Here is a 57671-nt window from a genome sequence, read left to right as displayed (position 1 = left end):
GCATTGCGGTCCAGTTCGCTGCGCCGCGCAGCGGCGTCGCGGTCACGGTGACGGCGCCTGCAGCCTCAGAACGTGAAGCAGTTCACGCAGGCGTGAGTGGCTTGCAAAAGGCTAAACACCCGATTCCTACACGTAGCTCCTAGATGATTCGGAGTTACACGATGAGGTTTTTGAGTTTTCCCCAGTCCCAAGGCGTCGCCCTGACGTCGGTGGGTTTCTCCCTCCTGACCGGTACGGAGGCCCGCCATGGCCGCTGAAGCCAAGCCGTATAAGGAAGGGAAGACTTGGTCGATGCGTCGTCGCATCCTCGGCCAGGAGTTGTTTGTCTCGGGCGAGAAGACCTCTGCCGCCGCCAAGAAGGAGATGGACAAGCTTGTGCATCCACTCAAGACCCGTGGCGCACCCAAAGGCCTCGGCCCACAACGCACGACAGTCGCTCAGGCCGCCCAAGACTACGGTATGGCGCGCCTGCGCTTCATGAAAGGAGCCGTCCAGGAGGCCAATCGCATCAACAAGTACCTGCGCGCCCTGGGATTGGACACGCTGAAGGTCACCAAGTGGGCCGACGCTGTAGCCGCCGGAAAGGTCCAGGATGTCGTGCCCGCCACGGACGGAGAGGGCAAGGGCCCCTTGTTCCTGGTCGAACTCGAGCCTGCGCTGCCACAGCGCGACATTCCCAAGGGCCTCGGCAAACATCGCGGGAAGCTGGCCTGCGCCACAGCCAAGAGTGACACGCAGCGCGCGCTTATCGCGCGGATGCCGATGGCCGATGTGCGCAGGCATCACATGCAGGACCTTGTCGATGCGCTGCGGGCGGACGCGCGTAGCGCTTCGACGACCCATCTCGAACGCGCCTTCGTCCGCACCCTGTTCTACTACGCGAACGAGGTGTGGAACTGGAATGAGCCGAGTGAGAACCCTGCGACGGGACTTCGGATGCCCGAGCTCAGAAACGAGCGTGACCGGGTCATGTCGATGGAGGAGCAGCAGCGGTTGGATGAGGCTATCCAGGACTGCCGTAACAAGCTGGTCGGGCCGACGCTTGCGCTGCTGAGGGCGACCGCCATGCGTGCATCCGAGCCGCTGGAACATGCGCGTTGGCGCGACGTGGACTGGCAGCGCAAAGTGCTCACGCTCACGGACGGCAAGACCGGCAAGCGTGATGTGCCCTTGTTGCCCGAGGCGCTGGAAGCGCTGAAGGAGCTTCAGGCGCTTGGCCCATGCGAGCCTGACGACAAGCTCGTGTGTGTGAGCTATGAGGCGCTCAAGGCGGCTTGGCAGCGCGCCTGTACGCGCGCCGGTATTGACGACCTGAGGGTGCACGACCTCCGGCACACCGCGGCAACCCGCTTGGCCCTGGAGTCGGGCAACGTATTCTTGGTGAAAGCTCTCACGGGACACAAGGACGACAAGATGGTGCAGCGCTATGTGAACGTGAAGGCGGACGACGTCGTGAAGTTTGGGGAAGCACAGGCCGCGAAACAGAAACAGGCGGAGCAGACGAGTGCTGCCGCTGCCGTTGACGGCCCATTGCCGGCCAACGTCGTGCAGTTGGATTTTGGGCAGCGTCGAAAAGCGTGAAGTAGCGCCTGGCGAGCGACGCCAGGCATTCCGACACGTCGAAACGTCTCAAATGGCCCGGACGTCGCATCAGTGAAAGCGCGGCCGTCCGGCCCCCGCCTAAGCCGATATCCTGTTCGTCAAAGAGCAGGGAGAACATATCGTGGCAACCAAAAAGACCGTGGCGCCCACACCGCCACAGGGGAATGAGTTCGTCTACTACATCCCCAATCCGCCGGATTCGCCCGCAGACGGCGCGCCTCCGAAGCCGATACCCGTAACCAAGGAGGAAGCGGCTGCAGGCAAGGGCATCTACGTGACGCCTGCGGCTTTCATCAAGACGAAGTTCAGCCCGACGTCGAAGGCAAATTTCGGGTCAGCGGGCAACCTCGACAAGCACTGCGTTCTCCGGAAACTGGACTTGGTTAGGGCTGCTCTTGAAGGCGGGTACGGACGACAGAGCAACTGGAGCTCCGCGCTTGTTCTCAACAAGGCCGAGACGGCAAGCATTGCCAACTATCTGGTTCAGCGCCTTCGGATGGTCGCCGGATGCGTCGAGCTGGACAAGAACAACGCCTACGAACTGCAGTCGTTCTTCGAACGAGTGGAGGCGTCGGAAAAGACGGCTCTCTCATTCGTGCTCGGTGGCATGGGCGCTTTCATTGCTGCTCAGAAGTGGTTGGCTGCTGGGGGCGACCCTATACGGTCGTTCCTGCACGTGGGCATCTTCACGAAGGGAATAGCCGGCGCACCCGCCGCGATTGCGTTCAAGTCGGGTTCGAAGAAGGTCCCCGACTACTTGGTCGAAAGCAAGAGCGGCAAGTGGCACGTATTCGAGAGCAAGGGGGGCCACGTTGACGGTCGATGGGAGCGGCTTTGCGAAGGCCTCGTTCAGTTGGCGTACGTGCCGAAAATCGGATGGGCAGGGCAGACCCCGCAGAACGCCGTGACTTGCGTCTGTGTGCACACAAGCGCGGACCCAGGACGGATGCTGCGCGTGATGGCGGTTGACCCGCCAGGAGATGGGCCGACAGTGACTGAGGAGGGTGTCCAGGACGACAAGCCGCTCATCCTCGTCGAGGGAGTGTGTCGACTGCTCGTGATGCTGGAGGCGCTTGAGCAGTTTCAAGCGCTCTCTGACGGTGGCTCGGAGGAAAGTGCCCTGAACTTGGGCGGTGACTGGCAACGAGCCACGAGTACGGTTTTCGGGGGGCTACGCATTGCCGTGCCAAGCCGGTATGCACAGCACGAGGACGAGGTTCGGCGGCGGCTGGCAGTGTTCTTTGCAGTGCAGGAATTGCGTAACAAGCTCGGTCTCTCCTTGCTGGTGGACAGCTTCACTGGAGCCGTGAGAGCGGAGTTGATGCTCGGAGCTGGTGCGGATGCCGATGTGGCCGACTGGAGCGCAGGATTCACCGACGTGCTGGACAAGTTGGCACCTCATGTCTTCGAACAAGATTTCATGCTGCGATGCTCCAGGGAACTTCAACTCGAGCGACTGGCGGGCGAGTTGATGTCAATTGAGCGTCCTGCTGCAGAGCAGGTGCAAACAGTTTTGAGGAATAACAGCGAGTTCGTCTTCACAAGTGGTGGCCTTTTGCTTTCAGCACCCACGAACCAGTTGCGCGAAGGTCGAGAAGCGGATTGAGTGCTCGGCCTAGACGAGATGGCGTCGGCGCCACCCTGCCAGGTAGCCAGCTTCGACGAGTGCGGGTTGCGAGGAGCGCCTTAAGCCATCTAGCAGCTCTTCTGCGTCCAGCGGCGTAGGAGGCGATGCTCATCCGTGTTCCATTGAGTCGGCCTCCTGTTGAGGGGGCGCTGGCATTTGGCAGTCACCTACGCGTGGCGTTGCCATCTTCGACGCGATAATTTGGTTATGCCCTCACCGCCGACTCTGCTTGTCGTCGACACCAACTGCTTCATCCGACTGCTGTTCTCGCCGCTGAGGCCTGTTCTCGGCTCGACCTTCGCTGGCTACAGGTTGGTGACGCTCGCGGAATTGGCGGACGAAGTGGGTCCGGGTACCGAAGTGGTCGAGCGCCATCCTTGGCTGCTCGAAAAAGCCGTTCAGAAGGAGCTTGCAGGCAACTGCTTGAAGCTGCGCGAACCGAAGAAGTCGGCGATGTTGGGTGAAGCCAAGTGGCTGCGCACAGAAGGCAACTCGTTGCTGCGCAAGTACTGCGTTGACCAGCAGCTGGACAAGGTGCGTGAATTGTCAGTGGCGGATGCAAAGGCGCTTGCTGCTGCACAGGTGGTCAAAGGTCATCTGGCGACGGATGAGTGGCCTCTGGCGTTCGTGGCGGACCGCGCATCGGAAGTGCAGACGGTGCTGACGAGCGTTGCCGTCGTGCACCTGATGGAGATGGACGGCAAGATTACGCGTGAGCAGCGCATCGAGACCGTGACGGACTGGGTCAAGAACGGGGAAAAGCTCCCTCAGCGATGGGTCGAGCAGTACAAGGCGCTCTTTGGGGAAGAGCCACCGGACGGTCAGTCCTGAAGCTCTTCCAACGCGCGCGAAAGCTCCATGGCGTCGCCGAGCTTGAGATTCAGCGCAGCGGAGACGAATGAAGGCGAGCGACCACCTTCGCTGCGCTGCCAACGCGCGAGCGCACGGAACACTGGCGTGCCAAACACCTGCTCTCCCTTGACAACGAGCTCCTTGGCGGTGGGCTTTGCCATCCCGAAGAGTTCGTCGCTGGCGGTGCGAGCCGTCTTGCCGTCGAGCTTCCATTGCGCGAAGAAGCCGGGAGTCTCAAGACCCGTCACTGGTTCCTTCGCTTCGCGCGCAGCCCGGTCAGCTGCCTTGACTACAGCCACAACGGAGACGCCGTAAGTACCGGCGTACCAGTACACGAGCTTCATTGGATTCTTCGAAGCACGGATGTCTGCGAGCGCCTTCTTCGCCAGCTCCTTGGGGAACAACAGCGTCTGGGCAAACAGCTCAGCAAACTTCTCGCCGGCGTCCCCGGTCAGGGTGTGGAGCGTCAGGCAGTGGCCGAACTCATGCGCAAGCCAGTAGCTGAAATCGTCTAGTCGACAGCCGACGTTGAACAGCACCCACGATGACTTGGAGTCTGGCAGGTAGACGCTCATCGCGTTCTCGTGGCCGACCTTGTCGCCGCCCCAGTAGACCGGCACGAGCACCGCGCCGAAGCTCTTCAGCAACTGCAGCAAGTGGCCATGGGTCACTGCCTCGGTCGGTCCGAGATTAAGCTGCGCACGAATGGCCTTGGCGGCTTCCTCGATGAGCCCTTCGTCAACCTTTGGGTCAACGATGTGACGCGGAGCGAACAGCGACCCCATGAAGGGAAGCAGTTGGCGGAGATGGCGACCGACCTCTTCGCCGGCCTCCTGGGCCTCCAGCGACGGGGCCCGGTTCATGCGCGTGCGAAATGCGATGACCGGCGTCGGGGGCTCCGAGGGGTCCGCGACGAACAAGTCCCCAACCGCCACGCTGAGGGCGGTTGCAAGAGATGTGAGCTTGCTGGGGCGCGGGATGGACTCGCCGTTCAGCCAGTTGGAGACGGCTTCCTTGCTGACATCACACGCCTCAGCGAGAGCTGTGCCGGTGAGCCCCAGTCGGGTCATCGCCGACTTGATGAGTTCTACGTTCAGCATGGGATGTTGGAGTTTAACGGACTGGTCAAGTTAGGTCAAGTTTGAGGGCGAAGGGGGAGGTTTACAAGGGGGCAATCGAGAGTGCGACGCTCGGCGTCGCCCTTACGTCAAGCGAGGCTCAGATGGGCCGCCAGGCGTTCTGCGCGGCGAACATCCGGATGACGAAGTCGGAGACACATTTCTCGCTCCAGTAGATGTGTTTGCCCATGCGGACAGCGGGCGGGAAGGCGCCTTCCTTGACCAGGCCTTCGAGGGTGCGGGCGGAGATTTTGAGACGCTCGCAGACATCAGATTTCTTCAGCGTGAGTGTGGCGGACGGGAGAGACATTGCGACTCCAGGGTGGTTGACCTATGTCTTCCGTCTAGGCGATGGTCTTTATTCCTCTTGAGAACTCTAGGAATTGCGTGACTTGCATCACGATTTTTGGGTCGAAGTTCTGTCCGGAGCGCGGTCTACCATTCCGTAAGCTCGCCGGAGAAGCAAGAGGGAGGCTAACGTGAGGGAAACCGAAGACAAGCAACACGAGGTGCAGCGGCTTCTGGGCCGCTGCATGCTTCGCCTGCAGCAGTACGAGGCACTGATGAAGGCGGTCGTGGCCATGCACGACATCGGTGGGACGCTATCTACCATTGCCGCTGCGCCCGCTCGTCGCTCGGCGGAGCTCTCGACGACGAACCTCGGCAAGGTGGCAGAGCGCTTGTTCAAGAGCGTCATCGTCCCAGACGGCTTCAGCGATAGCGACGATGCAGACGCAACGCTTGCATCAGAGACGGAGATTCGGTTCAGGGCGGTGGTTCGACTCCAGATGCCTCAAGCGGACTACGACAAAGCCAAGCAGGGCGTCAAAGACCTGGTCGACCTGCGAAACACCCTGGTCCACCACTTCCTTGAACTCTTCGATGTCTGGACGGCGCCAGGGTGCCTTGCCGCCGTGGACTACCTATCTGATGCGTATATGCGTATCGACGAACACGTGGGACAGCTTCGGACTTGGGCGGACGGCTTGGACCATGCGAAGCAATGTGCCGCACGCGAGTTCAGCGCCCCCGAGTTTCTCGAGCTCCTCGTCAACGGCATCGCGCCGGACGGCCAAGTTCTATGGGCGGCGTCGGGAATCGTCGCATGCCTTAGGGAAGCCGCCAGGGGGCTGCAGGCGGACGGATGGACTCCATTGGAGTCCGCCATCCAGTTCGCAGCGCGAGAACATCCTTTGCAGACGCCGGAACGGTACGGTTGCCGCTCTTGGCCGCATGTGCTCGATGCGTCGAAGCTCTTTGATTTGCGCTACACGCGCGAGCCGGATGCCGCGAAGGTCGCTTGGTATCGGGAACGAGCATAGGGCGGCGCGCAGCGACCTGGCGTGCAGGAAAACGGGACACAGCGAATGCTGTGTCCCGATGAATGACCCCTGGATGGGCCTACGAGTCCTCAGTGGAGCGAAGTGCGGCTAGCGCCTGTGGGGTCCTGGGGCTCCTCGCCCAATGCAGCATTAACCTCTTGCGCAGTCGGAGTACCCGCAAGGATGGCCACGACGTCATCGACGGTGTGGCCTGCGATGAGGCTTGGCTGAAACAGGGTATGGCTCGCCAAGTTGGTGAGCTGGACCGCCGGCGCCAGGCCGTCAGAGCAGCGCTTGGCTTCCTTCATGTGCCTGCGCAGCGCCTGTGGGTCGGCCAAGTCGAAGGGCACACCCAATACGGCGTTCTGCTTCGTGTTCTCGATATAGAAAAGCACGGTGAAGAGACCCTGGTCGAGCGCGTCCGATAAAAAATCCTGCACTTTTGGGTCACTGAGCTGCATGACGCACCGCAGCTGCACGTTGGCACACTGCAGTGTCGCCAGCAGTAACACGTCCCGTCGGTCCAGTGTCGGGAACACTTGGTAGTGCGGGGCCATCGGAAGGCGAGGGTCCAACTTCTCGATGAGCCAATTGGGGACGGATGCCTCGATGGCGAAATTTGCGATGGGCGGAAGTTCCTTGACGGCCCCGAGTTCGGAGCGCAGTTGGTCCGGCGCGATGATGCCGCCGATGCGGGCGTTTCGGAGAAGGTTCGCCGTCTGGATGGCGTGAAAAAGCGCTTTCATAAAGTCCTTTGGAATGGCCTAGGGACTTCGTATAGAGAGCGATTTGGGCCGCCTGAGATTTTGCTTATCTACCTCTTCACGACTGACCTGCGACGACGAGGTGCGGTCATCACTCGATGACCGCGTCCAATCTTTCCTTGACCGCGCTTAGCGCTTGCGTTGTGCGGCTAGCTGAGCCGTTGCCTCGCGGATGCCCATCGACAGAGCTCGCAAGCCGTCTGCCGGTTTCAAATGGGCATAGTTCTTCAAGACGGTTTCGAGCTTGTCGTGCAAGAGCGTGGCCACAGTCAGACAGTCGCCCGGATTGCGGCGGAGATGGTCCGTCGCGATGATGTGTCGAAAACCGTGTCCCCCGAATCCGGCGCAGCCCTCGATGTATGTCGATGTCAGCGTCTTCATGCGGGCGAGGATTCCGTGGGCACTCCACCCCTTTGGTTGCTCCAGCCCTTGCTCTTCCAGGAAAGCCTTGTGCTTTCGGGGACCGACGACAGTCGCTAGGAAAAACCGGTCGGTCACTTCCGCATCGACCATGTGCGGCCGACTCTCGGCAAGGTAGCGGTCAATCCAGGGCACCACCGACGTATCTACCTCAACCTCATACTTCTCTTTTGCGGCCCCTTTTTCGTTCTTGAAGTCCTGTGGTTCAAACCTCAGGCAATAACGACCAGGGCCTGCGCGATAAAGATTGCCCGAGCCATCCGCCCTGAACGTCATGGCAGCGTACTGACTGGCACGGAGCGGATTGGACACGAGCAGTCTGCATAGGGTCACGTCCCTAATCCAAGCGCAGTAGTCGCGTTGATGCGCAGGCGGCGGAGCCGACCGCTCCAGTGTCTCAATGAATTCGAGCAGCTTTTTGAGTGGGAATTCGTCATGCAAGACTGTGGCCAGACGCTCCGTTGGGTCCCTAGACAAGCGAATGCCCATCGTGTCCGCCGTCTTCTCGCGAAATTCACGCAGCTCCCGCCGGGCAAGTTCGCAATGCCGCTGCCAGGCGGCCGTCTCAGAGCAACTCGCGGCGTTCGTTTGTTCGATAAGCAAAGCCATCGACGGCACGCTCGCGCGGAGTTCTGGGCGCAGCCACAGGAAGCCAGTCTGGGCCCTCAGGTAGCTCTCCACCAGTTGGAGCAGGACGTTCACTCCGTTATGGAACTTTCTGCCGGAAAGGCCGATTCGCCACTTTGCGTACGCAATCACTTGTTGATGGTCGGCTAGCCACGCAAGGGTCTGCGCTTCCGGGTGAGGGATTCCAGGCCCTTCGGGACGCGGCAGAGTAAGCCAGCCTAAGTACGACGCGAAAAACTGCCAATGAACACCCGCTGTAGGGCACACCTGACCATCAACAACCATCCATGGCTTGATGAGTGAGCCAACGCGCTCAAGCGGCTTAACACGCCAGGTATTCCGTGCGCGAGCCTCGTCGCGCATCGGGTCGGTCTTCAAGCGAAGAAGGTCCGTCCACTGTGCTGATAGCGCGGAGGAGAATTCCATTGCATACGGTTTCTTGAGTCGCGCAAGCTGGGCTTTGCGAATCTTGGTGAAACTGGTCGTCTTGTCATTCTTTGCCACACCGCGTTCGTACCTGGTGCGGCGCGCCGGCGGCAAGCGGCGCGAAAGAGTTCCAAGGGGCAGCTCAAGCGTCGCTTCAAGCTTTGCCAGTTCGGTGACGGCGGCGCCGCGTGGTTGGCCACGACCGTCCGCCCAGTAGCGCAGGCTGTGGGCGCCAATTCCGCTGTCCCGCGCAATCTGACGCAATGTGAGCGGCGAAGTTTTTATGCAGTGCTGCAATGCGTCAGAAAAGGTTGCCGGTAGGAGGTCGCGCCGGCGCAGTTCCTCGGCGATACGTCGCCATCGCAGCACCTGCTCTTGCCGGTCTCTTTGAGTGCGCTTGGCGAGGCGCTCCGCTATTACGTCGCCGAAGCGCAGGAAGAATTTGTCGAAGTCGACTGAGAACTCTTCTCCAACCGGCTTATCGAACGAGTAACCGTGCACCTGTACCCAAAGCCGCAGGGCAGAAGCCATGTTCTTTGCCTGCTGCTTTCCGTTCGCGTCGAAGAGCGCGACGCCGTGGTCGAGCAGTTGACGGTAGGTCATCGCTGTCGAAGCGGGTTGAGGTGTGTCGCTCTCCGGCGCTGAACCGGGATGGGCAATGGCGGAGCACGCGCCGAATTCGGCGTGGCTTGGTGGGGTGGTAAACATATACAGTCTGTGAAGGTTGCCGATAACGGCGGAGTTATTTCCAGCGGCACGGGAAACTGTCTGCATCCCGTGCCGCCACTGAGTCGGCGTGTGACATCTCCATGCGGACTTGGTTGATGAAATGGAGAAGAAGCGCCGTTACGGTGCTTGCCCCAGTCGTTTGCCGGAGGCATCGCTGGGGGTGAGGATTGATGCACCCGACTCCCGCGATTCCTTGGTATAGGGAATCAGGATTTATTCCGGGTTGGATGTGAGAGCGCCTGCCATGCTTTTCACCGGACGGTTCGTCCGTCGGTGCTGCTTGGCTCATGTGATGAGCTCATGGCGACGGATATTGGTCATCAACCCGCAACGCTGTACATTCTGTACAACGTAAAGACAATGCACGGACGTGACCCTATGAGTCAACGGAAGACTGAGGCCATCAACCTTCGTATGACGCCAGAAATGAAGGAACTGCTCCGCTTGGCCTCCGAGCGTGAGCGCCGAACGCTGTCAAACATGCTCGAAGTTTTGATACTGGACTACTGCAAACAGCACGACCTAAGAGTGGGTGTTGCAGAGCGGAACGAGCCAACGACAAGCGCGAATAAAACGAAGTAGACGCAGGGAGAACAACAAGATGCTTCCAATTGCCCCGGGTGCCCGAGCGGTCATCCGAGATGAAGAATGGCTTGTCCGCCGTGTAGACCCGGCTACCGATGGTGGCTGGTTGCTGACCTGCGACGGCATATCCGACCTGGTCCGTGGTCAAACGGCGCTTTTTTTGACCTCGTTGGAAGACGCCATCGAGGTCCTCGACCCCGCCAAGACTAGGCTGGAGCCGGACGCCAGCCCGACCTATAACGCATCGGTGCTGTTTCTGGAAAGCATGCGCCGGCGCAGCGTGGCCAACGACGAGCGCATCCACTTGGGCCATCGCGGGGTCATGAACCTTGTGCCCTACCAGCTCGACCCCGCCCTGCAGGCGCTGCGCCAGCCGCGCTCTCGCATCCTCATTGCCGATGCCGTGGGCCTGGGCAAAACGCTGGAGGCCGGCATCCTCGCCACCGAGCTGATTCAGCGTGGTCGCGGCAAGCGCATCCTAGTGGTCACCCAGAAAGCCATGCTCACCCAGTTCCAGAAGGAATGGTGGAGCCGCTTCTCCATCCCGCTGGTTCGCCTGGACTCCGTGGGCCTGGCACGGGTGCGCAACCGCATCCCCGCCAACCACAACCCCTTCAACTACTTCGACCGCAGCATCATCTCCATCGACACCCTCAAGAACAACCTGGAGTACAGAAACTATCTTGAGAACGCTTGGTGGGACATCATCGTCATCGACGAGTGCCACAACGTGGCGGCGCGTGCAGGCGAATCCGGCCTGTCACGCCGCGCCCGCCTGGCGCGACTACTGTCCAACCGCTCCGACACCCTGATGCTGCTGTCGGCCACGCCGCACGACGGCTCGGCCCGCAGCTTCGCGTCCTTGATGAGCCTGTTGGACCCGACGGCCATCTCCGACCCGGACCACTACACCCCGGACGACTTCCGTAACAAGGGCCTGGTCATCCGTCGCTTCAAGAAGGACATCAAGGACCAGGTCCAGTCCGACTTCCAGGAGCGCAACACTGTGCGCTTGCGCAAGCCCGCCAGTGCGCACGAAGAGGCGGCCTACCGCGCCCTGCTTGCCATTCCCTTCACCCAAGGCGGCCAACACAAGGCGGGCCGCCAGCAAGAGCTGCAGCGCGTCGGCATGCAGAAGGCCCTGTTCTCCAGTCCGGCTGCTGCCCTGGAATCGACCCAGAAGCGCATCAAGCTGCTGACCGAGAAACCCAACGCGACACCCGAGGAGCAGCAAGAGGTGGACGGCCTGCGCGTCTTCGCCGACGCCTTGCAGGCCATCGTCGGCGACCCCTCTGCCGCCTCATTCAGCAAGTACCAGCGACTGCTAGAGCAGCTCCGTGCATCCGAGTTCGGCTGGACCCGCCAAGACCCGGCCGACCGTCTCGTCGTCTTCTCAGAGCGCATCGAAACCCTGCGCTGGCTGGAGCGCCAGGTATGCGCCGACCTCAAGCTCAAGCCCAACCAGGTCGCCGTCCTCCATGGACAGATGTCCGACACCGACCAGCAGGAGCTGGTCGACCGCTTCGGCCGCTTGGACGACCCCATCCGCGTCCTCCTCTGCTCCGACGTTGCCAGTGAAGGCCTGAACCTCCACTACTTCTGCCACCGGCTGGTCCACTTCGACCTGCCCTGGTCGCTGATGGTCTTCCAGCAGCGCAATGGCCGCGTGGACCGTTACGGCCAAAAGCACCAGCCGCAAATCGTCTACCTGTTCACCGAGACGGTGACCGACCGGATTCGCGGCGACCTGCGCATTCTTGAAATCCTCCAAGCCAAGGACGAACAGGCCTACCTGAACCTCGGCGACCCCTCGGCTTTCCTGAACGTCTATGACCCCGAGAAGGAAGCCGAGAAGGTTTCGGACTTCATGGCCCAAGGCCTAGCCCCCGAGGCCGTGGAAGCCAAGCTGGAACGGGCCGGCGCCGACGACTCCGACAACGAGGGCGATTGGCTGATGCAGCTCTTTGGTGGAGGCGACGCCGCAGCCACTGCGCCGGAGCCGGTCGCCCCTAGCAGCCTCCAGAAAATCAACGAGCCGGCCTCGCTGTTCGACAGCGACTACCACTACGCCAATACCGCGTTGACCCAGCTGAACCAGGGCCAGACCTTGTGCCAGTGGACACCGCACGACGGCGAGAAGGTCATCGCGCTCACGGCGCCACGTGACCTTCAGGACCGCCTCAAGCAGCTTCCGCGAGAGGTCCAGGCCGACAACGACCATTACTCGCTATGTGCCGACCCCAAGCGCATGGCGGCCGCCATTGAGACAGCTCGCCAGGCACGCCAAGAGCAAGACACCTGGCCGCAGCTCCACTACCTCTGGCCGCAGCACCCCATCATGGAATGGCTGGGCGACCGCGTGCTCACCCACTTCGGCCGGCACACCGCGCCTCTGTTGCAAAGCCAGAAGCTGGCCCCAAACGAGCAGGCCTTCATCCTGATGAGCCTGGTGCCCAATCGCAAAGGCCAGCCCCTGCTGGTCGAATGGCAGGTGGCCAGCCGGGTCGGCGAAGCAGCCTTCCAACTTGAGGACTTTGATGCCTTCATCGCCAGGGCGGGCATCCGCGCAGGCGGTCTGCCCAATCGTGGTTACACCGACGGTCTGGCCGCGCTCCAAGGGTTGATGCAACAGGCGCTCCCCGCCGCCGTGCAACGCATGCACCAGCACATGTTGGAGCGCCAGCAAGCCTTCGCGGCGCAACTTAATCAGCGGCTGGAAGGCACGCTGGCGGAACTGGAGCGCCTGCAAGGCCGCCAGGTTGAGCAGCTTCAGCTGGACTTGGAGAAGCAGCTCGAAACCGTCAAGCGCGGTCGCTTCGAGCAGCGCAGCCAGCAAATCAATCGCGTCTTCGACGACTACCGCCAGTGGGTGCGTGACACCCTCACCACCGAGCCGCAGCCCTGGATTCAGGTGCTCGCCGGGGTCTGCCACCCACAAGCTGCCGGAGCCTGACCATGCCTGTCCTGGAAGCCGTTCAAACCTTCGCCGGCATCACAAACGAGAACGAGTTCTACAGCCACCACTACCTGGCTGAAGTCTTCAAGAACGACGTCAAGGAGCGCCTGGACGCTTGGGACGCTGCAGAGGCCAAGCACGCTGGCGACGACGCCCACCGCGCGCCGCCCAAGCGCCTGCAGTCCTGGGCCCAGCGTTGGTTCGCGCTGCGCGGCCAGGTACAGCGTGCGCATGAGCCCAATGAGCGCTGGCACGCCTTCGCACAAATGCAGTCGGGCCTGCTGCAGGCACTCGGTTACCCGTCTGCGCCCAAAGAGCTGGCGACTGAAGAGTTCGTGACCGGCTCCCCGCTCCCGGTCTGGCAGGTTCAGGGCCAGCGCTTAGCCATCATCCCGGCCTACCAGCCGGGCGCTGAAGGTGAAGACCTGCTGGACCACCAACTACTGTCGTTCCACTACTGCAACGGCAGTGTGCCAAGGGACCTGGCCGGTGAAACCTGGGCCGACCTGCTGTCCGATGCCGTCTTCGGCGCTGACCAGCCGCCTCGTTACGTCCTGCTGCTCGGCCTGGACGATTGGCTGCTACTGGACCGTTACAAGTGGCCAAACAACCGCGCCCTGCGCTTCACCTGGGCGGACATCCTCGACCGCAAAGACGCCGACACGCTCAAGGCCTGCGCGGTGCTGCTGCACAAGGACTGCCTGGCCCCCGGCGAGGGCAGCAGCCTGCTGGAGCGGCTGGACGAACGCGCTCATGCCAACGCCTTCAGCGTCAGCGAGAGCCTGAAGTACGCACTGCGCGAGGCCATCGAGCTGCTGGGCAACGAAGCCGCTCGCCGGTTGGACGAACAGGCCAGCGGCAGCAAGAAGAGCATCTACACCGGCCAGTACAAGCTGGATGCGGCGCAGCTCAGCCTGGAAAGCCTGCGCATGGTATATCGGCTGCTGTTCATGTTCTACATCGAGGCACGGCCCGAGCTTGGTTACGTGCCCATCCAAAAGAGCGAGGTCTACCTCCGGGGTTACAGCCTGGAGAGCCTGCGCGACCTGGAGCTGCAACCCCTGCCCACGCCGCAGTCGCGCGAGGGCAAATACTTCGACATCTCCCTGCGCCGCCTGTTCAAGCTTGTGTCCCAGGGCTATGGCGTCAGCGCGCAGCCCGAACTTCACGGCGGCACCCCGGGTGCCAAAGACACTTTCGCGCTTGCCCCGCTAGACAGCCGCCTGTTCGACGACAGCGCCATGCCGCTTCTCAGCAAGGTGCAGTTTCCCAACGAGGTCTGGCAGAAGGTCGTCCGGCTGCTTTCGCTCAGCAAGGGCCAGGGCAAGGGCCGTCGCAGCGGCCGGGTCAGTTACCAGCTGCTGTCCATCAACCAGCTGGGTGCCGTGTACGAGGCCCTGCTCAGCTACCGGGGCTTCTTTGCCGAGGAAGACCTCTACGAGGTCAAGCCCGCTCCGAAGAAGGCCCGCGCGACGGCCGATGACGATGGCGACGAAGACGGCGATGCCGACGACGAAAGCAGCACCAAGTCCCGCGCCAAGGAGAGCGATGCCGACCTGCTAGAGAACGCCTGGTTCGTCCCTCGCAGCCGCATCGACGAGTACAAGGACGATGAGAAGGTCTACGACCTCACCGAGTCCGGCCACCGCAAGCTGCGCATGCATCCCAAGGGCAGCTTCATCTACCGCCTGGCCGGGCGAGACCGGCAGAAGAGCGCCAGCTACTACACCCCGCAGGTGCTTACTCAGTGCCTGGTGAAGTACGCGCTCAAGGAGCTGCTCGCCCCAGAGAACGGCCGCGTCCAGAAGGCCGACGACATCCTCACCCTCACCGTCTGCGAGCCCGCCATGGGCAGCGCGGCCTTCTTGAACGAGGCTGTGAACCAGCTGGCCGACGCCTACCTGGAGCGCAAGCAGCAGGAGGAAGGCAAGCGCATCCCCCACGACGAGTACCCGCAGGAACTGCAGAAGGTCCGCATGGTGCTGGCCGACCGCAACGTCTTCGGTGTGGACTTGAACCCGGTGGCCGTGGAGCTTGCCGAGGTCTCGCTGTGGCTGAACGCCATCTACGGCGAACCCACCGAAGACAAGGACGGCAACCCGCTGCCGCTCAAGCCGGCCCGCGTGCCTTGGTTCGGGTACCAGCTCTTCGCCGGCAACAGCCTCATTGGCGCACGCCGCCAGGTGTTCCACGCCACCAGCGTTATAAAAGGTGCCAAGCCTGCCTGGCATGAGGAGCCGCCGCGCAAGGTCAACTTGGCTGAGCCCCGTAGGCCCGACGAAATCTGGCACTTCCTGTTGCCCGACCCAGGCATGGCCGACTACGGCGACAAGGACGCCAAGAAGCTCTACCCCGATGACTTTGAGCGGCTGAAGAAATGGCGCAAGGCCTTCAACGCGCCGCTGGAGCAGCACGAGGTGGCACGCCTGCAGCAACTGAGCGCCAAGGTCGAAGAGCTGTGGATAGAGCATACGCAGGCGCTGGCGCGTGACCGTGCCAAGACCGAGGACCCGCTCGACATCTGGCCGCATCAAAATTCTCACGACGGCGAACAATCGCCGCTGTCCCGCGCGCAAAAGGAAGACGTCCGGCGCCAAGGTCTGCTGAACGAGGATGGCGACCTCGCCACACCCTTCCGACGGCTGAAGCTGGTGATGGACTATTGGTGCGCGCTGTGGTTCTGGCCCATGACCGAGAGCGACCGACTGCCGAGCCGGGAGGCGTGGTGGATGGAGGTCGGCGCCATCCTGGAAGGCAATGTGGTGGACCTGACGCCGCAAGGCTCGCTGGAGCTTTTGCCCGCAAAGGAAGAGCCTCAGCTGCTGGTGCCAGAGGTGCAGCCGACTTTGGCGGGGTTCGAGGTGCAACTCACGCTGCAACAGCCGGCCGAGCAGCCCAACTTGCACGACCGTTTTGGGCAACTGCGCATCAAGAAGCTGCGCGAGCACTTCCCGCGCGTGGCGGTGGTGGAGGGCATCGCCTCTCGGCGGCGCTTCATGCACTGGGAGCTGTGCTTTGCAGATGTGCTGATTCAGCGCGGCGGCTTCGACCTCATCCTGGGGAACCCACCGTGGCTCAAGGTGGAGTGGAACGAAGCCGGAGTGCTGGGAGAGTTCAACCCGCTTTTCGCCATCCGAGCCTTTAGCGCGAATGAGCTGACGAAGGCGCGCGAGCAGGCCTTTGCTCGACATACTGGTCTGCAGGTCGCGTGGACCGCCGAACTGGAAGAGGCTGAGGGCACGCAGAACAGCCTGAATGCCGTTCAGAACTACCCACTACTTAAGGGCGTGCAGACCAACCTGTATAAGTGCTTTATGCCGCTGGCTTGGGGGCTGAATGGGGCGAAGGGCGTGACCGGGCTGCTACATCCAGAAGGTCCGTACGACGACCCCAAGGGGGGAGGTCTGCGTGAGGCGATGTACAGGCGGTTGCGACGGCATTTCGGGTTCGTCAACGAACTGCAACTCTTCGCCGAAGTCGACCACCACACCAAATACAGCGTCAACATCTACGGTGCGCAGCGCAGCGCCCCAGCCTTTGACCAACTGGCCAACCTGTTTACCCCGACAACGGTTGACACCTGCTACCAGCATGATGGAAATGGCGTTGTTGGTGGCTACAAGAATGAGGCCGGCCAATGGAACACTGCCGGCCATGCCCAACGCATCGTTCGCGCGGATGAAGCCGCGTTGGCGGTGTTTGCCCAGCTTTATGACGAACCAGGTACCTCAGCCCTCCGCGCTCGCCTCCCGGCAATACACGCGCAGACACTCAGCAGTGTGCTCGCCAAGCTAGCCGCCTGGCCGCTACGGCTGGCAGACCTAGGCGATGGCTACTACTCGACCGTGATGTTCGACGAGACGTACTCGCAACGCGACGGCACTTTGGTCCGCCGCCCGCCCGGCGACAACGCGTTTCCAAAGACGCCTGAGGATTGGGTGCTCTCCGGCCCGCACTTCTTTGTTGGCACTCCGCTGAACAAGACACCTATGAACCGATGTGTCGCCAGCAATCACTATGACGTTCTGGACCTCAGTAGCATTCCCGATGACTACTTACCTCGCACCAACTACCGGCCGATGGAAGACTCAGCCGAGTATGCACGTCGGCTACCTGTCGCAAAGCTAAGCGGTGTTTCGGCGGGACCTCACTCTGCGAGGTATCGCTTGGCGAACCGCGAAATGCTCAATCAAACCGCTGAGCGCACTTTTCATGTCGCGCTCATTCCGCCGGGTGTTTCGCACGTACACACCGTGCTGTCACATGCATTCCAGGACAACAAGCAACTGTGCGCTGCGTTGACATTTTTTGCCTCTCTGGTTGCAGACTTCCGTGTCAAGTCCACCGGAGCTGGGCATGCGAACCTTTCATTCGTAGGTCAACTGCCCATCGCAAAGCAGTGGATGCCCAGCGCCTTCGCTCGCGCGCTGTCGCTTAACTGCCTTACGACCCACTTCGCCCCCTTGTGGGAGCAGGTCTACGACGTTGAGTTCGCGGAGCAACGCTGGAGCCAGTCCATTAACCCGCGCCTCCCGCAGGACTTCTGGAGCGGCCTCACTTCCACTTGGGCTCGACATTGCGCCCTACGCAGCGACTACGCCCGTCGCATGGCGCTGGTTGAAACCGACGTTCTGGTGGCACAAGCCATCGGTCTGACACTGGACGAACTGCTGCTCATCTACCGCGTGCAGTTCCCGGTGATGCAGGGCTACGAGCGCGACACCTGGTACGACATCAACGGCCGCATCGTCTTCACCAACAGCAAGGGCCTTGTCGGCGTCGGCCTGCCGCGCAAAGGCGGCAGCAAGACGCCCAAGGCCCGCATCCAGGCCTCCGACGGCAAAACCCGCGACGGCAACTTCGGCTGGGACGACCTGTGGACCTATGCCGACACGCCGGAGGGCGGCCAGCCCAAGGTCCCCGATGGCACCGTCGTCACCCAATGGGTCACCGACGACACCCTGCCCGGCGGCCCTCGCACCGTGGAGCGCCGCTACGTCGCCCCCTTCGTCCGCGCCAACCGCGAGGACGACTACCGCATCGCATGGGCGTTCTTTGAGGCGGAGCGAGAGGGGAGCCTGCAATGATTGGCTGCAACAGCAGGACTGCGCCATGAAGCTCATCTTCATGTCCAAGAACCCGCACAAGCACGCTGAGGCGGCTGCAATCCTGGCGCCGCGCGGCGTCGATGTCATCGCGGACCGCACCGAAATTCAAGAGTTGCAAACCGTCGACACCGACGCGTTGGTTCGGGACAAGGCCACGAGGGCGTTCCAGAAGCTGGGGAGGCCACTCTTCGTCGAACATACGGGCCTGTACCTGGACCTGCTGAACGGCTTTCCGGGCGGGCTGACTCAAATTTTCTGGGACACCCTGCGCAAGGAGAAGTTCTCAGACCTCTTCAACGACAAAGATAGACCCGTACTTGCTAAGACCTACATCGGCTATGTCGATGGCCGCCGGGTCCATGTGTTCCTGGGTGAGATTGAGGGACGTATCGTGGCGCCTCCAAGAATCGACCACGGCTTCCAGTGGGACTGCATCTTCCAGCCCCTGGGATATGAGCAGACGTTCAGCGAGATGGGGGCGTTCAAGAATGAGATATCCATGCGGCGCAGGGCGCTAGAGGCACTCCGAGACCATCTGGACGGAGAGGTCGCATGAGCAACGTTCCGCCGGAGCTTGCGCGCAAGCTCGCCAATGGTCAGGTCATCCTGTTCGTGGGTGCCGGCGTGTCGATGTCGCTAAAGCTCCCGTCCTACTCCGCGTTGATTCGGGAGATTGGAGGCCACCTCGGCTTTGATGGCGCCATCTTTGAAGGCTTCGGGGACTACCTAACTTTGGCGGAGTACTACCACCTTGAAAAAAAGGGGCTGCAGGAGCTGCAGCGGCATCTGCAAGCCAAGTGGAACGTACCCGAGCGCGATGTAGCCGCTTCGCCAGTCCATCGAGCGCTGGTGGAACTTGGCTGCAAGTCCATCTACACAACCAACTTCGACAGCTTCCTTGAGCGAGCTCATCGCGCAATGAGTCGGCCCTACAAACGCATCCTGAGTGTCAAGGACATGGTGGATGTGCACCATGAGGCCGTTCAAATCGTCAAGCTCCACGGGGACCTGACCGTGCCGTCGGGCATGGTGTTCACAGAGTCCAGCTACTTCGAGCGCTTGTCATTCGAATCACCGCTGGACGTCAAGTTGCGAGCGGATGCGTTGGGCAAGTCGCTCCTCTTCATCGGATACAGCCTCGCGGATATCAATATCCGGTACCTGATGTATCGGCTCCAAATGCAGTGGGAGCAGGAGCCCGAGCAAGAGGTTCGTCCCAAGTCTTATGTCTTTCTGACCCGGCCGAATGCCGTCCAGGCTGAAGTGCTGCGCTCGCGCGGAGTCGAAGCCATCGTCGGTGATGGTGCAGACCCGTCAGCATCGCTAGCGAGCTTCTTGAATCAGCTCCGGACCGATGCCGATGGACTGAAGAAGGAGCCTCTGGCGGGCAAATCGAAACGGAAGAAACCAACGTGAAAAGTAAATTGCATAGGACGACAGCCTGATGCTCCCATCCCTGCTCGCACGTGACATCCAGACTGGACTCAAGCAGTTCCTGATTTCGGCTTTTGAGCCCGCCGACTCGTTCATGCATGGGCTGATAACGCGGTTCGTGGAGGACGAGGAGGCCTGGTTGAAGGGCCCCTACGTCCAGGTTGGGCTGCCGTTCAGTGTGGGTAGTGCTGGACGGGGCTTCTTCCCGGGATTTGAGACGACCTTCCCCGGCTTCAGCCACCAAGAGCGCGCATGGGAGCGCATGTCGAGCCAGCGGTTGGGGCTCAGTACGCTGGTGGCTACCGGGACCGGCAGCGGCAAGACCGAGTGCTTCCTATATCCAGTGCTGGACCACTGTGCGCGAGCAAAGGCAGCGAAAGAAGCCGGGGTCAAGGCGCTGGTCATCTATCCGATGAATGCACTGGCTTCGGACCAGGCACGCCGCATTGCAGAGCTTGTCGCGTCCACTCCAGCGTTTGTGGGCTTGCGTGTAGGTCTCTATGTGGGTGGTTGGGCATCGGCGCCTGGCGAGGGCGCGGTCATGACAGCGACCTCGGTCATCACCGACCGGGAGACCTTGCGCAAGCACCCGCCAGACATCTTGTTGACCAACTACAAGATGCTGGACTACCTGATGCTGCGACCCAAGGACCGGCAGCTCTGGGCGCAGAACACACCGACCACTCTCCGTTACGTCGTGGTCGATGAGCTGCACACCTTCGATGGCGCACAAGGCACTGACCTGGCCCTGCTGCTGCGTCGCCTTCGAGCACGCTTGCAGACGCCGGACCAGCACCTCATCTGTGCTGGTACCTCGGCAACGCTTGGGGGGGCCTCCGATACAAAGCCGCTGCGCGATTACGCGCGACAGGTCTTCGGGGTGCCGTTTGACGAGCAAGCGGTGGTGACCGAAAGCCGACAGACGGTCGGCGCCTTCCTGGAGGACGCACCGGTGAACTTCATGTTCGCCTTCCGTGCGGAGCTCGCCGCGGAGCTAGATGCAGCCCGCTATGCAACGCCCGAGCAGGCAGTCCAGGCTTGGTTCAAGCTGTTCTTCCCCGAAGAGGTACAGCCCCTCGACGTCAGCGACGCGGCGTGGCGACAGGCGCTTGGTGCGCTGCTGAAGCAGCATCAGCTTTTCGTGAATCTGCTGAAGCTGGGAAAGGGGGGCGTGGTCGGCTACCAAGAACTGACTGAGGCGTTTGCCCGCCACATGCCTGCCGCCAACTCAACCCAGGTCGGCCAGGTACTCGACGCCTTGTTGGTGTTGTTGGCCTGGGCGCTTCGCGAGAATCGGCAGCCCCTGGTTACCCTGCGCATGCAGCTTTGGGTGCGCGAGTTGCGCCGCATGGTCGGAAAGCTCAGCGTCTCGCCGGACGGCACACGACTGCGCAGTGAGCGCGACCTGCCAGGCGAGCGCGATGGTGTGTACCTGCCGATGATTCAGTGCAACCAGTGCCGCACAACGGGGTGGCTGTCACGCCTCGTTCAAGGCAGCAGCAAGGTATCGACCAAGCTGGATGAGATTTACAACACCTGGTTCTCCCGTCGACCCGAAGCCACTCGGCTTTATGCCGCCGAGAGCATCCAACGCAGTCATGTGGAGGGTGTTACGGAACGGATATGCGTGGCTTGCGGTACTTTGCAGCAGGCACAGGATGCTTGCCTGGCATGCGGGCATCAGGAGCTGCTTAACGTATTCCGGGTCATCGCACAGAAGTCGCAGACCCGAGGCCAGGCACAGTTCACCTTGCATGACAACGCCTGCCCTGCATGCGGCGAGACGGACTCCCTGCTGCTGCTGGGTGCGCGGAACGCCACGCTGGGTTCGCAGGTGGTCGAAAGCAGTTGGGCCAGCGTATTCAACGACGACAAGAAGCTCATTGCCTTTTCTGACTCGGTGCAGGATGCAGCGCACCGTGCAGGCTTCTTTGGGGCGCGCACCTGGCTGAACAACGTGCGTACTGGGTTGGCTCACGTGCTGGACGAGCTCAATCAGCCGGTGATGAGCTGGTCGAACTTTCTTGACGAGGTCGAGAAACGCTTCGCCACTCCAGGTTCGGTGCTTTTCCTCTCCCCAGAGGAGTTGGTCTCGGAATTCATCGCGCCAAACATGACTTGGCAGCACGACTGGTCGGTGGAGTTGCCGAAGCACTTGCAGCTGCCTGCCCACAGCAAGCTGCCGGCCAAGGTCAGGAAGCGCTTCCTCTGGCAGGTCTACACGGAGTTCACGTATCAAAGCCAGCGCGGTCGGACCCTGGAGCGGATTGGCAAGGCCGCACTCTGCGTGCCCTGGCAAATATTGGACGAAGTGGCTGAAGAGTTGCTACCGACCTACCACGAGCAGTTCGGCGCCAAGGGGTTGGAGCAGCGAACGGTTGCCCGCTGGCTTTGGGGCTTCCTGATGCATTTGCGCCGGCGTGGCGCGGTCATGCATGCGGAGCTTGGCAGCTATGCCGGGGATGGGAACGTGTACGCACTCCGCGAGACTGGCGGGCGTCGCGAGTGGCTTCCGTCCATGGGCCAGAGCACGCCCAGACCGGTCTTCCTCACCCTAGGGACTCAGCGCGACTTCGACAAGCTACGGAACCAGAGGCGCGCGACGTGGTTTGACCGCTGGGCCCATGCAGCGCTAGGTGGTGAAACGCTGCTCGGCAAGGGCCTGGCTGCCGACATGTATATCGAAGCGTTGAACGCGATGCTCGGCCGGAGGATGGTCATCAAGACGCCGCATCATCAGGGTGACACTTGGTCGTTGAATCCTGAGTCGCTGGAGCTTCATACCGAGCTTGCGTTCATCGCGACGGAGGGGAGCAAGCGCCGCATGACGGTGCCACGTAGCTACGCGGAGCTGCTGCTGGGAATGCCGTGCCTTGATGCGCCGGAGTTCCAGTACGAGGTGCTGGTCGGCGATGCGGCCGGTTGGTGGGCGCAGCGCTTCAGCCGTGGTGACTTGCGACGAGTGATTGCCGCCGAGCACACAGGTCTGCTGGAACGTCCCATCAGGGAGGCGCTGGAAAGCCGCTTCAAAAGCAAGCAGCCCAGGCCCTGGTTTGAAAACCTGCTGTCGGCGACGCCCACGCTCGAGATGGGCGTGGATATCGGCGACCTATCGTCGGTGCTCTTGTGTTCGGTGCCACCGAATCAGGCAAGCTTTCTGCAGCGTGTAGGCCGAGCCGGTCGTCGGGATGGCAATGCGATGACCACGACGCTGGCAGACGGCAACAGCCCGCACGACCTCTACTTCTTCGCCGAAACGCAGGAAATGATGGCTGGCGAGGTGTCGCCGCCGGGGATATTCCTCCAAGCTGCTGAGGTTCTGCGTCGTCAGCTCTTCGCCTTCTGCATGGACGATTGGGTTGCGAGTCTGACCAGCGCGAATGCCTTGCCCGAGAAAACTTCTCAGGCGCTTGATGCGATGGAACAGGCCAAAGCGGACCGCTTCCCTCGGCTTTTCAGCGACTACGTGGTGCAACACGAGGACCGCCTGTTCCAAGGCTTCTGCAAGATGCTGGCCGGCGACATCGACGACGTGGTGCGAGGCCGGCTGCTGGACTTCATGCAGGGGCAAGGCGAGGCTGACGGCTTGCGCATTCGGCTGATGAAGTCGTTGCAAGAGCTGGTGGATGAACGCCAAAGCTACAAGAAGCGTAAGGACGAGCTCGACAAGGCGAAGACCCGCGTGCTGCAGAAGCCGCAGGATGACGCGACCAAGGAAGAGCTCAGCAACCTGCTGCGCGAACGGGACAAGCTGCTGGAGCTCATCAAGGAAATCAACGGTCGCGACCTGCTGAACACCTTGACTGACGCCGGGTTGATTCCGAACTACGCGTTCCCGGAGTCCGGCGTCGAGTTGAAGTCGGTCCTGTGGCGCAAGCGCGGCAACGACGAGCCGGGGCAAGGTGCCTACGTCACTTTGAGCACGCTCAAGTATGAGCGGCCAGCGCAATCCGCCCTGTCGGAGTTCGCGCCGGAGAACCGCTTCTATGCGAACCAGCGCCGCGTGGAGGTGGACCAGGTCAACATGAGCCTCGCCAGCACGGACGATTGGCGCTTCTGCCCCTCATGTCATCACATGCAGAATCTGACGTTGGAGGCTGATGTGCACATGGCCTGCCCGCGCTGCGGTGATGCGATGTGGTCGGATGCAGCCCAACGTCGAACCCTGCTGCGATTCAAGCAAGCTATCGCCAACAGCAATGATGCCGAGGTTCGCATTGACGATAGCGCGGACGACCGGGAACCCAAGTACTACGTACGGCAGCTGATGGCGAACTTTCTGCCGCAGAACGTGCGTGAGGCCTGGCAAATCAATACTGGTGAGCTGCCATTCGGCTTCGAGTTCATCTCACGCGTCACTTTCCGCGACGTCAACTTCGGCGAGTTGAGCAAACCCGGAGAATCCTTCAAGGTCGCGGACAAGGAGTCCGGCCGTCCAGGCTTCCGACTATGTCGCCATTGCGGCAAGGTGCAGAAGGCACCTAAGCGCAATAGCGAAGGGGCGGAGCAGAACCACAGCTTCGATTGCCCCAAACATGGCAGCGACGACCCGGCCAATATCCTCGAATGCCTATACCTGTACCGGGAGTTCGAATCGGAAGCCTTGCGAATCCTTGTGCCGTACACAAAGAACGGTGTCGACGAGCGCGTCGTGCAGTCCTTCATGGCGGCTGTTCAGTTGGGTCTGAAGAAGCGCTTCGGCGGCAAGGTGGACCATCTACGGATGGTGCTGCAGGACGAGCCCGGTAAGAACGGCGGGCCTCGGCGGCATTACGTGATGCTGTTCGATTCGGTGCCCGGAGGCACGGGGTACCTGCACCAGCTGCTCGCTCATGACGCAAGCACCCTGAGCGATGTGCTGACCATGGCCTTGCAGGCTGTGACGGCGTGTCCGTGTAACCAGGACCCAGACAAGGACGGCTGTTACCGCTGCGTCTACCAATACCGTCTGGGCAGGAACATGGAGCTGGTATCGCGAGACAACGCGCGGGCCGTGCTGACCGAGCTGGTCGGGTCTCTGGGCAAGCTGGAGCGGGTCAAGACCATCTCGGACATTTACATCAACCCCAACTTCGACTCGGTGCTTGAGGCTCGCTTTATCGAAAGCCTGAAGCGGCTAGGTGGGGTCGGCACCGTGCCGTTGACGAAGCTTGTGCAGGACGTTGTGCACGGGAAGTCGGGTTACGTCTTGGAGGTGGGTGGGCAGCGTTACAAGATTGAGCCCCAGCGAGATATTGGACCGGACGATGGCGTCGCCGTCGCCAGCAAGCCTGACTTTGTTATCTGGCCTTGGGCTGCGTCCAGCAATCGCCGACCGATTGCGGTGTTCTGCGATGGATGGGCTTATCACAAGGACTCGTTGGGAGCCGATGCGCTCAAGCGCAGCGCACTCGTTACGAGCGGAAAGTTCTGGGTTTGGTCGGTGACCCACAACGATGTTGCGACGGCGCTCAAAGGTGACTTGAACACAGGCCTGGATTCGCCACTGGTCACGATGTCGCGACACAACGGGAGCATTGCCCCGCCAGGAGTTCCGCGCGCGCAGGAGCAGGCTTTCACCCACCACGCAGTGGCGCGGCTGCTCGCCTGGCTCGCAACACCTGTCGATGGCGACAAGGTAGACAAGGCGGTACGTCAGCTACAGCGCAATGCGCTTTGGCTGGGATTCTTGATGGTCCCTCACACGCCGCAGGAGCGCAGTGCCTGTGAAGACACCTTCGGGCAATGGAAGCACCGACTTCCGGACCATGCACTGGCGAGCGGCAAGGAATTCGCGCCTAGCGTCGCAAAGCCTGGCGGCAGGTGCCTGCACTTTGGTGCGTGGCCGCTTGACGTGGCGAAGGCAGGGGTGGACGTTGCTGACCATTGGTCCGCACCTGGCGTGCTGGTCCTTGATGACGTAGCTGCCGAAAGTGAGGAGGAGCTGCACCTCGCATGGAGACAGTGGTTGCACGTGTTCAACACGAGCCAGACCTTGCCTGGCCTTTGGCTGGTCACTTCGTCGGGCCTCGACGAAGGGACGTTCCACGTGCTCAGTGGAGCACCTCTAGCTCAGCCCGCCACATCAACGCAGCCTGATGGCTTGGGCGTGGCATGGGATGCCGTCCTGAAGCAGACGCTGACGCCACTTCAGGCTGGCCTGCGCGCCTTGGCGAAGTCTGGTGCAGAACTTCCAGAAGTTGGCCTGGAATTGGCTGACCCGAACGGGAAGGTGCTGGCCGACGCTGAACTCTGTTGGGTCGCCCAGAAACTCGCGGTGCTGCGCGACGACCAGGCAGACCTCTTGGATGCCTGGGTATCTCAGGGCTGGACGGTGATGGTGCTGGATGATTCCCTTAGCCAAATTGCCGGGACTGTTTGGGCTGCAGCGGTTGCTCAACACCTCGGGCTGAGCCTGATGAACAAGGATTGAAACGATGAGCCTCAAACCAAAAGTTGCGCTGAGCAACGACTTCCTCATCCAGCTGTCGAAACTCCCTTCCAGCGTTCACACGAAAGTGATGAAGTGGGCGGTGAAGTTCCAGTCAGACCCGAGAAGTTCCGGTATCAACTACGAAAACATCAACGGGGCTCGGGACCCGAACCTGAAGTCGGTCCGAATCGACGGCGATTGGCGCGGCATCGTGTTCAAGCCGTCGTCAGGCGACGTCTATGTGCTGCTTTACGTAGACCACCACGACTCGGCCTATCACTGGGCGGAGAGTCGTAAGCTGGCCATTAACCCCGTTACCGGTGCAATGCAACTGGTAAACCTGGAGCAAGTTACCGAAACGGTTTCGACTGACGTAGTTACCGCGACCGCACCTACGCCAGTAGCAACACCGCTGTTTGCGAGCCTGCAGGACAGGGAGCTGATGAGCCTTGGCGTTCCCGAGGACTTGCTGACCCTCGCGAAGGGCGTGCATTCAGATGCAGAGCTGGATGCCATTCAGTCGCAGCTCCCCGTGGAGGCGTACGAAGGTCTGTTCTTGGTGGCGGCTGGCGACACAGTTAGCCAGGTTCTCAATGCACGCGAGACGCGCGTCGATAAGGTCATCGACCTTCAGGATTTCGCGGCCGCGCTGGCTACACCAGAGTCCCAATCTCGCTTCGTCGTGGTCAGCGACGATGAAACCTTGGCGGCCATTTTGAATGCGCCTCTTGCGCAGTGGCGGGTGTTCCTGCATCCGATGCAGCAGAAGCTCGCCGTCGGCGACCGCAGTGGCCCTGTCCGCGTGCTGGGTGGCGCCGGAACTGGCAAGACGGTCCTTGCCATGCACCGCGCGAAGTGGCTGGCGGAGAACCGCACCAAGGATGGCCAGAAGGTGTTGTTCACGACATTCACGCGCAATTTGGCCGGGGACGTCGAGCAGAACCTCAAGACGCTCTGCGGCGCATCAACTCTCGCCAAACTTGAGGTCCGCAATCTCGATGCCTGGGTAAATGCATTCCTTCGCACCCGCAAGCTCGAACACCGCATCGTCTATGACCGGAAGCAGGAAGGAGCGTTGCAAGCGTGGCAAGCCGCACTTGCAGTTCGTGACACCGGCCTTGACTTGCCGGACGACTTCTACGAGCAGGAGCTCGCGCACGTGGTCCTGGCGCAGGGCATCACAGCCCTGGATGAGTACCGGATGGCCCGACGTATCGGTCGCGGCGTGGTGCTGAGTCGTGCAAAACGAGATGCGGTGTGGCCGGTATTCGAGGAGTACCGAGGGCAGCTGGCATCCCGCAAATTGAAGGACGTCGATGACGCCTATCGGGAGGTTGCCGCGTTGCTCGCCGCTGACGTGGAAGCCACCGGGAAGTACAGCGCGATTGTCATTGACGAGACTCAGGACTTTGGGCCACAGGCATTGAAGCTTCTCCGAGCGATGGTCGTACGAGGTGAGAACGACTTGTTCTTCGTAGGAGATGGTCACCAGCGCATCTACAGCCGACACAAAGCGGCGATGAGCAAGTGCGGCATCGACATTCGGGGACGCTCCAGGAAGCTCTACATCAACTACCGGACGACCGACGAAATCAGGCGGCAGGCCGTGGCGCTGCTGGAGGGTATCGAGGTGGATGACCTTGATGGTGGCCATGATGAAACCATTCGCTATCGCTCGCTGTCACATGGCCCTGCTCCAACGATAGTCAACGTAACAGGCCTAGAAAGTGCCTACGGTGAGGTCGCGAAGTTTCTCTCACAGTGGCGGACGGCCGACAGCAAAGCGGAGGAGACGCTTAGCTTCTGCGTGGTTGCGTCGAGTGAAAAGGTGCGTGATGCGCTCGCTCAACAACTGCAGGCAGCGGGAGTGCCGACGGTTGCAATCACCGCGCAGAGCAAGAATACCGACGAGAGAGGCACTGTGTACATGTCGACGATGCATCGAGCCAAGGGACTTGAATTCGATTGCGTTGCCGTAGTTGCACCAAGTATCTATGTCGCAGCAACGGAAGGGAATGCGAATCACCGGCAGTTGTTGTACGTCGCGCTGACTCGGGCAAAGCGCGGCGCCTTGTTGGTGCTCAATTGACCTAGCAGGCTGTTGAAAATTCAGCGTCCGCTCGCCGAAGCTTCTTTTGACGAGGAGAGCCTGGTCAGCCCGACGCATGGTGGCCTGAGTCGTTGACGCAGGCGCGAGCTGTCAACGCGCTCAGGAGGCGCAATGATGTCGGGATGTCCTTGGTTGAGCTTGATGCGCGCCCCTTGAGGGCTCGCGAGCGCCTTGCGTAGGCGATGCGCAGGGGGCGCGCTCCTGGTAATTCAGGATAAGAAAGAACTCTCGGGGAATTCAAGAGTTCTTTGTCTCCGACGGTAGACAGGACCCCGAGCGAAAGGCAAGGCTCCCCCTAGGCCCGACGCGGACGCCGTGCTTCGAGCCCTGCCACGCATCGAGGTCCTGGGTTGGACGTACAGAGAGCCGACGAGGTCGACCAAACGTGGCATGACGGCCGCCGCGCAGCGCCGTCACTCGACCAGACTGTGTACGCGGTGTCGCGCCGCGCCTGTCCCCCTCTAGTCGTTGCTCCCAGGGTGCACCCATGACGTCCCGCTTGGTGCGCAAGACCGGCCGCGGGGTGTTGAGCCCTCTCCTCCGGTCTCGGGTGTAGGCCCCGCCATTTATATGGATGGGCCACGTGATGGCGCGCAGCGGACTCGCAGCCGGCCAGGAGCCGGCGCGAGTCCGGCGCCAAGGTCATACCAACCACACGCTGGACATGAGCTGCGGCCAGCGCTTGAGCAGCGCCCGAGCATTCAGGCTGGGCTGGCAGTCGACACCGACCTCGGCGTCTTCGAGCGACACCTGCGGGTAATGCCACAGCGCACTCTCCTGCAAACAGCGCTCGAACAGCAGCTTCCACCGGCCGGTCAGCGCTCCGGGGCAGTTGCTGGCCACGTGGGCGAACAATTCGACCGTCATCAACTCGCTCAAGCGGTCGGCCAGACGTTGCTCGTCGAGGCGTGAGCAGCCTTGCACCACCAGACTTTCGAGCCACTCGCCAAGAGGTTGCTGTTGGCGTTGAGCCTGCAAGAGGGCCGCCGTGGCCGTGGCGGCGCTGAGGTGCAGCACGGTGCGAATCGGTGCTTGGATTGGCGTGAAGAGAGGTTGCATGTGGAAGCAAGAGAAGTTGCGGTGATGTGAATCCTTCCCTGACTACCCTGTTGACGCCAGCGAATCCCGTTACGTAATGGGCAGCGGCTAGGGCACTTTGCAGCCGGCCTCGAACCCTCGCTACACGCTGCAGGCGCCGCACGGTGCGACGCCATGCAAGTGAGGACTCATGGGAAGACCAGGCATCAAAAAGGAAGATGTCGTGCGGGCGTACGTTGCGCTGCTGAAGCAGGGGCGCTTACCGGGGCCGCAGAACCTTCGACTGGAACTGGGGAGAGGCAGCTTCACGACGATTGCCAATCACGTGAATCGGCTGGCTCTGCGCCACGTGAACCTTCGACCGCCCAGGCGCCGCACAAGGCGTTTGGTGAGAGCTACACCACAGGAGGCCATCTGATATCTTGATTCATGGACTCCGGCGCGTGCCGGGGTCTGCATGCCCGTAGCCTTGCGTCGACACCAAGCCACGGGTGGCTTGCCCATATAAACCGACGGTGACTACACTGTTCGTGAGACGCTATTGCCAGCGTTGCGGTCAGCGGCGACCACAAGGTTCGTTTCTGGCACTGCTCTGGCGGTGGCGTTGGGAGTCGGGTGCGGATGGTTGCGTTTGACTGCGGTCCAGTGCGCTGTAAGTGCTTGATTTTGTTGATTGTTGCGTGTGGGCTCGGTCCTGCCGCGCACGCGGATTCCGATTGAAAATCCGCGTGTCGGTGGTTCGATTCCGCCCCAGGCCACCAGACGAAAAAAGGCTCCCCTCGGGGAGCCTTTTTGCGTTTGGCGGTGTAGCGGCGGCGGATGAGAAGCGCCAGGTTCGCTCTGCGATAGCCAGTGGCTGCCGCAGGACATTCCGCAGTTCCGGCGAAACCGCTTGCGATTTACGTCGGCCCCCTCGCATACCCCCTCACCATCACCCGGTCGTCGCTGGTCGTCGTGAACGCAATCTGATTCGCCTGCAGCGCGCCGGTGATCTCGGCCATGGCGCCGATGCCGTCGATCTCCACCCACTCGATGATGTTCGTCGTCGCCCGGCTCTCCGCCAGCAGCTGCCAGTCGACCGCGAAGAACTCCGGCGCCGGCTCGTCGCGCACCACGTATTTCACCCGCCCCAGCGGCCCCTTGGCCGGCAGCGTCAGCATCGCGCGGGCCAGATTGGCCCATTGCGCGCCGCTGATCAGGCGCACGATCGCGCCGCTCTTAAGCAGCGCCTTCATCCGCTCGGTGATGTGCTGCACCGGGATGTGCTCGATCCAGGGGCCGTCGCGCTCGTCGCGGTTCCAGCTGCGCCAGCCATGGCCATAGGCGCTCTGCACATAGGGCCCGCGCAGGACCCGCGGCGTGGACTCGCTGGCGCGCTCGGTGCCGAGCAGGTGGACCAGCGAGGCAAAGGGCTGGACGAACTCGCTGGGCATCCTCGCCAACTCGCGATCGACCAGCTGCGCCGCGGCCTCGACCGATTCGGCACGCACCAGAAAGCAGGTGTCGGGGCCGTTCGGCCCGCCGGTCACCGGATCGTCCGACTCATTGCCCCAGCGGACGACCTCGTACAGGTTCAGGGGGATCGCTTCATCTGGCTTCATCGGGGCATGATGCTAACGCCCCGCGCGCGACTCCCGGCTCAGGGCTGCTTGTCCTGCGTCGAAGCCTCGCTGTTGACCAGACCACCCGCCGCGGCGCCGCCCAGCGCGCCGGCGACGGCGCCGACCGCGCCACCGACGACGGTGCCCAGCGGGCCGGCCGTGGCCGTGCCGATCGCGGCGCCGGTGGCCGCGCCGGCGACGACGCCGCCGCCGACCAGCACCGAGCGCGCCTCGCGTTCGGCCTCCTCCTCGTCGAGCGGGAATTGCGCGTGCCGGCGCGGATCCTGGGACGGGATGCCGTAGCCGGGGCGGGCCTGCTGGGCGAGGTCTTCATCGACAGTGTCGTCCGGCAGCGGGGTGTCGATGGGATGGTTCATGGCGGCCTCTCTTTCCGATCCGGTTGGCGGACTCGATTCCTTATAAGCGCCGCGCCATGGCCGGCTCGTGGTCCGCCACGCTGCCGCACTGTAGGACGCGGCCGCAAGTCCATGCCGCGCGGCGGCGTTTGAGGGCGAGCAAACCGCGCCGGCCCGCGAGGGGCTAAGCTGGCGCCCGATGCCGATCAACAAAGCCCTGCCCGGATTCGAGTCGCCCGCGGCCGGTTTCGAGGCGCCGTTCGAAATGCTCGCGGCCTGCCACGAGCGCCTGCGGCGCTCGCTGCGCCTGCTGGCGCGTCTGCAGCAGCATCTGGGCGCGCAACCGCAGGGCGTGGACGAGCAGGCGCGCCAGGCGGCCGCCGATCTGCTGCGCTATTTCACGCTGGCCGCGCCGGCCCACCACGAGGACGAGGAGCGCCATATCGTGCCGGTGCTGCGGCGCTCGGCCGATGCAGCGCTGCGCGCGGCGGCCGAGCAGCTGCTGCGCGAGCATGAGCAGATCCGCGCCGCCTGGGAGCTGCTGGCACCGCAGCTGCGCGAGATCGAGGCGGGGCGGCTGCCGCCGCGCCTGGCCGAGGCCGCCGAGCATTTCGGTCGGCTGCACGACGCGCATCTGCGGCTGGAAGATGAGCTGGCCTTTCCGCAGGCGCGGGTGCTGCACGAGGAGGCGGGTGGCGCCGCGGCGCTGGCGGCGATCGGCGCCGAGATGGCGGGCCGCCGCGGCGCGACGATCAGGAAGACGCCCGGCTGAGCGCGATCGCCGCGGCCAGCCAGGCCGACACGGCGGCCTCGTCCGGTGGCAGCAGGCGGCCGGCGCCGCTGAATTGCTGCCAGGCCTCGGCATTGCGCTGCGCCACCGTGGTCAGCAGCGGGATGCCGTGCTCCATCGCCGCCAGTAGTTCGGCGCTGAAGCCGCCGCGGCGCAGCTCAAGGTCGCCGAAGCGGTTGCTGACGATCAGATCGGGTGCCTGCTCCAGCGCCTCGCGCAAGACCTGGCTCGCCCGCGCGAAGGCCGCCGGGTCGGCGCGGCAGCCGCGCGAGCCGCTGCCCAGTGGCTGCGAGACCAGGTACTCGCTCGCATCGTTCACATCGACCAGCACCATGGTCGCCGCGCAGCCGTTCTCGCGCGGCGGTCGCTTCATCAGGAAGCCGCGCAGCCGCAGGCCCAGGGCCTGCTGGCGGCGCACGATGGCCGTCAGAAAGGCGTCCATATCGAGGCTGCGGTCGTCGACGATGGCAGCGGCCAGCGGCGCCTCGGGATCGAAGTCGTCGTCCTTGTGCATGCCGCAAGCCTAAGGCAAAAGGTGTCCCGCCAAGGCGCCGGCGCGCTCGGCTCAGAAGGTTTCCCAGTCGCCGTCGGCACTGCTGCTGTTGCTGCCGACGGCGGCCGGCGCGGGCGCCGGGCTCGGCTTGCGCGGCGCCGCCGGCTTCGCTGCGGCCGCCTTGGCGACCGGCGGCTTGGTGGCCGGGCGCGGCGCGGTGACGGCCGCGGGCTTCACGGCCACGGCGCGCGGCGCAGCGACAACGGCGGCGCTCTGCTGACCGACATTGAACACGGACACGACCTCGGCCAGTCGCTGCGCCTGCTCGCGCAGCGACTGCGCGGCGGCGGCCGATTCCTCGACCAGGGCGGCGTTCTGCTGCGTCATCTGGTCCAGATTGGTGACGGCCACATTGACCTGGGCGATGCCGTCGCGCTGCTCGGTGGCGGCCGAGGCGATCTCGCCGATCATGTCGGTGACGCGGCGCACGCTGGTGACGATCTCCTCCATCACCGAGCCGGTCTGCCCGACCAGCTGCGCGCCCGATTCGACCCGCTCGACCGAGGCGTTGATCAGCGTCTTGATCTCCTTGGCCGCCTGCGCGCTGCGCTGCGCCAGGGTGCGCACCTCGGCGGCCACGACGGCGAAGCCGCGGCCCTGTTCGCCGGCGCGCGCTGCCTCGACGGCTGCGTTCAGCGCCAGGATATTGGTCTGGAAAGCGATGCCGTCGATGGTGCCGATGATGTCGCCGATCTTGCGCGAGCTCTGCGTGATCTCGTCCATATTGCTGACTACCTGCGAGACGACGGCGCCGCCGCGGCTGGCCGTCTCGGCGGCCGAGGCGGCCAGCTGGTTGGCCTGGCGGGCGACGTCGGCGGAGTTCGACACGGTGCCGGTCAGCTGCTCCATCGAGCTGGCGGTCTGCTGCAGGCTGGAGGCCGTCTGCTCGGTGCGCGCGCTCAGATCATGGTTGCCGGTGGCAATCTCGGCCGAGGCGGTCGAGACCGATTCGACGCCCTGGCGCACCTCGCCGACGACGCCGCGCAGCTGGCGCACCATCTTGTCCAGCGCGCCCAGCAGCTGGCCGAACTCGTCGCCGCGCTCGACCCGCACATCGCTGGACAGATCGCCAGCGGCAATGCGCTCGGCCACGCCGATCGCCTGCTCCAGCGGGCGCTGGATCGAGCGGATCAGCAGCAGAGCGCCGCCGACCAGGCCCAGCACGATCACGGCGACGATCAGGCTGGCGATGCGCAGCGTGCCCTGGCGCTGCTCGGCCATCTGCTCCTGCACCTTCTTCTTGGCGCTGTCCTGCAGATCGGCGAAGTCGCGCAGCGACTTCAGATAGACGACGACGGCGGGGTTGAAGCGCTGCTGCGTCTCCTCGGTCGCGCCGGCGATATTGCCGGCCGCCTTCAGCTCGCGCGTCTTGGCCAGCGATTCGAGCACGGCCTTGCGCTCGACGGCGATCTTGTCCATCAGCGCCTTGTCCTCCGCGCTGAGGGCCATCTTCTCGATCGCCTGCTGGACCTTGCTGATCTCGGCGATCGCGCTGCCGATATCGTTCTTGAACGCGGCCTCGACGGCCGGGTCGTTGCTGATCGCGGCCGCCTGCACGCGCACCACATTGCTCATCGTCAGCGCGGACCAGCGCTCGGCCGCGCTCTGCTTGGCGTCCATCGCCGCGCCGGCCGCATCGGCCTCGCGCTGGATGCGGCCGCTGCGGGCGCTGGAATAGGTGATCAGGCTGCCCATGGCCACGATGACGAGGGCGACGGCCAGCCAGAGGCGGCCGGCCACGCTGAGGCGGCCCAGGGGCGAGGAAGGAGGCGTGGCGGCGGGCTGGCTCATGGCGGCTCTCGACAGGCGGGGTTCACGGGCTGGGACCGCGACCATAGCCCGGATCGAAGCGCCGCGCGCATGCGAAGCCGCCGCCGCGCGGGCGCATTGCACGAAATGCACGAGCGCGGCGCGAGGCTGGCGACGCCGGCCGGCCCGGCCTTACCAGCTGCCGGTATTGGGCATAGCGCTCCAGGGCTCGGCCGGCGCCAGCGCCGGGCCGTTCTGCAGCAGCTCGATCGAGATCTGGTCGGGCGAGCGGACGAAGGCCATGCGGCCGTCGCGCGGCGGGCGCAGGATGGTCACGCCATGGTCCATCAGGCGCTGGCAGGCCGCGTAGATATCGTCGACCGCATAGGCGATATGGCCAAAATTGCGGCCGCCGCCGTAGACCTCGGCGCGGCCCTCGGCATCGGGCCAGTTGTAGGTCAGCTCGACCTGGGGCTGGTACTTGCCAGCCTCGTCGCCGGGCGCGGCCAGATAGACCAGGGTGAAGCGGCCCGCCTCATGCTCGCTGCGGCGCACGACCTCCAGCCCGAGCGCGTCGCGGTAGAACTTCAGCGAGGCGTCCAGATCGTGGACGCGGACCATGGTGTGCAGGTATTTCATAGCGGGTTCCTCGTGGCTTGGCGCTCATTGTCGCGCGGCGGCCGGCGCCAGCAGCCGGCCGAGGCCGCGGCTGCGGCTGGGCTTGCTGGCGGGGGCCGCCGCCGGGTCGAGCGCCTGCGTCCTGAGGGCGGCCGCGGCCGGCGCGCCCAGCGGCCAGGCGCCGCTGAAGCTGCGGCCCATCAGCAGGTCCGACTTGGCGACGATGTCCATGCGGCCGTCGGCATTCATGTCCAGCAGGGCCAGCTGGTTGGCGCCGTAATAGGCATAGCCGCTCTCGAACAGGCGCTCGGCCTGCAGCGTGCCGTCGGCCGCCTGCAGATAGACGCCCAGCCGGCTCGCCGTGTCATGCGCGACCAGCAGATCGGCGCGGCCGTCGCCGTCGACGTCGCCGATGAGGACGGCGCGCGGCGAATAGCTGCTGGCATGGACGAGCGGCGCGGCAAAGCTGCCGTCGGCCTGCTGGCGCAAGAGCAGCACGCGGCCGATCTGGTCGCTGCCCGAGCCGACGAGAACGACATCGGGCCGGCCGTCGCCGTCGACATCGCCGATGGCCAGATCGGGCTGCGAGCCCAGCTCCACCGGCAGCGTGCGGGTGCCGCGCTCGGCGCCGAAGCCGGCGCCCTGGCGCGGCGCCCAGACCAGCTCCAGCGCGCCGCCGGCGCTGGCGCGCAGCCAGACCAGATCGGGCAGGCCGTCGCCATTCATATCGGCGAGCTGCCAGGCGGCGACGAAGTCCGCGCCGGCGCTCAGCTGGGCGACGCTGGTCCAGCTGCCGGCCGCATCGCGGTGCAGGAAGTTGAAGCGGCCCAGCTCGGCCACGGCCAGCGTGCCCCGGCCCCCGCTGCTGCCCAGGTCCGAGCCATAGATCCGCCAGCTGGCCAGATTGGCCGGCACCGCCTCGGCGACGAAGCCGCCGCCGGCCTGCTGGCGCCAGAGCTGCATGCCGGACTGGCCATAGAGCGCGATGTCCCGCAGGCCGTCGCCATCGGCGTCGATCACCGCCAGCGCAGTGATGTCGAACAGATAGCCCTCGCCCAGGCTCAACAGCTTCTGCACGTCGCCATAGCGGCCGTCGGCCTGCTGGCGCCGCACGCCTATCCATTTCTCGTAGGAGCCGATGCGCTGGGCGGCGACCAGCAGATCGCGGCGGCCGTCGCCGTCGATATCGGCCAGGGCGATCGCGTTGACGATCGCCTCGGCGGCCAGCGGCAGCGGCCGCGCCAGCGGGCCGGGATCGGTGCGGAAGTCGACGAAGAAACGGGCCGGGGTATTGCCGGCCGCGTCGCTGACGCCCTCGTAGAGCTCCAGCGTGTAGCGGGCGTTGCGCTGCAGCGGCTGCGGCAGGGCGACGAGCAGCTCGTCGCCCGAGATCGTCGCCGGCAGGTAGTCGGTGCTGCTCGGGCCGTAGAGCCGCACGCGCGGCGGCGCGCTCGAGCTCGCCTTGATCGGCTCGTCGAAGCGCAGCCGCAGGGGCTCGGTGGTCGAGGCCTCGGTCGAGTCCCGGGCCGGTGAGGACGAGATCAGCAGCGGCGGCGTCGTGTCGACGAAGAAGCTCAGCACGCTGGCCGGCAGCGCATTGCCGGCCAGATCGCTGGCCTGGCCGGCGTTGCGCAGTTCGTAGCGCTGGTCGGGCAGGCGGGTCGACTTGGGCCGGATGCTCAGGTGCTTCAGGTCCTGGCTCTGGCTAATCTCGATCGGCACCGTCTGGCCGGCGCCGTCGAGCAGGACCAGGCCGGCCGCACCGCGCAGCGACAGCGGGTCCAGCGCCGCGCTGAAGTCCAGCTCGATCGTGTGCAGCGGATCGAGCGGCGCGCCGGCGGCCGGCGTCGTCGTCCCGAGCGCGGCCGGCGTCGTCGTGCTGCGCCGGCTGCCGACGCGGTAGGCGACCAGCTCCTCGGCCGTCGATTCGAGCGGGGTGCCGTTGCTGGTCGTCGTCGAGCTGATCTTGACCGGGCCAAGCTCCGGCGCGTACCAGCTGTCCTCGGTGTAGACCAGGGTCTGCGCGGCGCCGCCGGCGGCGAGGCGGATCGCGGTGCGCACGGTGGCCCGCACATGCGAGGCGTCGGGGAAGCTGCCCAGTGCCGTCGTCAGCGCCTCCTTGCCGATGAACAGGCTCTCGACGCGCAGATCGATGCCATCGGGGCGGCCGTCGCCATCGACATCGGCCGAGACGCTGCGTTCGAACAGCAGGACCGTCTGGCCCTGGGCGATGCCGAAGCGCAGCAGCTCCAGCGGGCCGACCGCCGCGGTCAGCGGATCGCTGCCCGGGCCGGGCACCGTGCTGATGCCGGTGGCGCTGCGCTGCAGGTATTCGCTGTCTTCGGCCTCCTGCGTGCCGCTCAGCGCCAGCAGCGCCGTGCCGCTGCCGACCGTCACCGCCTCGCCGACGCGCTCATGGCGCAGCGGCGCCGTCGGCGTGAGTGTCGAGCGCCAGCTGCGGCGGTCGCCGCTGGCCAGCGGATAGACATCGGCGGAAAGCGTCAGCGCCGGCGGCGCGATAACCGGATCGCCGCCGCCACCACCACCTCCGCCGCCGCAGGCGCTCAGGACAAAGGCGGCCCATAGCCAGGCCGCCCGGCGCGCCAGCGGCGCGGCCATCGAAAACTTCTGCATCGGTGTGTACTCCCTGTGGCCGTGCGCGCTTCTTGCTGCGGCGAGGCCTGCGCCGGATCATAGGGCGGCAGGTCTTGCCGCGCCTGCGCAAGATCCGACCCCGTGCGCTATGCGCCGCGGCGATGGGGGTGTCCGCGGCTTCTCAGTAGTCCAGCCACTCCATCTCGCGCACCAGCGGCGCGCCCTTGATGCGCGCCAGCGTGTCGGTCAGCACCTCGATATTGTTGTCGAAGGAGCCATGCGTCGCGCTGATCTGGCATTGCTCGCGGGTGTTGCGCACCTTGGGCGTCGTGATGGTGTGCGAGAGCGCGTTCTTCGCCGCCAGCGGGCCCCAGGCCTTCTGCCATTGCTGCACGGCCGGCAGCGCGCTGGCCGCCCATTGCTCGGCGTCCCGCGCATAGGCCGGCAGCAGCGCGCGCTCCATGCCCAGCAGCGGCTGCTTGCGCAGGTCGTCCAGCGCGCGCGAGACCAGGTAGAGCAGGGACTTGCCGTAGATCGGCAGGCTGGGCTTGGGCAGGCCGTCCGCGCGCTCATTGCCGTCGCTGAGCTGGTACAGATGCAGGCGCTCCAGCGGCAGGGCGCCGGCCTGGGCGGCTCCGAGGTAATGCCGGACGGCGAAATCGACCGAGCAGGCGGCCGCATACAGATGGCAGCTCTGCACCGGCAGCGGCTCGGGGCCGACCAGCAGATCGAGCAGATGGCCCAGCAGGATGGAACCGGCCGAATGGCCGATCAGGTGCAGCTCCAGTGCGGCGCCGTCCTGCGCCAGCTGGTCGCGCAGCGCGCGCAGCTGCAGCGCGGCCAGGGTCAGCGCGTGGCCGGGCTCGCCGGCCGCCGCGGCGTTCTCGCGCATCTCGCTCCACAGGCCCCGGCCCAGCACGCGGCTGGCCGCTTCCAGCGCCCGGTCCTTGGCCTCGCCGAGGTTCAGCCAGCCGCCGCTGCGTTCGTCGGACAGGCCCAGCAGGTGGCGCGCCCAGTCCTCGACCATGCTGGTGATCGTCTCGACCGGGCCGGTGCGCCAGGTCAGGAAGATCGGATAGATCTCGTTGGCCTCGAAATAGGGCGCCAGCACCCGGGTTCGCTGCAGCGCCTCCGATTCGGAATTGAGCCCGCCATGCGCGTACAGCGCCAGCTTCAGCGTCTTGCGCTTGCCGGCGCGCTGCCAGGCCAGCGGCCGCTCGAGCAGCAGCTCCTGCGCCAGGCCTTCGCGGTCGCCGCGCTGGCGGGTGAAGTCGGTGACCATCAGCAGGCCCTCGTTGCCGGACAGCAGCGTGTGCTGGTAGGCGCGGGGCGTGCTCCAGGGCTGGTAGGGCGGGTAGTTGAACTCGTGGTCGATCGGCCAGGGATCGTCGGGCGGGTTGTCGGTGACGGCCGAGGTCCGGGCCAGTCCGATCATCGAGCGGCCGAGCGGCACGCGAAAGGCCGAGGCGCGGCCGCTCGCGCCGCCAGCCACCGCGCCGCCCCGCTCGCCGCGCAGCTGCGGCACGCCCAGGGCGACGGCCCAGGCATCGGTCGCGTTGGTGACCCAGTCCTCGTAGGGCAGGGTGGCGAAGCCGCTGGCGCCCCATTCCAGGCCCCAGGAATTCTGGATCACGAAGCCGCGCTCGTTGTAGCCGACCAGCGCAAACGCATGACCGCCGCTGTGCGCCGGGTCCTTCATCGTGCCGATCACCGGCAGCTCGTCGTGCGAGCGGGGCGCCGCCCGCGCCTTGCCGAGCTTCTGCATCACCGCGTCCCAGCCGTCGTGGGCGGTGCCCGAGACGTAGACGGCGCCGATCTCGGCGATCGCGCCCTGCAGATCGACGACCGACAGCTTGTCGACGCGGTAGTAGACGCCCAGCGGCCGGCTGACCGCATCCTCGGCCCAGCCGGGCCCGGGGCGCACGAACAGGGGCTTGCCGTCCGCATCGAGCGGATAGGGCCAGAGCTTGTCGGCGCAGACGCCATGCTTGTGCCAACCCTTCAGCGCGCCGCGGCAGCTCGAGCCTTCGTAGTCCTGGCCGGGCCACTCGTCGTAATGCTTGGCCAGCTCGTAGAACATGCGCGGGCTGACCGAGGCCATCGTGGTCTTGCCGCCGGACAAGACCTGGCGCCGCCACAGCAGGTAGTTGCCGACGCAGGCGAGACCGAATCCGGTGCAGGCGCCCTCGCTGCCCTGGTTCAGCACCAGCCCGGCCTTCACATAGCCGGGCAGGAAGCGCTTCAGCGTCGCATCGTCCGGATAGCGCGGCGACAGGCAGCGCAAGGGCGCGCGGTAGACCAGATCGCGGAAATCAAGCCGGTCGGGGCGCGCGTCGAGCGCGCGCTGCTTGATCGAATCGACCGGCGCGGCCGCCTTGCCGGCCTTCTTCGTTGCGGATGCGGATGGGGCTTTCTTGCTGGCCATGATGCGGTCTCCTTGCGGCTCGTGCATCTTGTGCCGCGGGTTCGGCGGCCGCCGCCCCTAAGTTGTGGGAAGCTATCGGCAGATTCACCGAACAGGAGTGCCAGTCCATGACTCAGAAGATCTGCATCGTCGGCGTCGGCGCGATCGGCGGCTGGCTGGGCGCGCGGCTGGCCCAGGCGCTGGGGCCGGAATTGCGGCTCAGCGCCTACGCGCGCGGCAAGAGCCTGCTGGCGCTGCGCGGCCAGGGCCTGCGCCTGGAGCAGAGCAGCGGCGAGCGCATCACTGTGCCGGTGCACGCCAGCAACGACCCGGCCGAGCTGGGGCCGCAGGACCTGCTCATCGTCGCGGTCAAGGGCCCGGCCCTGCCGGCCGTGGCGCCGGCCGTCCATGCGATGCTGGGCCCCGAGACGCGCGTGCTGGTCGCGATGAACGGCCTGCCCTGGTGGTTCTTCGACGGCTTTGGCGGCGAGGCGGCCGGCCTGCCGCTGCGCGCGGTCGATCCCGAGGGCCATATCGCCGACCTGATTCCCAGCGAGCGGGTGATCGGCTGCGTCGTCCATGCCGCCTGCTCCAGCCTGGAGCCGGGTCTTGTGCGCCACCAGATGGGCCAGGGCCTGATCGTCGGCGCGCCGGCCGGCGGGCGGCCGGCCCATGTCGAGCAGGTTGCCGCGCTGCTGAGCCGTGCCGGCTTCGAGGCGACGGTGTCGGAGCGCATCCAGCGCGACATCTGGTTCAAGCTCTGGGGCAATATGACCATGAACCCGATCTCGGCGCTGACCGGCGCCAGCTGCGACCGCATCCTCGACGACGAGCTGGTGCGCGGCTTCGCCAGCGCGGTGATGCTGGAGGCCGCCGCGATCGGCGCGCGCATCGGCTGCGCGATCGAGCAGACGCCCGAGCAGCGCCATGCGCTGACGCGCAAGCTTGGCGCGATCAAGACCTCGATGCTGCAGGACCTGGAGGCGCAGCGGCCGCTGGAGCTGATGGCCCTGGTCGGCGCGGTGCGCGAGGTCGGCCAGCATCTGCGGATCGCCACGCCGCATACCGACGCGCTGCTGGGGCTGACGCGGCTGCTGGGCCGGCAGCGCGGTCTGCTTTAGGTTTCAGCCGCGCCGCGAGCGCCAGATCCAGACGATCACCCAGACGCTGTTGAAGAAGGCCAGCAGGAAGCCCAGCGCGCCCAGGATGGTGAACAGCGGGATGCCGAAGACCTGCGGTCCCGAGGTGACCGTCATCACGATCGATGAACCGATGACGACCGAGGCGGTCATGATGCCGATCGTGATGCGGTCGATCGCGCCGTCGAGCCGGTGGCCGAAGACGTCCAGCCGCTTCAGATCGAAGTCGATGCGCAGCCGGCCGCGGCGCGCATCCTTCAGCAGCCGGTTCAGCTCGCGCGGCATCGCGCCGAGCAGGCCGATGAAGTGGCCGAGGCTGGCGCTGCCGCGCTGCGCGATCTCGGCCGGCGCATAGCGCGCCGCCTGCGCGCGGTCGACAAAGGGCTTGATCTGGTCGACCAGGCGGAAGTCCGGGTCGTATTTGCGCGCCGAGCCTTCCAAGGTGACCAGGCACTTGAACATCAGGGTCAGGTCGGAGGGCAGCAGGATGCCGTGCTCGCGCACGATGGCCGTCAGCCGGCCGAGCAGGCGGCCGACGCGGATGTCCTTCAGCGGCAGGTCGGCGAAATCGGTGACCAGCTCGTCCACATCGCTGGCCAGCCGCTCCTCGTCGACCGCGTCCTCCTCGGCCCAGTCGAGCAGCACCTCCATGATGGGCTCGTTGTCGCGCCGCGCGATGCCGGCCAGCACGTCGATCACCTGGTGGCGCCGCGCCGGCGAGAGCCGCCCGACCATGCCCAGGTCGATGATGGCCAGCCGGTTGCCGGGCAGGTAGAGCACATTGCCCGGATGCGGATCGGCCTGGAAGAAGCCGTGCTCCAGAATCATCTTCAGCACGGCCGCGGCGCCGCGGTGGGCCAGCTTCTTCGCGTCCAGCCCGGCGCGCGCTATCGCGGCATGGTCCTCGCCGCTGAGCCCGTCTATGTGCTCCTGCACATTCATCCGGCTGCTGGTCCAGGCCATATGGACCTGCGGGATCAGGATGTGCGGGTCGTCGCGGAAGTTGCGGCCGAAGCGCTCGATATTGCGCGCCTCCAGCGCCAGATCGAGCTCGCGCAGGATGGAGCGGCGGAACTCCTCGACCACGCGGCCCGGCTGGTAGCGGCGCGCCTCGGGCATTTCGCTCTCGACCAGACGGGCCAGATGGGCGAGCAGCCGCATATCGGCCTCGATCTTGGCCTCGATGCCGGGGCGGCGGATCTTCAGCACGACCTCGCGGCCGTCCAGCAGCCGCGCGCGATGCACCTGGGCGATCGAGGCGGAGCCCAGCGGTTCGCGCTCCAGATCGACGAAGACCTCGGCCAGCGGCCGGCCCAGCGCCTGTTCGATGACCGGCAGCATCGCCTCGAACGGAAGCGGCGCGACGCTGGTGTGCAGCAGGGTCAGCTCCTCCGTCCACTCGGGCGGCAGCAGGTCCTCGCGCGTCGACAGCATCTGGCCCAGCTTGATGAAGGTGGGCCCCAGCTCCTCCAGCGCCAGGCGCAGGCGCTGCTGCGGCAGCAGCCGGTGGCTGCGCTGGACCTCGCCCCAGCGCAGCAGGGTGCCGGCGCGCTCCAGCACCGAGACGACGCCGATGCGGCGCATCAGGTCGCCCAGGCCGTGCCGCATGAAGACCAGGCTGATCTCGTGCAGGCGCGGCAGGTCGCGCACCACGCTCGGCGGCGGTTCGCGCACGGGCAGGTCCTACTTCGCCTTGCGGGCTTCCGCCTGCTGGCGCAGCGCGTCGGCGAAGCCGGCCAGCAGGCCGCTGGTGACCAGCGTCATGTTCGCGCCGTACTCGCGCGCCTTTTCGAGGCCGGGCACCGCGCGGTTGCGGTAGGACTCGTTCATGCGGTTGGCGAACTCGCTCATGGTCTGCGCGATGCTGACGCTGGCGTCCGCGCCGACTCGCTGCGCATGCAGGGCCAGATCGACCAGCTCGCGCCGGATATTGCCGCTGCTGGCCTCGGCGATGTGATTGGCGGCGGCGACGAAATCGCCCTGCATCTCCTGCAGCGCCGCGAAGGCGTTCTTCAGGTCGTTGTCGGAGAAGTCGCTGCCGCGGGCGGCCAAGGTCGCCAGCGCCTCGTGCGCCGCCTGCGAGGACAGCAGCAGCGCCTGGTCGAGGCCGCGCAGCGTCTCGGTGAAGGCCTCGCGCGCCGCCGCGCTGTCCAGCGGCGGCTTGATCGCGCCGCCGCTCATCGCGCGCACGACCTCCTTGATGCCCTCGGTGTCGAGCTTGCCGCCGGCAAAGAGCTGGGCGCTCAGCTGCCGCACCCGCTCGCGGATCGCCTGCTCGTCCTCGGGCGGGGGATCGGAAGCGGCGGCGTCGTCGCCGGGCGATGTCGTATCGGTCATCTCGCGACTCCCGTGTAGCGATGCCAAACAGGATAGCGCGATTCGGTCCATCCCGGCCGTGGAGCGGACTCAGGCCTCGCCGGTCTGCAGCCGCCACAGCGCCGCATAGGCGCCGCCGCGCGCCAGCAGCTCCTCATGCCGGCCGCTCTCGACGATGCGGCCGCGCTCGAGCAGATGGATGGCGTCCGCCTGGCGCACCGTCGACAGCCGGTGCGCGATCACCAGGGTCGTGCGGCCGCGGCTGACGATGGCCAGCGAGCGCTGGATCGCCGCCTCGGTCTCGTTGTCGACGGCGCTGGTCGCCTCGTCGAGGATCAAGAGCGGCGGGTTCTTCAGGATCGCGCGCGCCAGCGCCAGGCGCTGGCGCTGGCCGCCGGAGAGCTTCTGGCCGCGCTCGCCGACCCGGGTCGCGAAGCCCAGCGGCAGCCGCTCGATGAACTCCAGGCATTCGGCCTGCGCCGCCGCCGCGCGGATCTGCGCATCGCTGGCACCCGGCGTGCCGTAGGCGATGTTCTCGGCGATCGTGCCGTCGGTCAGGAAGCTGTCCTGCGCCACATAGCCGATCGCGCGCCGCAGGTCCTGCAGGTTCAGCTCGGCGATGGCCCGCCCGTCGAACAGGATGCGGCCCTGCTGCGGTTCGTAGAAGCGCAGGAGCAGCTTGACCAGGGTCGACTTGCCCGAGCCGGTGCTGCCGACAAAGGCCACCGTCTGGCCGGCGGCAATGTCCAGCGAGATGTTCTGCAGGGTCGGCTGCTCGGCATAGGCAAAGCCCAGGTTCTCGAAGCGCAGGGCGGCGCGCGCCTGCTGCGGCGCGAAGTGCTGGCCTTCGTCGTAGCGGATGCGGATGGGCGTGCCGAGCAGGCCCAGCGCGCGCGCCGTCGCCGCCATCGAGCGCTGGTACATGTCCGCGACCTCGGCCAGCCGCGTCATCGGCCACAAGAGGCGCTGGGTCAGGAAGACCAGCACCGAGTAGGCGCCGACCTCCAGCCGCCCGTGCAGGGTCAGCCAGCCGCCATAGACCAGGGTCGCGGTGAAGCCGGCCAGGATGGCCATGCGGATCACCGGCGTGATCGCCGAGCTGAGCCGGATCGCGCGCGCATTGGCGCCGCGATAGGCATCGCTGGCCTGGCGGATGTGCTCGGACTCGAAGTCCTCGGTGGTGTAGGCCTTGATCGTCGCCAGGCCCAGCAGATTGTTGTTGAGCCGCGCGCTGACGTCGCCGGCCGCCTCGCGCACGGCCGTGTAGCGCGGCGCCAGCCGCTTTTGGAACCAGAAGGCGCCGAACAGGATCAGCGGGATGGGCAGCAGCGCGATCAGCGCGATGCCCGGCTGCAGGGCGAAGAAGACCGCGCTGACCATCAGCGACGAGCACAGCACCTGGATGATCTGCGTCGCGCCGCCGTTGACGAAGCGCTCGATCTGGTTGATGTCCTCGTTGAGGATGGACATCAGGGCGCCGGTGCGCTGGTTCTCGAAGAAGGTCAGCTCCAGCTTCTGCACATGGGCATAGGTGTCCAGCCGCAGCTGGTGCTGGATGTCCTGCGCGAGCCCGCGCCATTTCAGCTCCAGCAGGTATTCGAACAGCGACTCGCCACCCCAGACGGCGACGTTCAGCGCGCCCAGCAGCAGCAACTGCTGCCAGGTGTCGGTGATGCCGACGTTGACGAGGATCTTCCTGGCCAGAAAGCTCTGCTCGCCGCGCACGACGACATCGACGGCCGCGCCGATCAGGACCTCGGGCAGGATGTCGAAGAACTTGTTGAGGACCGAGTAGAGGACCGCCAGGCGGATCTGCGGGCGGTGCGCTCGCGCATAGGCGAGCAGGCTTTGCAGCGGGTGAGCATTGCTTGTCATGGCAACGGTTTTTAACCGATGCCGCGGCGTGCCGCCGCCGGCGTCGTGGGGGCGACGCCGTCATCTGCCGAAGCCGGGGACCGGCGCTTACTGCAGCAGCCGGCCCAGGCTCCAGAGCAGGGCCGGATAGACCACGCCCCAGGCGGCGCCGACGAGGACCAGGGCCTTCATCGCGGTCAGGACCACGCGGCCGCTGCGGTGCTCGACCAGAACCTTGCCGCCGATGCTGTTGCTGACACTTCTCATCGTGCATTCTCCTTGCAGGACATGCATTGAACGCGCAAACACCGTGCCAGGTGTACAGCAAAGGAGGCAGGAAAAACCCTTTGTTCAGGCCTTACGGTCGACACGCAGCGCCAAGACGACCGAACTCGTGGTTTTGATCACACCTTCGATGTCGCCAATTTCATCCAGCAGCGCATCGAGCCGCATCGTCGACTCGGCGCGCAGCACCGCCATGTAGTCGAATTCGCCGCTCACCGAGGCCAGCTGGCGCAGCTCCGGGAAGCCGCTCAGCTTCTTGATCACCTCGCGTCCGGCGCGTGGCTGCACGGTGATGCCGACGAAGGCCTGCACGCCCCGGTCCGCCGCATCGCTGCCCAGGCGCACCGTGTAGCCGACGATGCTGCCACCGCTCTCCAGCTTGGCGAGCCGCGCCACCACGGTGGTGCGCGCGATGCCCAGTTTGCGTGCGAGATTGGCCGTGCTCTCGCGCGCATTGGCCTGCAGCAGCGCGATCAGCTGACGGTCGATCGCGTCCTTCGCTTCACCACTCATGGTTAACCCTTGTTTTCGACGATATGAATCGCAGAGATGTCAGATCGTCATTCTCCCCATGTTTTTCGTCGGACTCGTGCTTTCTTTCGTCCGACACCGTTTCTAGACTGCCCTCATTCCACGAACCCGGAGACTGTGATGACGATGAAGATTGCCCTGCTGGGCGCCGGCCACATCGGCCAGACGATTGCTCGCCTCTTGCACGCCACCGGTGACTACCGCGTCACCGTGATCGACAAGAACGCCAAGTACCTGGCCGCGCTCGACAACGAGGGCATCGCCACGGCCGAAGTCGACACCGAGAACAAGGCCGCGCTGGCCGCCCAGCTGCGCGGCAAGGATGCCGTCGTCAACGCCTTGCCCTATCACCTGGCGATCACCGCCGCGACCCTGGCGCTCGAATGCGGCTGCCATTACTTCGACCTGACCGAGGACGTCGCCGCCACCAAGGCGATCAAGGACCTGGCCCGGAACGCCAAGACCGCCTTCATGCCCCAATGCGGGCTGGCGCCGGGCTTCATCGGCATCGTCGCCCACCATCTGGCTAAGCAGTTCGACGAGGTGCGCGATGTGCAGATGCGCGTGGGCGCCCTGCCGGCCTTCCCGACCAATGCGCTCAAGTACAACCTGACCTGGTCGGTCGACGGCCTGATCAACGAGTACTGCCATCCCTGCGAGGCCATCCATGGCGGCGAGTTCATCTCGGCCCTGCCGCTGGAGGGGCTGGAGCATTTCAGCCTGGACGGCACCGAGTACGAGGCCTTCAACACCTCGGGCGGTCTGGGCACCCTGTGCGAGACCTGGGCCGGCCAGGTGCGCAACCTCGACTACAAGACGGTGCGCTACCCCGGCCACCGCGACCTGATGAAGTTCCTGCTCGAGGACCTGGCCCTGGCCTCCGACCAGGACCGGCTGAAGGACATCATGCGCAAGAGCATGCCGGCGACCATGCAGGACGTGGTGCTGGTCTTCGTCACCGTCTCGGGCCTCAAGAACGGCGTGCTGATGCAGGAGGTGTTCGCACGCAAGATCTTCGCCGAGCGCGATGCCAAGGCGCCGCTATCGGCGATCCAGATCACCACCGCCGCCGGCATCTGCGCCGCCGTCGACCTGTTCCGCGAGGGCCGGCTGCCGCAAAGCGGCTTCATCCGCCAGGAGGAGGTCGAGCTGCCGGCCTTCCTGGCCAACCGCTTCGGCCAGGCCTATCAGCAGTCGCGCCAGGTCGAGTCGATCGGCTGAGAGGAAAATATGGGCATGACTACCTCTGACCTCCTGAGCACCCTCGGTGTTCCCTCGGCCGCCACCACCGGCGGTACCCTCAAGGTTCGCTCGCCGATCGACGGCGCCGCCATTGGCGCCGTGCACGAGGCCAGCGCCGCCGACATGACGGCCGCCGTCGGCCGCGCCCATGCCGCCTTCCTCGAATGGCGCAATGTGCCGGCGCCCCGGCGCGGCGAGCTGGTGCGTCTGTTCGGCGAGGAGCTGCGCGCCAACAAGGCCGCGCTGGCCCGCCTGGTCTCGCTGGAGGCCGGCAAGGTCACCAGCGAAGGCGAGGGCGAGGTGCAGGAGATGATCGACATCTGCGACTTTGCCGTCGGCCTGTCGCGCCAGCTGCATGGCCTGACCATCGCCAGCGAGCGCCCGGGCCACCGCATGATGGAGCAGTACCTGCCGCTGGGCGTCGTCGGCATCATCTCGGCCTTCAACTTCCCCGTGGCCGTCTGGGCCTGGAACTCGGCCCTGGCCCTGGTCTGCGGCGATTCCTGCATCTGGAAGCCCAGCGAGAAGACCCCGCTGACGGCGCTGGCCACGCAGGCGCTGTTCGAGAAGGCGCTGGCTCGTTACGCGGGCGCGCCGGCCCATCTGTCGCAGGTGCTGATCGGCGGCGCCGCGGTCGGCGAGGCGCTGGTCGACGATGCGCGCGTCGCGCTGGTCTCGGCCACCGGCTCGACGCGCATGGGCCGCGCGGTCGGCCCGCGCGTGGCGGCGCGCTTCGGCCGCTGCCTGCTGGAGCTGGGCGGCAACAACGCGATCATCGTCACGCCCAGCGCCGACCTGGACCTCGCCGTGCGAGGCATCCTGTTCGGCGCCTACGGCACGGCCGGCCAGCGCTGCACGACGACGCGCCGCGTGATCGCGCATGAATCGATCCACGACGAGCTGGTCGCCCGCCTGGACCGCGCCCGCGCGCAGCTGAGGATCGGCTCGCCGGTGGAGGCCGGCAACCTGATCGGCCCGCTGATCGACGAGGCCGCCTTCGACGCGATGCAGCAGGCCCTGGCTGCCGCGCGCGAGCAGGGCGGCGAGGTGACCGGCGGCGAACGCGCGCTGGCCCAGCAGTACCCGAAGGCCTGGTACGCAGTGCCGGCCCTGGTGCGCATGCCGGCGCAGACCGAGATCGTCAAGCACGAGACCTTCGCGCCCATCCTGTACACGCTGAAGTACAAGACCCTGGACGAGGCGATCGCGCTGCAGAACGCGGTGCCGCAAGGCCTGTCCTCGGCGATCTTCACCAACGACATCCGCGAGGCCGAGACCTTTGTTTCCGCCAGCGGCTCCGACTGCGGCATCGCCAATGTGAACATCGGCACCTCGGGCGCCGAGATCGGCGGCGCCTTCGGCGGCGAGAAGGAGACCGGCGGCGGCCGCGAGAGCGGCTCCGACGCCTGGAAGGCCTATATGCGCCGCACGACCAACACGGTCAACTACTCGCGCGAGCTGCCGTTGGCACAGGGCGTCAAATTCGATATTTGACCTACCCCCGAGGCGCTGCGCGCCTCCCCCTCAAGGGGGCGCACCCGGTGGACCGGCAGAGCCGGATCCTCGGGTGCCGCTTGAAGTGCGGCCGGGCTGCGCCTGCCGTCGATGTTCTCCTCCTCTAGACCTGATTCATGACCGAAACCGGATTGAGCCGCCTGCTCGTCGCCACGCTCGGCGAGGCCGCGGCCCAGCAGACCTTTGCCCAGCTCCATGTCGCGCCGGCGCTCTTGCAGCCGGTCGGCGAGACCGTCGCGCGCGCCGAACTGGCGCAGGCCTTGAACATGGCGCTCTTCCGCGACCTGCTGGCCCGCGTGCCCGAGGGCGCCGCCTATGTGGCCGAAGCCGGCAAGATCGTCTTCGACCATGGCGCGCTGCGCACGGTGGCCTGGCCCAGCGGCGCGCTGCCGCCCGGCGAGGCGGCAATCACGCGCGTGTTGCGGCCGCTGGGCTACCGCTTTGCCGAGACCTATCCGCTGAAGAAGCTGCGCATGACCGGCCGCAGCTGGCGCCATGCCGACATGCCCGAGGACATCGCGCAGTTCTTCGTCTCGGAGCTGCACCCGGGGCAGTTCTCGCCGGCCTTCCAGGCGACGGTGAGCCGCGTGATCGGCGCCTCGCGCGACCCGCTGGCGCCCGCCGATCTGGCCCTGCTGGAGCAGCTGGCGCGCGACAAGGTCCTGCCCTGGGAGGCCGCGCTGCGGCTGCTGCCCAGGCTGCTGGCCTGCTTCGAGCGCCAGCATGGCCTGTTCGCGCAGAGCGACTACGAGGCGCTGAAGGCCGAGTCGGCCGAGATGGCCTGGATCGCCACCGAGGGCAATGCCTTCAACCACGCGACCGATCGCGTTGCCGACATCGAGGCGGTGGCTAGCGCGCAGCGCGCGCTGGCGCGCACGATCAAGGACACGATCGAGACCTCGGCCTCGGGCCGCGTCCGCCAGACGGCCTTCCGTGCCGCTTCGGTAGCGAGGCGCTTCCTGCACGAGGGCCAGGTCGTGACCCTGAGCGTGCCGGGCTCCTTCTACGAGTTCATCCAGCGCGGCCGGATCGCCGAGGGCGCGCTGGACCTGGGCTTCGACGCCGGCAATGCGACCGGCATCTTCAAGATGACCGCCGCCGCATGAGCGGCAGCGACTGGCTGGCCGAGGCGCACCGCATCTGCGGCGCCGAGTTTGTCGTCGACGGCCCGGCCATCGAGCCGCGCTATCTGCAGCCGGCCCGCTATGCGCCGGGCCGCGCCGCCGGCCTCGTGCGGCCGGCCACGACGGCCCAGGCCGCCGCGCTGCTGCGGCTGGCGGCCGCGCATGACTTGACCCTCGTCATCCAGGGCGCGCACACGGGCCTGGTGCGCGCCGCCACGCCCAGCGACCAGCGTCGCCATCTGCTGCTGTCCACCGAGCGGCTGCGCGAGGTCTTCGACTTCGATCCGCTGGACCGCACGCTGCGCGTCTCGGCCGGCTACCGGCTCTCGGAGGTCAATGAGCGGATGGCCGGGCATGGCCTGCAGTTCGCCATCGATCTGAGCGCCGATCCGAGCATCGGCGGTATGCTGGCCCACAACACCGGCGGCACGCGCATGCTGCGCCACGGCGATGTGCGCGCCAACACCCTCGGCCTGACGGCGCTGCTGGCCGATGGCACGCTGCTGCAGGCCGGCCGCGGACTGCAGAAGGACAACGCCGGCCTCGCGCTGCAGCACTTGTTCATCGGCAGCAGCGGTGCCCTGGGCCTGATCTGCGAGGCGACGCTGCGGCTGCAGCCGCAGCCGCGCCAGCGCGCGGTCGCGCTGGTCGCGCCGCGCGATCTCGACGCGGTCTTCCCGCTGTACCGCGAGGTGATGGGCGGCGAGCTGGCCGGCCTGGTCAGCGCCTTCGAGGGCATCTCGCGGCCGGCGCTGGCGGCGGCTCTCGCGCATGTCGGCGATCCGGGCCGCCTGTTCGATGGCCGTCTGCCCGAGTACGCGCTGCTGATCGAGCTGGCCAGCGAGCTGCTTGCGGCCCGACTCGATCTGGCCGCCCTGCTGCAGGACTGGCTCGAGCAGCAACTCGGCGGCGAACGCGTGGTCGACGCGGTGCTCGGCGCCGACGAACAGCTCTGGGCGCTGCGCCATGCGATCAGCGAGGGCCTGCGCGAGCAGGGCGCGGTGATCGGCTTCGATATCTCGCTGCCGCGCCGTCACTTCATGCGCTTTCGCGCCGAGGCGGCCGCCTGGCTGGCGCGCGAGTTCCCGGCCGCGCGGGTCGCCGACTTCGGCCATCTGGGCGATGGCGGCCTGCACTTCAATCTGGTCTGGCCGCGGGCCGAGCCGCCGCTGTCGGCGCAAGACCTGGCACGCTTGCGCGAGGGCGTCTACGCGATCAATGCGGCGCTGGGCGGCAGCTTCAGTGCCGAGCATGGCGTCGGCCCGCAGATCCAGGCCGGCTACCGGCAGTGGACCGATGCCCACACGCAGCGCCTGGCCGGCGGCGTCGAGCGCCTGTTCGATCCCGAGGCGCGCCTGGGCCTGACCCGCTTCGGCCCCGAGCGCTGAGAGGGCTCGAAAAGCTGTGCTATAGTGCGGGCTCTTCGCTGCCAGGCGGCGGAGAAAAATCCTGAAAGCCCAGGTGGCGGAATTGGTAGACGCACTAGTTTCAGGTACTAGCGGGTAACTCCGTGGAGGTTCGAGTCCTCTCCTGGGCACCAAAACAAAAAAGGGCTGCACGCAAGTGCAGCCCTTTTGCGTTTTGGCCGCGCGCCATCCCCAACAGCGCGGAAGCCGTGGTGCAAACGCCATTGACGCGGGCCGGCCGGCGTTCGAACAATCGTCCGGGCTCGCGGGTCGCCGCGAGCGCCTTGGCCGCTACAACATCACCATCTGGGAGATCGCGCCATGAGGACATCCCGATTCCACCGCTCCGTCGCGCTGCTCGGTGGGGGGCTCGCGCTGCTGCTCAGCGGCGGTCTGCTGGCCGCGCCGCCCGATCCGTTTGCCGGCAATAACACGCTGTACCCGCCGGACAAGGACTGGCCCCATGGCTTTCGGACCAGCAATTACGACTATCCGCAGCAGGCGCCCGGCGCGCGCTGGCTGCAGCAGCCGCGGCCGCGCGGCGCGCTGACGCTGCAGAGCGCGCCGGCCTATGTCGCCGCGGTCAAGCGCTTCATCGAGAAGGACCTGTCCGGCCTGGTCAACGAGCCGCTGAAGTGGACGCCCCAGCAGGCCGGCTGGTACGACATGCCCTGGGGCGGCCAGGGCAATCCGCTGCCCAATGGCGAGGCGATCGATCCGGGCTCCGGCCGCGAGGCGCTGCTGGGCTCCTACACCGGCCAGATCCTGCAGCCGGAGGCCTATCCGTCCCTGCCGCCCAAGGTTGCCTTCCAGAACCATGCGGTCGTCTACTACAACGACGTCGCGGCGGCACAGCTGGGCAAGATCTGGCGCGATCCCTTCCATCCGGACCTCAAGGCCGCGCAGTTCCCCGAAGGATCGATGGTCGTCAAGGTCGAGGCGGCGACGCTGAACGAGGAGCAATGGCCGGTGCTGAAGGGATCCTCGGTCTCCTATGTGTTCCGGCCGCCGGTGGCGGGCGGCAGCAATCCGCCGACGGCCGTGGTCACGCCGATGCGCTTTCTGCAGATGGCGGTGCGGGTCAAGGACAAGGAGGCGGCGCCGGAGACCGGCTGGGTCTTCATCGCCTTCGCCTACGACGCCGGCTCCAGCGGCAAGACGGTCTGGGAACGGGCGGTGCCGGTCGGCGCGATGTGGGGCAATGATCCGGAGTTCGCGCGGGAGAAGGACGGTGGCCAGGGCAGGCTGCGCCAGACCTGGGTCAGCCCGACGATCCCGCCCTTCATCAAGGACGGCCTGGGCTGGGGCGGGCGCCTGGCCGGGCCGCTGGACCTGGGCATCCGCCACAACGCGGTGACCGTCAGCGGCGTGCGTTATGGCAAGGGCGACGCGGGCCTGCGCGCCTCGTCCTGCGTCAGCTGCCACAGCTCGGCCCAGTACCCCTTCGTTGCCAATCTCTACCCATCGCCGAATATGAGCTTCCCGCCCGAGGGCCAGCAGTTCCTGCTCTTCGACCCGGGCTCGGCGCAGTGGGCGCAGTGGTTCCAGAACCGGCCCGGCAACAAGGCGCTGTCTGGCAAGAACCACCAGGCCATCGTCGGCACCGACTACGACATGATGTTGACCTTCGCGCTGATGCGCGCCAATGGCTCGGCCGACACGGACAGCTTCATCCGCCGGCCGATCGCAGGTCACTGAGGCCGGGCACTGAAGCGGGGCCATGAAGCAGCGGGGCGGGCCCCGCCCGCTCAGCCCAGCGCCTCCTGCCGCCGGCGCTGGCCGCGCGCCAGCCAGGCCTGCGCGCCCTGGGCCCGGGCCAGTGCGGCGGCGCGCTCGAATTCGGCCGCGGCCTCGGCGCGCCGCTCGGGCAGGGCGGCCAGCGCGGCGCCGCGTTCGGCCAGCAGCACGCTCTCGAACTGGTGCTCGCCATTGGCGGCGATGCGCGCCAGCTGTTGCTCGATGCGGGCCAGCGCCTCGCCGGGCCGGCCGAGCCGGCCGAGGATCTCGGCCTCCAGCGTGGCGAACCAGGGCTGCCAGTTCTCGAAGCCGGTCTGCGCCCAGCCGGCCGAGCCGGCCTGCACCTCGGCCAGGCCTTGCTCCCATTGGCCCTGGCCATGGGCCAGCGCCCAGCCGCGCGCGATGCGCGCCATCGCGACGAATTCCGGGAAGCCCAGCTGGGTCGAGAAGGCGATGCAGCGCTCGGCCATCGGCAGCGCCTCCTCGGCATCGCCGCGCATCAGCGCGGTGTTGAAGTTGGCCAGCATTGCAAAGCCCAGGGTGTGCGGCTGGTTCAGCCCATCGGCCAGCAGCAGGGCCTCGGCGGCGATGCGCCGCGCCGCGTCCGAGAAGCCCAGCACCTGGGTGGACAGCGCCAGGTAGAAGCGGCCGAAGACGCCGAAGTCCATCAGATAGACCGGGTACAGCGCGGCGTCGCGCTGCGGCTCGTACAGCGCGGTCGACTCCGACAGATGGGCGCGTGCCCGCGCCGGCTCGCCCAGATGGAAGCGCACCATGCCGGCCATATTGTTGGCCGCCATCGCCGCCTCGGTGTCGCCGGCGCGCGCCGCGGCGGCCGCCAGCAGGCGCTCGACCAGCTCGGTGGCCGTCGCCAGCCGTGCGCGGCCCCAGTTGAACAGGCACCAGCCATAGCTGGTCGGGAACAGCCGCGGCTGGCCGGGCAGTTGCTGGCTGAGGCCGTAGGCGCGCTCCTGCACCGCGCCGAATTCGGCGCTGCCGGGGCCCAGCAGCACCATGGTCGTCGGGCCCAGCATCGACAGCAGGCCCAACTCGGCCGCATCGCGCTCGGGGCTGGGGGGCACCGGCTTCAGCGCCTCGACGCCGGCCCGCAGATGGCCGGCCGCCTCGCGCGGTGCGCCGCGCGACAGCGTCTGCGCGGCGGCGGCCAGCCACCACTCGGCCGCGCGCAGACCCTGGCCGGCGCGGGTCAGATGGCGCGCGGCCAGCTCCGGCTGGCGCTCGACGCGCTCGCGAAAGCCCGTCAGCAGCGCCTCGGCGACGCGGCCATGCAGCTCGGCGCAGCGCTTGGGCGACAGCGAGGCATAGGCGGTGTCCTCGACCAGCGCATGCTTGAACAGCAGCTGCGCGCCGTCCGCGCTGCGGGCCTGGATCAGGCCGCTGTCCAGCAGGGCCTGCAGGCCGGCCTGCAGCGCGTCGGCACCGTCGGCCGTGGCGGCGGCCAGTAGCTCGCGGTCGAACTCGCGCCCGATCACGGCGGCCAGCTGGGCCACCGGCTTGCCGGCCGGCGGCAGCCGGTCCAGCCGCGCGGTCAGCAGATCGACCAGGGTGTCGGGCACCGTGCGGCCGCCGCTGAGCGCGGCGACGCCGGCCTCGCGCGCATCGAGCAGCATGCGCGTCATCTCCTCGATGAACAGCGGCACGCCGTCGGTGCGCGCGACGATCAGGGCCAGCCATTCGGCCGGCATCTCGGCCTGCTGGGCCTGCTGGGTCGCGACCGCCTCGGCATCGGCATCGGCCAGGCGCTGCAGGCTCAGCTGCGCGCAATGCTCGCCCTCGCGCCAGGGCGGGCGGAACTCCGGCCGCGCCGTCATCAGCACCAGCATCGGCGCCTGCTCGCCGGCGGCCAGCAACTGCTCCAGCAGCTCCAGCGAGGTCGGGTCGATCCAGTGCATGTCCTCGACGATCAGCAGCAGCGGGCGGTCGTCGGCAAAGCCGGTGAAATAGCGCGTCAGCGCCTCCTGCTGGGCGCTGCCGACCTTCTGGTGCGTCAGCCCCGAGAAGTAATGCTTGAGCGCCTCCTTGGTCAGCTGCAGCTGCATCGGCGGCGGCAGCGCCAGCGGCGGATAGCGGCCCTCGGCCGGGATGCCCAGCAGGGCGGCGAACAGCGCGCATTCGGCCGGATCCTCGATGCCGGCGATGGTCAGCTGCGCCTCCAGCTTGTCCAGCTGCTCGGCCGGCGCATCGCCGCGCGCGATGCCGGCCGCCGCCGCCAGATGCTGGACGAAGGGCTGCAGCGCGCTGTTGACGTGAAAGGGCGAGCATTGCAGGCGCAGCAGGGTATGGCCCTGGGCCGGCAGCGCATGGTCGAGCGCGGTCACCAGCCGCGACTTGCCCAGCCCGGCCTCGGCCAGCACCAGCGCGCCGCAGCTGCGCCCGGCGGCCGCGCGCTGCCATTGCGCGCGCAGCGCCGCCAGCTCGGCCTCGCGGCCGACCATGGGCAGGCTGGCGTCGCGGCCGCGCCAGGCCGAGCGGCTGGCTAGCGAGCGCGCGCGGCGCAGCAGGCCGATCGCGATCGGCTGCTCGAAGCCCTTCAGCCGGTGCTCGCCGAAATCCTCGAACTCGAACTGCGCGCCGGCGATGCGCCGCGTGCCCGGTGCCACGCCGATGCAGCCGGGCGGCACGGCCGACTGCACGCGCGCCGCCAGATTCGGCGTGGTGCCGGCCAGCGCGACGCCCTGGTTCAGGCTGACCGCGACCATGCCGGTGGCCAGGCCGATGCGCAGCGACAGCTGCTCGCCCGGCGCCACCTCCATGCGCGTGACCTCGGCCACCAGGTCCAGCGCCGTGTGCAGCGCGCGCACCGCATCGTCCTCGTTGGCCGAGGGGTAGCCGAAATAGACGTCGACGCCGTCGCCGACGATGCGCGCGATGAAACCGCCATAGCGCGCCGCGATGCCGCGCACCGCCTCGTGGTAGCGGCCCAGCAACTCGAGCAGGTCGTCGGGGTCGACTCTTGCCGACAGATCGGTGGAACCGACCAGATCGCAGAACAGCACCGTCATCTGGCGGCGCGTGCAGCGCGGGGTGGCGTCCTCGGCCGGCATCGGCGCGCCGCATTGCGCGCAGAAGCGACTGCCCGGAGGCATGGCGGCTTGGCAGGCGGGGCAAAGCATCGGCGACTCCTAGGCTGAAGCGCGGGTGATGGCGACCGGGCGAACCGATTATGGGACAGCCTCGCGGGACGGAACAGCCGGCTGTGGCCGGACCGAGACGGCCCTCCGCAAGCCGGTGGACGGCCGCCGCGGCCCTATCATCGACCGACCTCAACACCGAGCAGCCGACATGAGCGAGCAGACGATACGTTTCGACGATGGCGCCGCCTACGAGCGCATGATGGGTCGCTGGAGCCGCCTGGTCGGCGAGCGCTTCCTGGACTGGATTGCCGTGCCGGACGGGGCGCGCTGGCTCGACGTGGGCTGCGGCAATGGCGCCTTCACCGAGCTGATCGTCGAGCGCTGCCGGCCGGCTCAGGTGCTGGCCTTCGATCCTTCACCGGGCCAGCTCGACTATGCACGGGGCCGTCTGGCGCCCGACGCGCCGGTGCTGTGGGGTGAGGGCGACGCGATGCGGCTGCCGGTGGCCGACGCCAGCGCCGATGCCGCGGTGATGGCCCTGGTGCTGTTCTTCGTGCCGGAGCCGGCGGTCGGCGTGGCCGAGATGTGCCGCGCGGTGCGCGCCGGCGGCGTCGTGGCCGCCTACCACTGGGACATCCTCGAGGGCGGATTTCCGCTCGCCGCGATCGGCGCGGAGATGCTCAAGCAAGGCCTGCCCCCGCGCCAGCCGCCCAGCGTGCAGGCCTCGACCCTGGAGGCCTCGGCGGCGCTGTGGCGCGCGGCCGGGCTCGAGCGGGTGCAGACCTGCCAGTTCAGCGTCCAGCGCCGCTTCGACGATTTCGACGAGTACTGGAACAGCGCGGCCGCCAGCAACACCCTGCGGCCGATGTTCGAATCGATGGACGCGGCCGGGCTGGCGCAATTGCAGGCGCGGGTGCGCGAGCGCCTGCGGGCCGGCGACGGGCCGCTAACCGTCAGCGCGCGCGCCAATGCGGTGCGCGGGGTCAAGGTCCAGGCGGTTCGCTAGCGCTGCATGCCCCAGCGCCGCACGCTCAGCCGCTCGGCCGTGTCGAACACCAGCTGCTCGACAATCAGGCCGATCAGGATCACGGTGGCCAGGCCGGCGAAGACGCGGTCGGTGTAGAGCTCGTTGCGGTTCTGGAAGATGTACCAGCCCAGGCCGCCTCGCCCGGAGGAGGCGCCGAAGAAGAGCTCGGCGGCGACTAGGGTGCGCCAGGCGAAGGCCCAGGCGATGCGCAGGCCGGAGAGGATGGCCGGCAGCGCCGAGGGCACGAGGATCAGCGCGACGAAGCGCAGGCCCGACAGGCCGTAGTTGCGGCCGGTCATGCGCAGGGTCTCGGGCACGGCCTGGAAGCCGGCGAAGGTGGCCAGCGCCAGCGGCCACAGCACCGCGTGGACCAGCACGAAGAGCAGGCTGCTGCGGCCGAGGCCGAACCACAGCAGGGCCAGCGGCAGCAGGGCGATCGCCGGCAGCGGATTGAACATCGCCGTCAGCGTCGCCAGCAGCTCGCGGCCGACCGCGGTCGACACCGCCAGCGCGGTCAGCACGAAGGCGGCCAGCACGCCCAGCGCATAGCCCTGCAGCAGCAGGGACAGCGAGAGGCCGGTGCGCAGCGCGAGCTCGCCGCTGC

Annotated in this window: 38 protein-coding genes and 1 tRNA gene (1 of these 39 cut by a window edge); 20 read left to right on the top strand and 19 right to left on the bottom strand. The window is 66.1% G+C overall.

The features are described 5' to 3' along the window. Nucleotides 1–246 precede the first annotated feature (246 nt). From QWJ38_RS00465 to QWJ38_RS00455, 3 genes are all read left to right on the top strand, one after another. Nucleotides 247–1581 carry a tyrosine-type recombinase/integrase gene (locus QWJ38_RS00465; RefSeq protein ID WP_290357068.1) on the top strand — a complete coding sequence of 445 codons (1335 nt, stop codon included), beginning with the start codon at nt 247–249 and terminating at the stop codon, nt 1579–1581. Nucleotides 1582–1723: 142 nt separating this feature from the next. After that, complete coding sequence (locus QWJ38_RS00460) at nt 1724–3208, top strand: hypothetical protein (RefSeq protein ID WP_290357067.1); 1485 nt, start codon at nt 1724–1726, stop codon at nt 3206–3208. A gap of 228 nt (nt 3209–3436) precedes the next feature. Next, the gene (locus QWJ38_RS00455; RefSeq protein ID WP_290357066.1) at nt 3437–4060 is read left to right on the top strand and encodes a hypothetical protein; all 624 of its coding nucleotides are present in this window, start codon (nt 3437–3439) and stop codon (nt 4058–4060) included. On the opposite strand, the gene QWJ38_RS00450 is transcribed toward QWJ38_RS00455, so the two are convergent. Together QWJ38_RS00450 and QWJ38_RS00445 are read right to left on the bottom strand one after the other, a co-directional pair. Beyond that, the gene (locus tag QWJ38_RS00450; protein WP_290357065.1) at nt 4051–5181 is read right to left on the bottom strand and encodes a helix-turn-helix domain-containing protein; all 1131 of its coding nucleotides are present in this window, start codon (nt 5179–5181) and stop codon (nt 4051–4053) included. The two genes, QWJ38_RS00455 and QWJ38_RS00450, sit on opposite strands and share 10 nt — an antisense overlap. A gap of 118 nt (nt 5182–5299) precedes the next feature. Then, the gene (locus tag QWJ38_RS00445) at nt 5300–5509 is read right to left on the bottom strand and encodes a helix-turn-helix transcriptional regulator (protein ID WP_290357064.1); all 210 of its coding nucleotides are present in this window, start codon (nt 5507–5509) and stop codon (nt 5300–5302) included. A gap of 169 nt (nt 5510–5678) precedes the next feature. Here QWJ38_RS00445 and QWJ38_RS00440 point away from each other — a divergent pair, with 169 nt between their 5' ends. Beyond that, the gene (locus QWJ38_RS00440) at nt 5679–6521 is read left to right on the top strand and encodes an LOTUS domain-containing protein (RefSeq protein ID WP_290357063.1); all 843 of its coding nucleotides are present in this window, start codon (nt 5679–5681) and stop codon (nt 6519–6521) included. Nucleotides 6522–6610: 89 nt separating this feature from the next. Here QWJ38_RS00440 and QWJ38_RS00435 read toward each other — a convergent pair whose 3' ends face one another. Both QWJ38_RS00435 and QWJ38_RS00430 read right to left on the bottom strand, forming a co-directional pair. After that, nucleotides 6611–7267, bottom strand: coding sequence for a hypothetical protein (locus QWJ38_RS00435; RefSeq protein WP_290357062.1), 657 nt, complete (start codon nt 7265–7267; stop codon nt 6611–6613). Between the two features lie 147 nt (nt 7268–7414). Further along, nucleotides 7415–9532 (bottom strand): hypothetical protein, encoded by a 2118-nt coding sequence (locus QWJ38_RS00430; protein ID WP_290357061.1) that lies wholly within the window; start codon nt 9530–9532, stop codon nt 7415–7417. A gap of 556 nt (nt 9533–10088) precedes the next feature. Here QWJ38_RS00430 and QWJ38_RS00425 point away from each other — a divergent pair. From QWJ38_RS00425 to QWJ38_RS00400, 6 genes are read left to right on the top strand one after another with little or no spacing between them, the layout of a single operon-like run. Next, nucleotides 10089–13025, top strand: a complete 2937-nt coding sequence (locus QWJ38_RS00425; protein WP_290357060.1) for a DEAD/DEAH box helicase — start codon at nt 10089–10091, stop codon at nt 13023–13025. Nucleotides 13026–13027: 2 nt separating this feature from the next. Next, the gene (locus QWJ38_RS00420; protein ID WP_290357059.1) at nt 13028–18115 is read left to right on the top strand and encodes a DNA methyltransferase family protein; all 5088 of its coding nucleotides are present in this window, start codon (nt 13028–13030) and stop codon (nt 18113–18115) included. Nucleotides 18116–18140: 25 nt separating this feature from the next. Next, nucleotides 18141–18692, top strand: a complete 552-nt coding sequence (locus QWJ38_RS00415; RefSeq protein ID WP_290357058.1) for a non-canonical purine NTP pyrophosphatase — start codon at nt 18141–18143, stop codon at nt 18690–18692. Then, nucleotides 18689–19552, top strand: a complete 864-nt coding sequence (locus QWJ38_RS00410; protein ID WP_290357057.1) for an SIR2 family protein — start codon at nt 18689–18691, stop codon at nt 19550–19552. Before QWJ38_RS00415 ends, QWJ38_RS00410 begins: the two co-directional genes overlap by 4 nt. Nucleotides 19553–19580: 28 nt before the next feature. Further along, nucleotides 19581–25982, top strand: coding sequence for a DEAD/DEAH box helicase (locus QWJ38_RS00405; RefSeq protein ID WP_290357056.1), 6402 nt, complete (start codon nt 19581–19583; stop codon nt 25980–25982). Between the two features lie 4 nt (nt 25983–25986). Then, the gene (locus QWJ38_RS00400; protein ID WP_290357055.1) at nt 25987–28071 is read left to right on the top strand and encodes a UvrD-helicase domain-containing protein; all 2085 of its coding nucleotides are present in this window, start codon (nt 25987–25989) and stop codon (nt 28069–28071) included. 663 nt (nt 28072–28734) lie between these two features. Here QWJ38_RS00400 and QWJ38_RS00395 read toward each other — a convergent pair. Further along, nucleotides 28735–29151, bottom strand: a complete 417-nt coding sequence (locus tag QWJ38_RS00395; RefSeq protein ID WP_290357054.1) for a hypothetical protein — start codon at nt 29149–29151, stop codon at nt 28735–28737. Nucleotides 29152–29320: 169 nt separating this feature from the next. On the opposite strand from QWJ38_RS00395, the gene QWJ38_RS23995 reads away from it, so the two are divergent. Then, the gene (locus QWJ38_RS23995; RefSeq protein WP_350340431.1) at nt 29321–29548 is read left to right on the top strand and encodes a DNA-binding protein; all 228 of its coding nucleotides are present in this window, start codon (nt 29321–29323) and stop codon (nt 29546–29548) included. Nucleotides 29549–30029: 481 nt separating this feature from the next. Here the strand turns inward: QWJ38_RS23995 and QWJ38_RS00390 are convergent, their stop codons facing one another. Both QWJ38_RS00390 and QWJ38_RS00385 read right to left on the bottom strand, forming a co-directional pair. Next, nucleotides 30030–30731 (bottom strand): DUF6678 family protein, encoded by a 702-nt coding sequence (locus QWJ38_RS00390; protein WP_290357053.1) that lies wholly within the window; start codon nt 30729–30731, stop codon nt 30030–30032. Between the two features lie 38 nt (nt 30732–30769). Next, nucleotides 30770–31108, bottom strand: a complete 339-nt coding sequence (locus QWJ38_RS00385) for a bacteriocin (protein ID WP_290357052.1) — start codon at nt 31106–31108, stop codon at nt 30770–30772. A 178-nt stretch (nt 31109–31286) separates the two neighbouring features. On the opposite strand from QWJ38_RS00385, the gene QWJ38_RS00380 reads away from it, so the two are divergent. Then, the gene (locus QWJ38_RS00380; protein ID WP_290357051.1) at nt 31287–31859 is read left to right on the top strand and encodes a hemerythrin domain-containing protein; all 573 of its coding nucleotides are present in this window, start codon (nt 31287–31289) and stop codon (nt 31857–31859) included. On the opposite strand, the gene QWJ38_RS00375 is transcribed toward QWJ38_RS00380, so the two are convergent. The 5 genes from QWJ38_RS00375 to QWJ38_RS00355 all read right to left on the bottom strand — a co-directional run bounded on the left by QWJ38_RS00375 (nt 31840) and on the right by QWJ38_RS00355 (nt 39817). Then, the gene (locus QWJ38_RS00375; protein ID WP_290357050.1) at nt 31840–32391 is read right to left on the bottom strand and encodes a DUF2478 domain-containing protein; all 552 of its coding nucleotides are present in this window, start codon (nt 32389–32391) and stop codon (nt 31840–31842) included. The genes QWJ38_RS00380 and QWJ38_RS00375 overlap by 20 nt on opposite strands. Before the next feature lie 51 nt (nt 32392–32442). Then, on the bottom strand, nt 32443–34221 hold the full coding sequence (locus QWJ38_RS00370) for a methyl-accepting chemotaxis protein (RefSeq protein ID WP_290357049.1): 1779 nt from the start codon (nt 34219–34221) through the stop codon (nt 32443–32445). A 150-nt stretch (nt 34222–34371) separates the two neighbouring features. After that, nucleotides 34372–34818, bottom strand: coding sequence for a VOC family protein (locus tag QWJ38_RS00365; RefSeq protein ID WP_290357048.1), 447 nt, complete (start codon nt 34816–34818; stop codon nt 34372–34374). Nucleotides 34819–34842: 24 nt separating this feature from the next. Beyond that, a complete protein-coding gene (locus tag QWJ38_RS00360; protein ID WP_290357047.1) occupies nt 34843–37431 on the bottom strand; it encodes an FG-GAP-like repeat-containing protein in 2589 nt (862 codons plus the stop codon). A 142-nt stretch (nt 37432–37573) separates the two neighbouring features. Beyond that, nucleotides 37574–39817, bottom strand: coding sequence for a C1 family peptidase (locus QWJ38_RS00355; protein ID WP_290357046.1), 2244 nt, complete (start codon nt 39815–39817; stop codon nt 37574–37576). 107 nt (nt 39818–39924) lie between these two features. On the opposite strand from QWJ38_RS00355, the gene QWJ38_RS00350 reads away from it, so the two are divergent. Next, on the top strand, nt 39925–40917 hold the full coding sequence (locus QWJ38_RS00350) for a 2-dehydropantoate 2-reductase (RefSeq protein ID WP_290357045.1): 993 nt from the start codon (nt 39925–39927) through the stop codon (nt 40915–40917). A 3-nt stretch (nt 40918–40920) separates the two neighbouring features. On the opposite strand, the gene QWJ38_RS00345 is transcribed toward QWJ38_RS00350, so the two are convergent. The 5 genes from QWJ38_RS00345 to QWJ38_RS00325 all read right to left on the bottom strand — a co-directional run bounded on the left by QWJ38_RS00345 (nt 40921) and on the right by QWJ38_RS00325 (nt 45903). Beyond that, nucleotides 40921–42609 (bottom strand): ABC1 kinase family protein, encoded by a 1689-nt coding sequence (locus tag QWJ38_RS00345; RefSeq protein ID WP_290357044.1) that lies wholly within the window; start codon nt 42607–42609, stop codon nt 40921–40923. Between the two features lie 9 nt (nt 42610–42618). Further along, nucleotides 42619–43272 carry a DUF6781 family protein gene (locus QWJ38_RS00340; RefSeq protein WP_290357043.1) on the bottom strand — a complete coding sequence of 218 codons (654 nt, stop codon included), beginning with the start codon at nt 43270–43272 and terminating at the stop codon, nt 42619–42621. Between the two features lie 69 nt (nt 43273–43341). Continuing rightward, nucleotides 43342–45126, bottom strand: coding sequence for an ABC transporter ATP-binding protein (locus QWJ38_RS00335; RefSeq protein ID WP_290357042.1), 1785 nt, complete (start codon nt 45124–45126; stop codon nt 43342–43344). A gap of 87 nt (nt 45127–45213) precedes the next feature. Further along, the gene (locus QWJ38_RS00330) at nt 45214–45372 is read right to left on the bottom strand and encodes a hypothetical protein (RefSeq protein WP_290357041.1); all 159 of its coding nucleotides are present in this window, start codon (nt 45370–45372) and stop codon (nt 45214–45216) included. Between the two features lie 84 nt (nt 45373–45456). Beyond that, complete coding sequence (locus QWJ38_RS00325; RefSeq protein WP_290357040.1) at nt 45457–45903, bottom strand: Lrp/AsnC family transcriptional regulator; 447 nt, start codon at nt 45901–45903, stop codon at nt 45457–45459. A gap of 144 nt (nt 45904–46047) precedes the next feature. Here QWJ38_RS00325 and QWJ38_RS00320 point away from each other — a divergent pair, with 144 nt between their 5' ends. The 6 genes from QWJ38_RS00320 to QWJ38_RS00295 all read left to right on the top strand — a co-directional run bounded on the left by QWJ38_RS00320 (nt 46048) and on the right by QWJ38_RS00295 (nt 52906). Further along, entirely contained in the window at nt 46048–47142 is a 1095-nt protein-coding gene (locus QWJ38_RS00320; protein ID WP_290358029.1) for a saccharopine dehydrogenase family protein, read from the top strand. A 15-nt stretch (nt 47143–47157) separates the two neighbouring features. Next, nucleotides 47158–48657 carry an L-piperidine-6-carboxylate dehydrogenase gene (amaB, locus tag QWJ38_RS00315; protein ID WP_290357039.1) on the top strand — a complete coding sequence of 500 codons (1500 nt, stop codon included), beginning with the start codon at nt 47158–47160 and terminating at the stop codon, nt 48655–48657. 137 nt (nt 48658–48794) lie between these two features. Beyond that, nucleotides 48795–49784 carry a 2-oxoadipate dioxygenase/decarboxylase family protein gene (locus QWJ38_RS00310; protein ID WP_290357038.1) on the top strand — a complete coding sequence of 330 codons (990 nt, stop codon included), beginning with the start codon at nt 48795–48797 and terminating at the stop codon, nt 49782–49784. Continuing rightward, entirely contained in the window at nt 49781–51190 is a 1410-nt protein-coding gene (locus QWJ38_RS00305) for an FAD-binding oxidoreductase (RefSeq protein ID WP_290357037.1), read from the top strand. The genes QWJ38_RS00310 and QWJ38_RS00305 overlap by 4 nt, the downstream gene beginning before the upstream one ends. 67 nt (nt 51191–51257) lie before the next feature. Further along, nucleotides 51258–51342: transfer RNA gene (locus QWJ38_RS00300), tRNA-Leu, on the top strand. A gap of 187 nt (nt 51343–51529) precedes the next feature. Next, a complete protein-coding gene (locus QWJ38_RS00295) occupies nt 51530–52906 on the top strand; it encodes a hypothetical protein (RefSeq protein ID WP_290357036.1) in 1377 nt (458 codons plus the stop codon). A gap of 50 nt (nt 52907–52956) precedes the next feature. Here the strand turns inward: QWJ38_RS00295 and QWJ38_RS00290 are convergent, their stop codons facing one another. Further along, nucleotides 52957–56052: an AAA family ATPase gene (locus QWJ38_RS00290; RefSeq protein WP_290357035.1), complete on the bottom strand. Its 3096-nt coding sequence runs from the start codon at nt 56050–56052 to the stop codon at nt 52957–52959. A gap of 196 nt (nt 56053–56248) precedes the next feature. Between QWJ38_RS00290 and QWJ38_RS00285 the strand changes: the two genes are divergently transcribed. After that, on the top strand, nt 56249–57046 hold the full coding sequence (locus QWJ38_RS00285) for a class I SAM-dependent methyltransferase (protein ID WP_290357034.1): 798 nt from the start codon (nt 56249–56251) through the stop codon (nt 57044–57046). Here the strand turns inward: QWJ38_RS00285 and QWJ38_RS00280 are convergent. Beyond that, on the bottom strand, nt 57043–57671 hold the 3' portion of the coding sequence (locus QWJ38_RS00280; protein WP_290357033.1) for an ABC transporter permease. The gene runs 262 nt beyond the window's last position; the window shows 629 of its 891 coding nt (coding positions 263–891); its start codon lies off the right edge, out of view; its stop codon occupies nt 57043–57045. The two genes, QWJ38_RS00285 and QWJ38_RS00280, sit on opposite strands and share 4 nt — an antisense overlap.

The organism is Roseateles violae, assembly GCF_030410485.1.
GTDB classification, from domain to species: Bacteria; Pseudomonadota; Gammaproteobacteria; order Burkholderiales; family Burkholderiaceae_C; genus Roseateles_D; species Roseateles_D violae.
Note: the sequence above shows the minus strand (reverse complement) of the source record. Positions and strands in the feature narration are given on the sequence as shown.

What these genes read in the sequence shown, in the direction of transcription:
- QWJ38_RS00380 (WP_290357051.1), top strand. Translation starts at nt 31,287, where the DNA reads ATGCCGATCAACAAAGCCCTGCCCGGATTCGAGTCGCCCGCGGCCGGT.
- QWJ38_RS00370 (WP_290357049.1), bottom strand. Translation starts at nt 34,221, where the DNA reads ATGAGCCAGCCCGCCGCCACGCCTCCTTCCTCGCCCCTGGGCCGCCTC.
- QWJ38_RS00330 (WP_290357041.1), bottom strand. Translation starts at nt 45,372, where the DNA reads ATGAGAAGTGTCAGCAACAGCATCGGCGGCAAGGTTCTGGTCGAGCAC.
- QWJ38_RS00410 (WP_290357057.1), top strand. Translation starts at nt 18,689, where the DNA reads ATGAGCAACGTTCCGCCGGAGCTTGCGCGCAAGCTCGCCAATGGTCAG.
- QWJ38_RS00325 (WP_290357040.1), bottom strand. Translation starts at nt 45,903, where the DNA reads ATGAGTGGTGAAGCGAAGGACGCGATCGACCGTCAGCTGATCGCGCTG.
- QWJ38_RS00455 (WP_290357066.1), top strand. Translation starts at nt 3,437, where the DNA reads ATGCCCTCACCGCCGACTCTGCTTGTCGTCGACACCAACTGCTTCATC.
- QWJ38_RS00295 (WP_290357036.1), top strand. Translation starts at nt 51,530, where the DNA reads ATGAGGACATCCCGATTCCACCGCTCCGTCGCGCTGCTCGGTGGGGGG.
- QWJ38_RS00340 (WP_290357043.1), bottom strand. Translation starts at nt 43,272, where the DNA reads ATGACCGATACGACATCGCCCGGCGACGACGCCGCCGCTTCCGATCCC.
- QWJ38_RS00415 (WP_290357058.1), top strand. Translation starts at nt 18,141, where the DNA reads ATGAAGCTCATCTTCATGTCCAAGAACCCGCACAAGCACGCTGAGGCG.
- QWJ38_RS00405 (WP_290357056.1), top strand. Translation starts at nt 19,581, where the DNA reads ATGCTCCCATCCCTGCTCGCACGTGACATCCAGACTGGACTCAAGCAG.
- QWJ38_RS00445 (WP_290357064.1), bottom strand. Translation starts at nt 5,509, where the DNA reads ATGTCTCTCCCGTCCGCCACACTCACGCTGAAGAAATCTGATGTCTGC.
- QWJ38_RS00290 (WP_290357035.1), bottom strand. Translation starts at nt 56,052, where the DNA reads ATGCCTCCGGGCAGTCGCTTCTGCGCGCAATGCGGCGCGCCGATGCCG.
- QWJ38_RS00365 (WP_290357048.1), bottom strand. Translation starts at nt 34,818, where the DNA reads ATGAAATACCTGCACACCATGGTCCGCGTCCACGATCTGGACGCCTCG.
- QWJ38_RS00375 (WP_290357050.1), bottom strand. Translation starts at nt 32,391, where the DNA reads ATGCACAAGGACGACGACTTCGATCCCGAGGCGCCGCTGGCCGCTGCC.
- QWJ38_RS00395 (WP_290357054.1), bottom strand. Translation starts at nt 29,151, where the DNA reads ATGCAACCTCTCTTCACGCCAATCCAAGCACCGATTCGCACCGTGCTG.
- QWJ38_RS00355 (WP_290357046.1), bottom strand. Translation starts at nt 39,817, where the DNA reads ATGGCCAGCAAGAAAGCCCCATCCGCATCCGCAACGAAGAAGGCCGGC.
- QWJ38_RS00425 (WP_290357060.1), top strand. Translation starts at nt 10,089, where the DNA reads ATGCTTCCAATTGCCCCGGGTGCCCGAGCGGTCATCCGAGATGAAGAA.
- QWJ38_RS00350 (WP_290357045.1), top strand. Translation starts at nt 39,925, where the DNA reads ATGACTCAGAAGATCTGCATCGTCGGCGTCGGCGCGATCGGCGGCTGG.
- QWJ38_RS00305 (WP_290357037.1), top strand. Translation starts at nt 49,781, where the DNA reads ATGAGCGGCAGCGACTGGCTGGCCGAGGCGCACCGCATCTGCGGCGCC.
- QWJ38_RS00320 (WP_290358029.1), top strand. Translation starts at nt 46,048, where the DNA reads ATGAAGATTGCCCTGCTGGGCGCCGGCCACATCGGCCAGACGATTGCT.
- QWJ38_RS00400 (WP_290357055.1), top strand. Translation starts at nt 25,987, where the DNA reads ATGAGCCTCAAACCAAAAGTTGCGCTGAGCAACGACTTCCTCATCCAG.
- QWJ38_RS00435 (WP_290357062.1), bottom strand. Translation starts at nt 7,267, where the DNA reads ATGAAAGCGCTTTTTCACGCCATCCAGACGGCGAACCTTCTCCGAAAC.
- QWJ38_RS23995 (WP_350340431.1), top strand. Translation starts at nt 29,321, where the DNA reads ATGGGAAGACCAGGCATCAAAAAGGAAGATGTCGTGCGGGCGTACGTT.
- QWJ38_RS00335 (WP_290357042.1), bottom strand. Translation starts at nt 45,126, where the DNA reads ATGACAAGCAATGCTCACCCGCTGCAAAGCCTGCTCGCCTATGCGCGA.
- QWJ38_RS00450 (WP_290357065.1), bottom strand. Translation starts at nt 5,181, where the DNA reads ATGCTGAACGTAGAACTCATCAAGTCGGCGATGACCCGACTGGGGCTC.
- QWJ38_RS00285 (WP_290357034.1), top strand. Translation starts at nt 56,249, where the DNA reads ATGAGCGAGCAGACGATACGTTTCGACGATGGCGCCGCCTACGAGCGC.
- QWJ38_RS00310 (WP_290357038.1), top strand. Translation starts at nt 48,795, where the DNA reads ATGACCGAAACCGGATTGAGCCGCCTGCTCGTCGCCACGCTCGGCGAG.
- QWJ38_RS00390 (WP_290357053.1), bottom strand. Translation starts at nt 30,731, where the DNA reads ATGAAGCCAGATGAAGCGATCCCCCTGAACCTGTACGAGGTCGTCCGC.
- QWJ38_RS00360 (WP_290357047.1), bottom strand. Translation starts at nt 37,431, where the DNA reads ATGCAGAAGTTTTCGATGGCCGCGCCGCTGGCGCGCCGGGCGGCCTGG.
- QWJ38_RS00465 (WP_290357068.1), top strand. Translation starts at nt 247, where the DNA reads ATGGCCGCTGAAGCCAAGCCGTATAAGGAAGGGAAGACTTGGTCGATG.
- QWJ38_RS00385 (WP_290357052.1), bottom strand. Translation starts at nt 31,108, where the DNA reads ATGAACCATCCCATCGACACCCCGCTGCCGGACGACACTGTCGATGAA.
- QWJ38_RS00430 (WP_290357061.1), bottom strand. Translation starts at nt 9,532, where the DNA reads ATGCAGACAGTTTCCCGTGCCGCTGGAAATAACTCCGCCGTTATCGGC.
- amaB (WP_290357039.1), top strand. Translation starts at nt 47,158, where the DNA reads ATGACTACCTCTGACCTCCTGAGCACCCTCGGTGTTCCCTCGGCCGCC.
- QWJ38_RS00420 (WP_290357059.1), top strand. Translation starts at nt 13,028, where the DNA reads ATGCCTGTCCTGGAAGCCGTTCAAACCTTCGCCGGCATCACAAACGAG.